55 protein-coding genes (1 of these 55 running past the window's edge) are annotated in these 57,671 nt (G+C 35.6%); 20 read left to right on the top strand and 35 right to left on the bottom strand.

Annotated elements, in window-relative coordinates:
- From Q0992_RS08025 to Q0992_RS07990, 8 genes are all read right to left on the bottom strand, one after another.
- Positions 1–1,046 carry the 5' portion of an OstA-like protein gene (locus Q0992_RS08025; protein ID WP_299522158.1) on the bottom strand. Its footprint begins 754 nt before the window's first position, so 1,046 of the gene's 1,800 nt are visible here — the first part of the coding sequence; its start codon is at positions 1,044–1,046; its stop codon lies off the left edge, out of view.
- 82 nt (positions 1,047–1,128) lie between these two features.
- Positions 1,129–2,409 (bottom strand): adenylosuccinate synthase, encoded by a 1,281-nt coding sequence (locus Q0992_RS08020; protein WP_299522155.1) that lies wholly within the window; start codon positions 2,407–2,409, stop codon positions 1,129–1,131.
- A gap of 13 nt (positions 2,410–2,422) precedes the next feature.
- Complete coding sequence (locus tag Q0992_RS08015; RefSeq protein ID WP_299522152.1) at positions 2,423–2,875, bottom strand: Fur family transcriptional regulator; 453 nt, start codon at positions 2,873–2,875, stop codon at positions 2,423–2,425.
- 98 nt (positions 2,876–2,973) lie between these two features.
- Complete coding sequence (locus Q0992_RS08010) at positions 2,974–5,181, bottom strand: RelA/SpoT family protein (RefSeq protein WP_299522149.1); 2,208 nt, start codon at positions 5,179–5,181, stop codon at positions 2,974–2,976.
- A gap of 101 nt (positions 5,182–5,282) precedes the next feature.
- Positions 5,283–6,992 (bottom strand): serine hydrolase, encoded by a 1,710-nt coding sequence (locus Q0992_RS08005; protein WP_299522145.1) that lies wholly within the window; start codon positions 6,990–6,992, stop codon positions 5,283–5,285.
- 246 nt (positions 6,993–7,238) lie between these two features.
- On the bottom strand, positions 7,239–8,471 hold the full coding sequence (locus Q0992_RS08000; protein WP_299522142.1) for a M48 family metallopeptidase: 1,233 nt from the start codon (positions 8,469–8,471) through the stop codon (positions 7,239–7,241).
- A 37-nt stretch (positions 8,472–8,508) separates the two neighbouring features.
- Positions 8,509–8,853: a four helix bundle protein gene (locus tag Q0992_RS07995; protein ID WP_299522140.1), complete on the bottom strand. Its 345-nt coding sequence runs from the start codon at positions 8,851–8,853 to the stop codon at positions 8,509–8,511.
- A gap of 41 nt (positions 8,854–8,894) precedes the next feature.
- Positions 8,895–9,692 carry an RNA methyltransferase gene (locus Q0992_RS07990; protein ID WP_299522137.1) on the bottom strand — a complete coding sequence of 266 codons (798 nt, stop codon included), beginning with the start codon at positions 9,690–9,692 and terminating at the stop codon, positions 8,895–8,897.
- A 168-nt stretch (positions 9,693–9,860) separates the two neighbouring features.
- On the opposite strand from Q0992_RS07990, the gene Q0992_RS07985 reads away from it, so the two are divergent.
- Both Q0992_RS07985 and Q0992_RS07980 read left to right on the top strand, forming a co-directional pair.
- Positions 9,861–13,751, top strand: a complete 3,891-nt coding sequence (locus Q0992_RS07985) for a choice-of-anchor L domain-containing protein (protein WP_299522134.1) — start codon at positions 9,861–9,863, stop codon at positions 13,749–13,751.
- Positions 13,752–13,840: 89 nt separating this feature from the next.
- On the top strand, positions 13,841–14,629 hold the full coding sequence (locus Q0992_RS07980; RefSeq protein WP_299522131.1) for a DUF6503 family protein: 789 nt from the start codon (positions 13,841–13,843) through the stop codon (positions 14,627–14,629).
- Between the two features lie 37 nt (positions 14,630–14,666).
- Here the strand turns inward: Q0992_RS07980 and Q0992_RS07975 are convergent, their stop codons facing one another.
- Positions 14,667–15,734: a DUF3810 domain-containing protein gene (locus Q0992_RS07975; protein ID WP_299522128.1), complete on the bottom strand. Its 1,068-nt coding sequence runs from the start codon at positions 15,732–15,734 to the stop codon at positions 14,667–14,669.
- A gap of 62 nt (positions 15,735–15,796) precedes the next feature.
- On the opposite strand from Q0992_RS07975, the gene Q0992_RS07970 reads away from it, so the two are divergent.
- Positions 15,797–17,260: an aminoacyl-histidine dipeptidase gene (locus Q0992_RS07970; RefSeq protein WP_299522125.1), complete on the top strand. Its 1,464-nt coding sequence runs from the start codon at positions 15,797–15,799 to the stop codon at positions 17,258–17,260.
- Positions 17,261–17,424: 164 nt separating this feature from the next.
- Here the strand turns inward: Q0992_RS07970 and Q0992_RS07965 are convergent, their stop codons facing one another.
- From Q0992_RS07965 to Q0992_RS07955, 3 genes are read right to left on the bottom strand one after another with little or no spacing between them, the layout of a single operon-like run.
- On the bottom strand, positions 17,425–18,624 hold the full coding sequence (locus tag Q0992_RS07965) for a peptidylprolyl isomerase (RefSeq protein WP_299522122.1): 1,200 nt from the start codon (positions 18,622–18,624) through the stop codon (positions 17,425–17,427).
- A complete protein-coding gene (gene gldI, locus Q0992_RS07960; RefSeq protein WP_299522119.1) occupies positions 18,617–19,150 on the bottom strand; it encodes a gliding motility-associated peptidyl-prolyl isomerase GldI in 534 nt (177 codons plus the stop codon). Before gldI ends, Q0992_RS07965 begins: the two co-directional genes overlap by 8 nt.
- Entirely contained in the window at positions 19,147–20,166 is a 1,020-nt protein-coding gene (locus tag Q0992_RS07955; protein WP_299522116.1) for a bifunctional oligoribonuclease/PAP phosphatase NrnA, read from the bottom strand. Before Q0992_RS07955 ends, gldI begins: the two co-directional genes overlap by 4 nt.
- A gap of 666 nt (positions 20,167–20,832) precedes the next feature.
- On the opposite strand from Q0992_RS07955, the gene Q0992_RS07950 reads away from it, so the two are divergent.
- On the top strand, positions 20,833–21,252 hold the full coding sequence (locus Q0992_RS07950; protein ID WP_299522113.1) for a nucleoside-diphosphate kinase: 420 nt from the start codon (positions 20,833–20,835) through the stop codon (positions 21,250–21,252).
- Between the two features lie 58 nt (positions 21,253–21,310).
- Here the strand turns inward: Q0992_RS07950 and Q0992_RS07945 are convergent, their stop codons facing one another.
- Positions 21,311–23,116, bottom strand: coding sequence for a serine hydrolase (locus tag Q0992_RS07945; RefSeq protein WP_299522110.1), 1,806 nt, complete (start codon positions 23,114–23,116; stop codon positions 21,311–21,313).
- Between the two features lie 184 nt (positions 23,117–23,300).
- Between Q0992_RS07945 and Q0992_RS07940 the strand changes: the two genes are divergently transcribed.
- From Q0992_RS07940 to Q0992_RS07905, 8 genes are read left to right on the top strand one after another with little or no spacing between them, the layout of a single operon-like run.
- A complete protein-coding gene (locus Q0992_RS07940) occupies positions 23,301–23,723 on the top strand; it encodes a DUF2141 domain-containing protein (RefSeq protein ID WP_299522107.1) in 423 nt (140 codons plus the stop codon).
- Between the two features lie 11 nt (positions 23,724–23,734).
- The gene (locus Q0992_RS07935; protein WP_299522104.1) at positions 23,735–24,406 is read left to right on the top strand and encodes a hypothetical protein; all 672 of its coding nucleotides are present in this window, start codon (positions 23,735–23,737) and stop codon (positions 24,404–24,406) included.
- An 18-nt stretch (positions 24,407–24,424) separates the two neighbouring features.
- Positions 24,425–25,780 (top strand): histidine kinase, encoded by a 1,356-nt coding sequence (locus tag Q0992_RS07930; protein WP_299522101.1) that lies wholly within the window; start codon positions 24,425–24,427, stop codon positions 25,778–25,780.
- A gap of 12 nt (positions 25,781–25,792) precedes the next feature.
- Positions 25,793–26,110, top strand: a complete 318-nt coding sequence (locus Q0992_RS07925) for a 2TM domain-containing protein (protein ID WP_299522098.1) — start codon at positions 25,793–25,795, stop codon at positions 26,108–26,110.
- Between the two features lie 2 nt (positions 26,111–26,112).
- Complete coding sequence (locus Q0992_RS07920) at positions 26,113–26,457, top strand: 2TM domain-containing protein (RefSeq protein ID WP_299522095.1); 345 nt, start codon at positions 26,113–26,115, stop codon at positions 26,455–26,457.
- A 46-nt stretch (positions 26,458–26,503) separates the two neighbouring features.
- The gene (locus tag Q0992_RS07915; RefSeq protein ID WP_299522092.1) at positions 26,504–27,640 is read left to right on the top strand and encodes an amidohydrolase family protein; all 1,137 of its coding nucleotides are present in this window, start codon (positions 26,504–26,506) and stop codon (positions 27,638–27,640) included.
- Between the two features lie 4 nt (positions 27,641–27,644).
- Entirely contained in the window at positions 27,645–27,968 is a 324-nt protein-coding gene (locus Q0992_RS07910; protein ID WP_299522089.1) for a 2TM domain-containing protein, read from the top strand.
- Positions 27,969–27,993: 25 nt separating this feature from the next.
- Positions 27,994–28,749, top strand: coding sequence for a LytTR family DNA-binding domain-containing protein (locus tag Q0992_RS07905; protein ID WP_299522086.1), 756 nt, complete (start codon positions 27,994–27,996; stop codon positions 28,747–28,749).
- On the opposite strand, the gene Q0992_RS07900 is transcribed toward Q0992_RS07905, so the two are convergent.
- The 12 genes from Q0992_RS07900 to Q0992_RS07845 all read right to left on the bottom strand — a co-directional run bounded on the left by Q0992_RS07900 (position 28,741) and on the right by Q0992_RS07845 (position 41,750).
- On the bottom strand, positions 28,741–29,166 hold the full coding sequence (locus Q0992_RS07900) for a DnaJ domain-containing protein (protein ID WP_299522083.1): 426 nt from the start codon (positions 29,164–29,166) through the stop codon (positions 28,741–28,743). The genes Q0992_RS07905 and Q0992_RS07900 overlap by 9 nt on opposite strands.
- A gap of 291 nt (positions 29,167–29,457) precedes the next feature.
- Positions 29,458–30,636, bottom strand: a complete 1,179-nt coding sequence (locus Q0992_RS07895) for an LETM1-related biofilm-associated protein (protein WP_299522080.1) — start codon at positions 30,634–30,636, stop codon at positions 29,458–29,460.
- A gap of 47 nt (positions 30,637–30,683) precedes the next feature.
- Positions 30,684–31,598 (bottom strand): AraC family transcriptional regulator, encoded by a 915-nt coding sequence (locus Q0992_RS07890; RefSeq protein ID WP_299522077.1) that lies wholly within the window; start codon positions 31,596–31,598, stop codon positions 30,684–30,686.
- A 55-nt stretch (positions 31,599–31,653) separates the two neighbouring features.
- Positions 31,654–32,409, bottom strand: a complete 756-nt coding sequence (locus Q0992_RS07885) for an SDR family oxidoreductase (RefSeq protein ID WP_299522074.1) — start codon at positions 32,407–32,409, stop codon at positions 31,654–31,656.
- Between the two features lie 184 nt (positions 32,410–32,593).
- The gene (locus Q0992_RS07880) at positions 32,594–33,166 is read right to left on the bottom strand and encodes a hypothetical protein (RefSeq protein WP_299522071.1); all 573 of its coding nucleotides are present in this window, start codon (positions 33,164–33,166) and stop codon (positions 32,594–32,596) included.
- A 200-nt stretch (positions 33,167–33,366) separates the two neighbouring features.
- Positions 33,367–35,526 (bottom strand): COR domain-containing protein, encoded by a 2,160-nt coding sequence (locus Q0992_RS07875; RefSeq protein ID WP_299522068.1) that lies wholly within the window; start codon positions 35,524–35,526, stop codon positions 33,367–33,369.
- A gap of 517 nt (positions 35,527–36,043) precedes the next feature.
- A complete protein-coding gene (locus tag Q0992_RS07870) occupies positions 36,044–36,397 on the bottom strand; it encodes a hypothetical protein (protein ID WP_299522065.1) in 354 nt (117 codons plus the stop codon).
- Complete coding sequence (locus Q0992_RS07865; protein WP_299522062.1) at positions 36,390–38,816, bottom strand: penicillin acylase family protein; 2,427 nt, start codon at positions 38,814–38,816, stop codon at positions 36,390–36,392. Before Q0992_RS07865 ends, Q0992_RS07870 begins: the two co-directional genes overlap by 8 nt.
- A 38-nt stretch (positions 38,817–38,854) precedes the next feature.
- Positions 38,855–39,385 (bottom strand): CIA30 family protein, encoded by a 531-nt coding sequence (locus tag Q0992_RS07860; RefSeq protein WP_367277952.1) that lies wholly within the window; start codon positions 39,383–39,385, stop codon positions 38,855–38,857.
- Between the two features lie 71 nt (positions 39,386–39,456).
- Positions 39,457–39,753, bottom strand: coding sequence for a DUF721 domain-containing protein (locus tag Q0992_RS07855; protein ID WP_299522184.1), 297 nt, complete (start codon positions 39,751–39,753; stop codon positions 39,457–39,459).
- Between the two features lie 426 nt (positions 39,754–40,179).
- On the bottom strand, positions 40,180–40,671 hold the full coding sequence (locus Q0992_RS07850; RefSeq protein WP_299522059.1) for a lipocalin family protein: 492 nt from the start codon (positions 40,669–40,671) through the stop codon (positions 40,180–40,182).
- Positions 40,671–41,750, bottom strand: coding sequence for a DNA replication/repair protein RecF (locus tag Q0992_RS07845; protein ID WP_299522181.1), 1,080 nt, complete (start codon positions 41,748–41,750; stop codon positions 40,671–40,673). Before Q0992_RS07845 ends, Q0992_RS07850 begins: the two co-directional genes overlap by 1 nt.
- Positions 41,751–42,010: 260 nt before the next feature.
- Here Q0992_RS07845 and Q0992_RS07840 point away from each other — a divergent pair, with 260 nt between their 5' ends.
- From Q0992_RS07840 to Q0992_RS07805, 8 genes are all read left to right on the top strand, one after another.
- Positions 42,011–42,775 carry a tetratricopeptide repeat protein gene (locus Q0992_RS07840; protein WP_299522057.1) on the top strand — a complete coding sequence of 255 codons (765 nt, stop codon included), beginning with the start codon at positions 42,011–42,013 and terminating at the stop codon, positions 42,773–42,775.
- A 3-nt stretch (positions 42,776–42,778) separates the two neighbouring features.
- The gene (gene ribH, locus Q0992_RS07835; protein WP_299522054.1) at positions 42,779–43,285 is read left to right on the top strand and encodes a 6,7-dimethyl-8-ribityllumazine synthase; all 507 of its coding nucleotides are present in this window, start codon (positions 42,779–42,781) and stop codon (positions 43,283–43,285) included.
- 245 nt (positions 43,286–43,530) lie between these two features.
- Positions 43,531–43,746 carry a hypothetical protein gene (locus Q0992_RS07830; RefSeq protein WP_299522051.1) on the top strand — a complete coding sequence of 72 codons (216 nt, stop codon included), beginning with the start codon at positions 43,531–43,533 and terminating at the stop codon, positions 43,744–43,746.
- A gap of 7 nt (positions 43,747–43,753) precedes the next feature.
- Complete coding sequence (locus tag Q0992_RS07825) at positions 43,754–44,059, top strand: hypothetical protein (protein WP_299522049.1); 306 nt, start codon at positions 43,754–43,756, stop codon at positions 44,057–44,059.
- Entirely contained in the window at positions 44,059–45,909 is a 1,851-nt protein-coding gene (gene mutL / locus Q0992_RS07820; RefSeq protein WP_299522046.1) for a DNA mismatch repair endonuclease MutL, read from the top strand. Before Q0992_RS07825 ends, mutL begins: the two co-directional genes overlap by 1 nt.
- A 3-nt stretch (positions 45,910–45,912) precedes the next feature.
- A complete protein-coding gene (locus Q0992_RS07815; RefSeq protein WP_299522043.1) occupies positions 45,913–46,677 on the top strand; it encodes a rhomboid family intramembrane serine protease in 765 nt (254 codons plus the stop codon).
- Between the two features lie 2 nt (positions 46,678–46,679).
- Positions 46,680–47,555, top strand: a complete 876-nt coding sequence (locus Q0992_RS07810) for a rhomboid family intramembrane serine protease (protein WP_299522040.1) — start codon at positions 46,680–46,682, stop codon at positions 47,553–47,555.
- A 7-nt stretch (positions 47,556–47,562) separates the two neighbouring features.
- Positions 47,563–48,594, top strand: coding sequence for an endonuclease/exonuclease/phosphatase family protein (locus Q0992_RS07805; protein WP_299522037.1), 1,032 nt, complete (start codon positions 47,563–47,565; stop codon positions 48,592–48,594).
- Here Q0992_RS07805 and Q0992_RS07800 read toward each other — a convergent pair.
- The 10 genes from Q0992_RS07800 to Q0992_RS07755 all read right to left on the bottom strand — a co-directional run.
- Positions 48,583–48,891, bottom strand: a complete 309-nt coding sequence (locus Q0992_RS07800; RefSeq protein WP_299522034.1) for a DUF6122 family protein — start codon at positions 48,889–48,891, stop codon at positions 48,583–48,585. The genes Q0992_RS07805 and Q0992_RS07800 overlap by 12 nt on opposite strands.
- A gap of 2 nt (positions 48,892–48,893) precedes the next feature.
- Entirely contained in the window at positions 48,894–49,511 is a 618-nt protein-coding gene (locus Q0992_RS07795; RefSeq protein WP_299522030.1) for a WbqC family protein, read from the bottom strand.
- Positions 49,511–50,743, bottom strand: coding sequence for a tetratricopeptide repeat protein (locus tag Q0992_RS07790; RefSeq protein ID WP_299522027.1), 1,233 nt, complete (start codon positions 50,741–50,743; stop codon positions 49,511–49,513). The genes Q0992_RS07795 and Q0992_RS07790 overlap by 1 nt, the downstream gene beginning before the upstream one ends.
- Positions 50,743–52,047 carry an AAA family ATPase gene (locus tag Q0992_RS07785; RefSeq protein ID WP_299522024.1) on the bottom strand — a complete coding sequence of 435 codons (1,305 nt, stop codon included), beginning with the start codon at positions 52,045–52,047 and terminating at the stop codon, positions 50,743–50,745. Before Q0992_RS07785 ends, Q0992_RS07790 begins: the two co-directional genes overlap by 1 nt.
- 3 nt (positions 52,048–52,050) lie before the next feature.
- Positions 52,051–53,673, bottom strand: coding sequence for a signal peptidase I (lepB, locus tag Q0992_RS07780; protein WP_299522021.1), 1,623 nt, complete (start codon positions 53,671–53,673; stop codon positions 52,051–52,053).
- 157 nt (positions 53,674–53,830) lie between these two features.
- Positions 53,831–54,535, bottom strand: coding sequence for a 4-hydroxy-tetrahydrodipicolinate reductase (gene dapB / locus Q0992_RS07775; protein WP_299522018.1), 705 nt, complete (start codon positions 54,533–54,535; stop codon positions 53,831–53,833).
- A gap of 1 nt (position 54,536) precedes the next feature.
- A complete protein-coding gene (locus Q0992_RS07770) occupies positions 54,537–55,142 on the bottom strand; it encodes a DUF5683 domain-containing protein (protein ID WP_299522015.1) in 606 nt (201 codons plus the stop codon).
- A complete protein-coding gene (locus tag Q0992_RS07765; RefSeq protein WP_299522012.1) occupies positions 55,132–56,031 on the bottom strand; it encodes a ParB/RepB/Spo0J family partition protein in 900 nt (299 codons plus the stop codon). The genes Q0992_RS07770 and Q0992_RS07765 overlap by 11 nt, the downstream gene beginning before the upstream one ends.
- Entirely contained in the window at positions 56,031–56,798 is a 768-nt protein-coding gene (locus Q0992_RS07760) for a ParA family protein (protein WP_299522009.1), read from the bottom strand. Before Q0992_RS07760 ends, Q0992_RS07765 begins: the two co-directional genes overlap by 1 nt.
- Before the next feature lie 139 nt (positions 56,799–56,937).
- Positions 56,938–57,671: pitrilysin family protein (locus tag Q0992_RS07755; RefSeq protein WP_299522006.1), on the bottom strand; the 734-nt coding region annotated here is incomplete at its 5' end.

The following is a 57,671-nucleotide window of genomic DNA, read 5'->3' as shown; positions in this document are numbered from 1 at the left end:
AAACCTGTTTTATGGTTAACGTGAATAGAATCGGCTTTGCCAGCCAAATCGCTTTTGTATAACTTGGCGTTGTAATAGGCTCTTGTAATACGATTATTCTCTTTGCCAGTCATCATTAAGGTATCGGCATGTAAATACACTGAATCTTTTTCCTGAACGGTTATGGCAAGTGCACGCTTGGTGATAAAAACAGAATCTTTATCGCGCCAGACCTCAGCGTAATGTCCTTTTACAATACTATTATTAATAGTATCTGTTACAGTAATATTATTACTGGCCGATGCAAAACTTCTATTTCTGTCAAAATAAATACTATCTCCTGTTATCGTTCTACTATCATAGTCAACTTTGGCATTACGTTGAAAGTGACCGACATTGGCATTGGTGTCATAAAAACCACGTTCGGTATAAATTTTACTTGTTTCGCCAATGATGGTCGAAGGCCCAAATAAATAGGCATGACCATTATCTGGGAAAAAATCGAGCCGTTCTGTATTTAGTGTATAATCTGGATTGACTAATACTACATCTTTGGTAAACTGGTATTTTTTGGCGTTCATATAATAACGTCCAATCTGGCTAGTGATGGTCCCAGAGGTATCTCTAACCACTTTACCTTTAGTATTGTAATAGGCGAGTTGACGCGTTCTATCAAAATAGAGTTTATCGGTGGTTAATACTGATTGTGGTTCGGTTAAGACCACCTCACCTTGCGCAAAAGCTAATTCTGTTTTACCACTGTACTCTACATATTTGGCCACCATATTAATAGAATCTCCTTGTTTCATAACGACATTACTGAAGGCTTCAATATATTCCTGATCTTGATAGTAGATAGCTTTATCGCACCATAGGTTCACACCTTTATGAACAAAATGGACTTGCTGTGAGGCATCACGTAAAAATACCAATGCACCTTCTTCTATGTCTGGACTTGAGGATGTATTACCAGAATATTCTACAGTAATCCTTTGTTTTTCTTGAGAAAAGCTAAATACAGAGAAGAGAATGACTGCAAAAAAAAGTGAACTTTTAAAACTACTCAAAACTATATGTTTTTTACAAGGTAACACTTATAGATTTGCTTTAGTATGAGTTAACAGTTTTTTTAACAGAAAGCGAATACAACTATTTTTCCTTTCTTACAATTGTCTGTTTACGGTCTGGACCTACGGAAACGATGGTAATCGGAATGCCGAGTTCATTTTCTAAGAACTCCACATAATCATTAAACTCCTTTGGCAATTGGGATGCTTCGGTCATTCCTGTTAAATCTTCTGACCAACCTTTTATTTCAGTGTAGATAGGAGATACATTTTCGGCTTCAATATTATAAGGAAGATGTGTTATAGTTTCGCCTTTGTAGTTATAGGCTGTGCAGACTTTTAAGGTGTCAAAACCAGATAATACATCACCTTTCATCATAATCAGTTGTGTCACTCCATTGACTTGACAAGCATACTTTAACGCCACCAAATCTAACCAGCCACAACGTCTTGGGCGACCTGTGGTTGCACCAAACTCATGACCAACAAGACCCATAGTTTCACCAGCTTCATCAAATAATTCCGTAGGGAATGGCCCCGAACCTACTCGAGTTGTATAGGCTTTAAAAATACCAAACACATCACCAATTTTATTTGGTGCGACACCAAGACCTGTACAAGCACCAGCAGCTGTGGTATTTGATGAGGTGACAAAAGGATAGGTGCCAAAATCAATATCCAATAGCGAACCTTGAGCACCTTCAGCTAAGACGGATTTTCCAGATGTTTGTGCTTGGTGGATAAATTCTTCAGAATCTATGAACTTTAAGGTTTTTAAGGTCTCTATGCCTTCAAAGAAATCGGCTTCAAGATCTTTTAAATCGTATTGTATATCAACATTATAGAAATCGATCATCGCCTCATGCTTATCGGCTAAAGCTCTGTATTTTTTCTTCCAGCTAGACAATTCAATATCACCAACTCTAATGCCATTTCTGCCAGTCTTGTCCATATAGGTAGGCCCAATACCTTTGAGTGTAGAGCCTATTTTTGCTTTTCCTTTCGAAGCTTCACTCGCAGCATCCAATAAGCGATGCGTAGGTAAAATGATATGTGCCTTACGCGAGATGCAGAGGGATGTTTTATAATCGACATTTTGTTCATCTAATTTGTCGAGTTCCTTTTTAAAAATCACAGGATCTATAACCACACCATTACCAACAAGATTTATGGTATTGTCGTGAAAAATTCCAGATGGAATGGTATGCAATACGTGCTTTCGTCCATTAAATACTAAGGTGTGTCCTGCGTTTGGCCCACCTTGAAAGCGCGCAATAATATCGTATTTAGAGGTGAATACATCAACAATTTTTCCTTTGCCTTCGTCTCCCCATTGAAGTCCTAGTAGTAAATCTACTGCCATTTTAAAACGTTAGTTAGTCTTCTGCTTTACGGTTGCCGTAAAAGTATAGTGAATGATTAGTTATTTCGATATCAAAGACCTCTTCTATGGTCTTTTTTATGGATTGAATGCGAGGATCGCAGAATTCTATAACTTCACCAGTATCCGTTAGAATGACATGATCGTGCTGTTTATCGAAATAGGACTTTTCGTAATGTGCCTGATTTTGTCCAAATTGGTGCTTACGGACCAAATTACATTCTAACAACAATTCTATAGTATTGTACAAGGTAGCTCTACTGACACGATAATTTTTATTCTTCATTTTGATGTATAAAGACTCTATATCAAAATGCTCTTCACTATCGTATATTTCTTGAAGAATGGCATAGCGCTCTGGAGTTTTTCTATGTCCTTTATCTTCTAGGAATTGTGTAAAAACACGCTTTACGATTTCCTGATTACTTTCTTCTGTTGTTGCATTCATAATAAGGTGCAAATTTACATAAAATTAAAGGAACTAATAAATAGAAGCTGTGTTTTAAAGCTAAAAAATGAACAAGTTTTCAAAAACCTTCACATATATTATACTCTAGTCACTTTGTCTATTCCATTAATTTTTTTGAGTTTTTCAATAAGGTTTTTTAACATGTTTTGGTTTTTGACCTCAACCGTTATGTCACCGCTAAAAATACCATCTTCGCTAGAAAAACTGATACTCTTCATATTTACATGAAGGTTTCCTGAAATCAGCTTTGTGATATTATTAACCAGTCCAAGATTATCAATGCCTGATAATTTAATACTAGAGGTATAGGTACGCTGTGACGAATCTATCCATTTGGCTGTCATAATACGGTAGGCATAATTAGATTGAAGGCTTACCGCATTGGGACAGTTCTTTTTATGCACTTTTATACCATCATTAACGGTTAAGAAACCGAAAACTTTATCGCCAGGAATTGGATTGCAACAATTAGCTAAGGTATAACTCAGACGTTCTTCCTCCTTGCCGAAAACAAGCATATCGTACTTAGACGTAATCTCTTCTTTGTCTATGTCTTTTGGGACATCTGGTTTTCGAATTCGGTTTTTAATATAGCTCATAAAAGCACCGCTACGTGAGGAAGCAAAGGCCTTTAATTTTGCATTATCAATGGTTCCGATACCAACACGATAAAATAAATCTAATGAGGTTTTGAGTTTAAAGTAGGTTACCAACTCATTTACCGCTTTTTCGTTGAGGGTAATCTTGAGTTGTTTTAATTTTCGTCTAAGGATTTCTTTACCTTCTTCAGCAATTTCCTTGGTATGCGCATTCAAGGCCGATTTAATCTTACTTCTTGCTCTCGCCGTTGTTGCGTAATCTAGCCAATTGGCATTGGGTTTGGCGTTTTCGGAGGTTAAAATTTCTACACGATCACCGCTTTGCAACTCGTAACTCAGGGGAACCAATTTACCATTAACCTTAGCGCCTCGTGTGGTCATACCAACCTCAGTATGGATACTAAAGGCAAAATCAAGTGGAGTGGCTCCCTTGGGTAAGGACTTCAAATCTCCTTTTGGTGAGAAGACAAATATTTCTTTGGAATACAGGTTAAGCTTAAATTGCTCCACAAAATCCACGGCATCAGCTTCGTTGTTTTCTAAAGCCTCTTGTAGTTTATTGATCCATAAATCGAGACTATCATCCTTATCATCAACATTTTTGTATTTGTAATGCGCCGCATAACCTTTTTCAGCAATTTCGTTCATACGTTCACTACGAATCTGAACCTCTACCCAACGACTTTTTGGTCCAACAACCGTGATGTGCAATGCTTCATAACCCGTAGATTTTGGTGACGAAATCCAATCGCGCAATCGGATAGGATTAGGTGTGAAGTGATCGGTAACGATTGAGTAAATTTTCCAAGCGAGGAATTTTTCGTTTACAAAATCTGATTTGTAAATAATTCTTACGGCAAATTTATCGTAGACTTCGTCGAAAGATACACCTTGCTTCACCATTTTTCGTCTTATACTAAAAATGGATTTTGGTCGACCTTTAATTTCGTAGTTAAGACCTTCTTGATTTAAGGATTTTTCAATGACTTTAGAGAAAGCTTTAATATAAGCATCTTGCTCTTCTTTGCTTTCTTGCATTTTCTCGGCTATGTCATTGTAGACTTCAGGTTCTGTATACTTAAGGCCTAAGTCCTCGAGTTCGGTTTTAATGTTATAAAGTCCTATTCTGTGTGCTAATGGTGCATAGATGTATAAAGTTTCTGAAGCAATTTTTACTTGTTTATCATTACGCATGGCATCCATAGTTTGCATATTGTGCAAACGATCTGCGATTTTAATAATGATAACCCGTACATCGTCATTGAGCGTGAGCAACATTTTACGAAAATTCTCTGCTTGTAGCGAGACATCCATGTCTTTTTTTAAATACGAAATTTTAGTGAGACCATCTACAATTCTTGCTACGGTTTCCCCAAAAAGTTGTTCAATATCAGCAATGGTATAATTAGGGTTGTCTTCAACCACATCATGAAGTAAGGCAGAAGCAATAGAGGTCGCATCCAAGCCAATCTCTTGGGCGACAATTTTTGCCACAGCTATCGGATGAAAGATATAAGCCTCCCCGGATTTGCGTCGTTGGTCTTTGTGCGCATCGAGCGCTACCTCAAACGCTTGCCGAATCAGTTTTTTATCGGCTGCCGTTAGGGTCTGGTAGCTTACTCGGAGTAGCTCTTTGTAGGCTTTTGCAATGGCTGCATTCTCTTTTTCAATGTCCACTTCAGTCATAACAACTAAAGTAAACAAACTCTATGAATTGGGCAATGGGTTTTTAAAAGGAAATTTTAGATGGTTTCGTCAATGGTCTCGGATAAGGATAGTAGCGATTTTTATTCACTTACTTTATCGAACTTAACATTTTTAGCTCTACTACTTGATATGTTCACTCCGACAATTTTTCCTAATCCATTTCTTAAAAATACAATTTTCTGAATCGAACCTTTATTTCCGATGAAATAGTCATTTTTTATTGCTTTTAGGTTAAAATTTCCAAGTCTTGTGTGATTCGCAACTAATTGATTATCCTGAATTGAAAAGGTGTAATAACTGTTTAATTCTGGACTACGATATTTTCCCGCAAACTGTCTTAATAAATTTGAATCATACTTTGCTGGAATGTATTTGTCCAAAATAATTTGGTTGCCATCATTTAGTGTTAAAACTATCTGATTAGATTTAAATAATACCGATAAGTACTCGTCAATCTTCATTTCAAATTCATTTTCATCAACAGGAATTAGTGCTGTTTTGTCATTGGTATTTCGTATGTATTGCAAGGTGTCATTTTGAACTTTTAATTGACGTGAATATCTGTCTTGCTCGCTCCAATAATAGCCTTCAAAAGTTTTAAGTGTTTTTGTCGACTTTGAAATCGGCGATTTTTTGTTTAGTATTATTTTTGATGTTGAATTATACTGTCTGTTTTTTAAATACTCTGATAAACAGATTTCTGTTAATTGACTTACAACTTCGCCTCCATTAATTTCAGAATTATTATTGAAGAAAATTATACTAACGTCTAAATCTGGAAATCTGCCAATATAGGCTTGATAACTTGCATCTTGTCCACTGTGCTGAATTCTATTGATACCTTTATATTGATTGATGAATTGACCATTCGCATAGCCATAAGTGTTACCATTGCTCAACTTTCCTTGGGAATTCATTTTATCAAACAGGATACTATTACCAACTTTTTTTTTATTGAAATTTACGACCCATTTAGTTAAGTCTTCGATAGTAGTTGACAAATTTGTCGCCCCATAGCTGGAATTATTGAATACATCTTCTATATAGTATTGCCCATTTTTATAATAAGAATTAGCATTTTTTTCGATTATTTGACCTTCTTTATCTACAAATTGAGTTTGATTCATTTTCAATGGCTTAAAGATGTGTTTTTCCATATACTCGGCAAATCTCATACCAGAAACTCGTGTAACAATTTCTGCCAAAAGAGTGTAGCCAGAATTGCTGTACATAAAGTCTTCGTTAGGCTCGAAATTTAATGAAGTTTGATTGTAGAGAATATTAAGTACGTGGTCATTGTTTATAAAATCATTTAATTGCCATCCAGAAAGTCTTAATAAATTCCATTGGTCTTTAATTCCACTGGTATGGTTCAAGAGATTTTTAATCTTTATTTTATGTTCAAATTCATGAATTTCAGGAATGTACTTTCTGATATCATCATTCAGTGAAATTTTTCCTTCATCTTCGAGTAGTAAGATTGCGAACGCCGTGAATTGTTTAGAAACTGATGCAACATGAAATGAGGTTTCTCCCGTAATTGGAACTTGGTACTCTAAATTAGCAAGGCCTATTTGCCTTTGAATTACCAATTTACTATCGATAACAATTCCAATGGACATTCCTGGTTCTTTGTCATTATAGTTCATTAAAAGGCTGTCAATTCTCTTTGCTATTTTATTTACGTCAAAATTGTAATATAAGTTATTTTGGGCTTTTAATGTGAGGATAAAGAATAGTGCACAAATACAAATAGCTACCTGCTTTGATAAGTTTATTTTAATTTCCATGTTCTAGAAGGTTTTCTTTTAAGTATGGTACAAATATAAAGTCGTCGTTAATCGGTAACTTATTCTAAAAGAAGTATGATTTGTTCTAAAAGTTGAACCTTTTGTATCAATAAGGGTTCTCAGAATTTAATCGATTGTTTATCGTAAAAATTTGATAATTGTTGACAATGCCTAGATATTAACTTTTTTAATTGTCTATATCAGACGTTAACCAATTTCACTTTTTTATTTCAGAATATCAAGCTGTTAATTTCTCAAATTTCTAACCCTATCCAAAAGTGTAGGATGCGAATAATGCATAAAGACATAAGCTTTATGAGGCGTAAGATTACTTAAGCTATTCTTCGATAATTTTTTTAAGGAACTAATCAGGGGTTCTGCCTTGTAGGTGTTTTTTGCATAATTGTCAGCTTGGTATTCGAAGACACGAGAGACATAATTCATAATTAATCCAGTGACTTCAGATATTGGTGAGTAGAGTAGGCCAAAGGCGATCAACCCAACATGAAAACTCGGTGTTTCAACTCCAATAGCATTAGACAGCAAAGGATTAGAAATAAAAATAGAGAGAATATAAAGGGTTAATCCAGTCAATAAGATAGACGTTACCAAGTTAAAAATAATATGCTTGCGCTTATAATGCCCAACTTCGTGAGCTAAAACCGCTACGATTTCTTCATCTTCTAAATCATTAATCAATGTATCATATAGTGTGACACGTTTTTCACTGCCAAAACCAGAAAAATAGGCATTGGCTTTAGTGCTTCGTTTAGAACCATCGATAATGAAAATCTTTTTCAAACTAAAACCAACCGATTTGGCATAGTCTGAAATTTTTTGACGTAAGTCTCCTTCTTCCAATGGGCTTTGCTTATTGAATAAAGGTACGATTAACCTCGAATAAAACATATTCATAAACACAGTAAAAACTGTGACAATACCCCAAGCATAAAGCCAGAATTTATTGCCTGTAAGTTCATAAAACCAAACAATAAGAGCAATAATTCCTCCTCCTAGAATGGCCATCATTAATAAGCCTTTAAACTTGTCTAGGATAAAAGTCTTTTTCGTGGTCTTATTAAAACCGAACCGTTCTTCAATCACAAAGGTTTTGTAATACCCAAAAGGTATAGTGATAATATCACTTGCCAACATGATAATGCCAAAAAATATAAGAGCTACAGCCACAGGCTTATCGGAATAGTTTCTTGCTAAATCATCCACAAACTCAAACCCATCTAAAAACAAAAATGCTAGCGTTAATACTAAAGAGAATAGGGAAGACCATATGCCAAATCTATAATTCGTGGCTTTATAGTCTTGAGATTTTTTATATTCTTCGGTATCATACACATCATTCAATTCGTCTGGAATGGAATCATTAAAATGTTTGGCATTTATAGCATTTAGGATTTTGTCTTTCATGAAGTTGACGATGATTATCCCGATTATGATGTAGAAAAGATTCGCTGCGCTCATATTAATTAGTAATTAATGATGAATAATTAATAGTTCTTTATTCTTTAGAGGATTGAATAATTTTGAAAAGTATCTTTAGAATACTTGAAAGCTCGCTTTCCAATTTTTCATATTCTTCCAGATTAATGTAATTGGTATCTTTTAGTAATCTGAGCCAATAATGGGTTTCTCTAGCTTCTTTATAGGATATTGACATTTTTGCTCTAAAATCTTTCTTAGAGATGCCGCCTATGGCTTCCTCTACATTTGCGCCAATTGACGTTCCTGATTTAAGGATTTGTTTCGATAAAACATATTCATTTTTAGCAATTAAATCTTTGTTTAATAAAACTATTCTTACTGCAAAATCATAGCTTTTGGAGGCAATTATATTCTCTTTCATTACTTATTACAAGTTACTAATTACACATTACCAATTATTAATTACTCATTAATTCGCCTTTGGCGAATAGCTTCAAAAATAAGAATTCCTGCGGCAACAGAGACATTCATGGAATCAATAACTCCTTGCATGGGAATACTAATGTTTTTTGTTGCTGCATCTCTCCAGATTTCCGTTAATCCTGTAGCTTCGGTGCCAACCACAATGGCAGTTGGTAAGGTGTAATCTTGTGTATGGTATGGCTCCGATTCTTGTAATATTGCAGAAAAAATATTGAAATTGTATTTCTGCAAAAATGCAATCGCTTCTTCAGAGCTAGCCACAGCAATTTCTGTAGTAAATACACTGCCTACACTAGAGCGAATAATGTTTGGGTTATATAAATCAGACTTTGGATTGGCAATAATCACAGCATCAATATTAGCAGCATCCGCAGTTCTGAGCAAGGCACCAACATTCCCGGGTTTTTCTGGTGCTTCGGCTACTAAAATAAGTGGATTTTTAGATTTAAAGTTGAGACTTTCCAATTCGTGAGATTTTGATTTCACTACAGCAATGACTCCTTCAGTCGTATCGCGATGTGCTAATTTTTGAAAAACGTCTTTAGAAATTTCAATGATATCAATACCGTAACGGCTCATAGCGTTAGCTTCACTTTCAGAAAAAAGATTAGGATAAAATAATAAGGTTTCGATGGTGTAACCACCTTTTATGGCTAAGGATAACTCACGTTTGCCTTCTATTAAAAACGTATTAGTCTTTTTGCGCTCTCGCGATTTTTCTTTTAAAAGCATAAGGCGTTTAACCAAAGGATTTTGTGGGCTTGAAATAAATTTCATATAGACATAGAATGGCAATTAAACCGTTTTCAAAATTACACTTTTCAACTCCAATTTAGTTAAAATGGGGCACTAATCAGTTTTTCAACTAAAATATCTTTCCCTTAACCTTGTAGATTATTAGAACGAAATGATTTTCTTACATTTATCGAGCTAAAAAATCAATCCATGAAAAAACAACTACTCATCTTTACACTAATCCTGTTTTCATTATGTGCATTTTCTCAAATAGCAAACCCACCATCTACCCTTGAATTATGTGATTCCAATAATAGTGGTGATGAATCTGAGGCTTTTGATTTGACTATTGTTGAAGCTGAAGTATTAGGTGGCCAAGACCCAACGGTTTTTGTGCTGACTTATCATGAGACTTTGATTGATGCAGATAATGGCACGAATGCCATTTCCTCGCCAACTTCTTATGTTAATGTTGTAAATCCTCAAACCATATTTATTAGAGTTGAGGATATTAATACGGGAAATTATGATACCACTTCATTGACCATAAGAGTCAATCCATTGCCTTCACCAAGTATTCCAGTTCCAGATTTAGAAATTTGCGATGATGATAGTGACGGATTCTCCGTATTTGATTTAACACTAAATGATGCATTGATTCTTAATGGAGAAGTTGATGTGCTGGTCAACTATTATGAAACTGTATCTGATGCTTCAAATGGTATTAATGCAATAAGCAATCCTACCGGTTACGCAAATATAGTGGCATGGCAACAGACCATTTATACGAGAGTGGAAAGTAGTGTTACAGGTTGCTTTGTCCTTGTTGATTTTGATTTAGTTGTAAATCCAGTGCCAACATTTTTTATAGATGATATTAATATCTGCGAAGGTGAATCGACAGTGGTCAATACAGGTGTTGATCCTGTGGGTTTTGTATTTGAATGGTCGTTAGATGGTGCAATTATACCAGACGCCGTAAATACATCTTATACTGTTACACAAGAAGGCAACTATACTGTTCAAGCTACTAACATAATTAGTGGTTGCTCGTTCTTGGAAACATTTAACGTATCCTTTGACGGTGTTTTGACTTTTAATGAGCCTGATGCACTAGTTGCTTGTAGTGCCCTTGATACCTATGGTTTTGGTGAGTTCGATTTAGCACAAGCGACAGCCCAGATTACAGGCGGATTTAACAATTTAACAGTCAGTTATTATGAAACCCAGGCTGATGCTGATGCTCAAATTAACCCAATAAATACAGCCATTCCTTATACAAATATCTTTCCATTTTCTCAACCATTATACGCAGTAATAGAAGATAATAATTCTACTTGTTTTGCTGTTGTTGAATTAGATCTTATTGTATTAGGAACAGCACCATTACCTTCCATATCAGACTATGTTATTTGTGATGAAAGCATGGACGGATTTGAAGAATTTAGCCTAGAATCTAAAAACGATGAAGTACTAGTTGGTCAGATGTATCCTTTTGACCTTTTAGTTACGTATCATATTTCTGAAGACGATGCGCTCAATCTAGCCAATCCGTTGTCAGACCCTTTTATAAATACTAGTAATCCTCAAACTATTTTTGTCGCTGTATCTGATACTTATGGTTGTAATAGACGTATCGAAAGTTTTAACTTGGTAGCTGATCAGACTTGTATGCCATGTCAGGATATCATGGCATCAATAGATAGTACAGCACCAGAAGTCAATGACTCTGGAGTCATAGTTGTAGAAGTAGGAAATGAGGTTTCTTTTATTGGGAGTGCCACATTCTCTGTCGATGGAGCAAATGCCTCATATACTTGGGATTTTGGGGACGGTAATATGGCTTCGGGTACTCAAACTGCCCATCAATACAGTCTAGAGGGTAACTATACCGTTACGCTTACTGTAGCTGATGATAATCCTGAAGGCTGCTCCGATTCTATTTCTATTGAAGTCATTGTGCTTGAAGGTAATCTTGTTGTCGATCAATCGCAATTTACAGTTGAGGAGCTAGTACAAAATGTGTTAATTGGTAATGATTGTAGCTCTATTTCTAATATTACCTATTCAACAGGTAGCAGTTTTAATATAACTGAACCCAATGGTATTGGTTATTTTGTTTATGAAGGTGGCAATTTTCCGTTTAATGAAGGGCTTTTGATTTCTACTGGTAATGCGGCTGATGCAGGTGGACCAAATGACAATCAACCTAATTCTGGTTCAAATAACTGGCCTGGTGATGTGGATTTAGATAATGAATTGAGTATAAACTCTAGAAATGCGACCTTCATTGAATTTGATTTTGTGCCTGTGGTGGATCAGATAAGCTTTGAATTTTTAATGGCCTCTGAAGAATATGGTACGGATAATTTTGAATGCAATTTTTCTGATGCGTTTGCCTTTTTATTAACTGATGCTTCTGGGAATACAACTAATTTGGCGATTATTCCAGGTACTGATCTCCCAATACTAATCACTAATATTCACCCACAAAATGATGTTTGTGACGCAGCAAATCCTGAGTTTTTTAGTGGATATATACAGACTGATGCGCCACCTATTGCCTACAATGGACTAACAGTACCTTTTACGGCAGAGGCTAACGTAACTATTGGAGAAACCTATCATATTAAGTTGGTAATTGCCGATGATGCAGATTTCGTGTATGACACAGCTGTATTTTTTAAAGCTGGAAGTTTTGATGTTGGCGGCATTTGCGACGACATAGGCTTAATCAGGGTTAATGCGTTTAACGATACCAATACCAATAACACATTTGATGAAAATGAAAACAGCTTTACTAATGGCTCATTTACCTACGAGAAAAATAACGATGGCATAATTAATGTCGTTAACTCATCAAATGGTAGCTTTACGATTATTAGTGACAATGAATCCGATTTTTATGATATAACGTTTAATGTAGATGATGATTTTGACAGTTGCTATTCGCAAAACTTACCGTCATTTGAAAATATAAGTGCGATTCTTGGTGACATTACACAGGTGGATTTTCCAGTAATCGACAATGAAACCTGTCAGGATTTAGCAGTTTATTTAATCAATCCCTTTGAATCACCACGTCCAGGTTTTGAACATGCTAACACACTCATCATTGAAAATCTTAGTGGAAGTACAATTTCTTCAGGTTCAGTTGAGTTTATTCTCGATGATAACCTGCTTCTTAATGCCACAACTGTTAGCAATTCTAATTTAACTGTGACTACTACAGCAAATGGGTTTACATTAGATTTTGTCGACCTTTTGCCTAGTACAAGTGAGACAGTTTCAATTACTTTATTTACTCCTGTGACTGTACCATTAGATGAGATAGTTACAAATTCGGCTACATATACTACAGTTACTAACGATACGGTTTTAGACAATAATAGCTCTACACTCTCTGAAGTGGTTATTGGTTCTTACGACCCAAATGATAAAATGGAAGTTCATGGATCAGAAATCGTATATGATGACTTTGTATCGTCCGATGAATATTTGTACTATACCATACGTTTTCAGAATATCGGTACAGCAGAAGCTATCTTTGTAAGGATTGAAGATGCTTTAGATAGTCAATTGGATGAAGATACGTTCGAAATGATACGATCTAGTCATGATTATGTAGTGACTAGAACAGGCAGCGATTTAGAATGGTTTTTTGATGATATTGACTTACCTGCGGAGCAAGATGATGCTGAGGGCAGCATAGGTTATGTCTACTTTAAAATTAAGCCAAAAGTTGGTTATGCTGTTAGTGATATTATTCCGAATTCCGCAGCCATTTATTTCGACTTTAACCCACCAATAATCACCAATACTTTTACAACAACTTTTGTAGAGCCATTATCTGTTGACGATGAGACAATTATTAATTTCAGTTTGCATCCAAATCCGGCAAATGCTTTTGTGACGATTCAGTTTAATACTGTTAATGGTGATTATAGAATGGAAATAATTGATATTCAAGGAAAGCTTTTACAATCCGAGCGATTAAATACCAGTACAACTATCGATATTTCAAATCTAAGTGCTGGCGTTTACTTTGTAAGATTGCGCAATAGCAGTATTTCCATGATAGAAAAATTGATAATCGACTAAATAATCTTTAAGTTTCAGAATTTTTCTGAAGCTTTTTTGTAATGGGTTAAATTTAAATACGTCCAACCCATCAACTAAACCACCGAAACATGAAAAATTTAATAGGATTACTGATAATCCTTATTGTGACGATATCTTGTCAGCAAGCAAAAAATAAAACGGATTACTCTAACGACGATTTAGAAGTAACAACCAGTATTTATCCAGACAATATTACCAAAGTGTTTGATGCCCATGGCGGTATTGACCAATGGAACAAAATGAAAACCTTATCTTTTACCATGGATAAGCCAAATGGAAAAGAAGTAACAACTACAAATTTAAAAACCAGAGCAGAGCAGATTAATACTCCAACATACACTTTGGGCTTTGATGGCAATAGTCTATGGGTTAATGAAAAAGAAGGCAATGCATATAAAGGCAATGCAAAATTTTATAAAGGCTTAATGATGTATTTCTACGCTATGCCCTTTATTGTTGGAGATGATGGTATTTTATATGAAGAAGCCGAACCCTTAACTTTTGAAGGCAAAACTTATCCAGGAATTTTAATTTCTTATGAAGCCGGTATTGGTGTTTCGCCAGATGACCAATACATTATTTATTATGATGCTGATTCTGGACAAATGGAATGGTTGGGTTATACCGTGACTTTTGGAAAAAATGAGAAGAGCAAAGACTTTCACTTTATTAGATATAACAATTGGCAAACCGTGAATGGGTTGGCCGTTCCTAAGAGTATTGATTGGTATACCTATGAGAATAACAAGCCCATAGAAAAACGAAACACGGTAGAGTTTTTAGATATCGTACTTTCTGAAGAAGTACCTGATAATACTTTGTTTGCTATGCCTGAAGGCGCAAGAGTTGTTGAGTAGTAAAGCTGCTAAGCCATCGATTTGTGCATACGTTGAATTATAGCGTTTTGCCTTCATAATAATTGACCAAAAGCGCCACCACATAACTATAGCTTTTCATACCAGCAGCTTGGTTATTGGATTTAAGAAATGTATCATATGTTTTTTCAAAAACGGGTTCTAAAGGGTTTTCATAAGATTTCCAAAACTCATCGACTTCTACGTAATTCTTTATAATACCCTTATTAACCGTTTCGAGTATATCATAGTATACGTTTTTATCTCTACGAAAAATCTCAACCAGGCAATATTTTAAACCGAATGTATAACCCGAATATTTAAAATAAACATCTTCATTATAAATTGAGGCTAAACAGCCTATAAAATTAGCTTCGTTTTCAGCAGCGTAACCTATTTGATGCGCAGCTTCATGACATGATGTCGTCGGAAACTTGTAGGTTGGGATCAATCCATCAACTTGGGCTTCATTAGTAAAAGGATTTAGATAACCCGAAAACCCCATATAGGTCAAAGGGAGACTATAAATGGATTTTTTTATGCTTTTGGGTTGATATTTAAAAATCGGATAATCTTCAGATAATTTATTGTAACCATCCTGCATTTTATCAAACACATCAGTTTTGGTAAAAGGCATTACTACCTTTGCTGAATCATTCTTTGCAATTTTGGTATGAATTTCATTTGATTTTTTAATAAGACGCTTTGTAAAATCTACTAATTGCTCTGTGGTGTATTCTGCTTCAATATTCAAGGATTTATTAAGTGGTGGTCTATAATAATTGTAGGCCCAAAGGATATGAAACGCAAAATAAGCCATAGATAGGGTAGCACCAATATCTAACAACCAATTTATAGTGTCTTTGAGGATACGTTTCCTATTAAAGATTAGCCAGCGAATTATGTAGATGCTGGCCAATGTATAGAAGATATCACCAATAGAAAAAGGAATCCATCCAAAGGCATAACGCATCAACTTTGAAATAAAAATATAAAGGCCGTTACTGTAAAACTGTTCAATAAATTCAGGAAATTTTTTTAAGACTTGGATAACAAGAATTTGGATAACAAGAAAAATAACTAGACCAAGTTTTTTATTGATGCGCATGGTTCAAAAATAGAAAAAATCATGTGTCTTTTTGTATTTTTGTATACCTAAAAATAATCAATATGAGCTCAGAAATAAGAACATTAGAACCCAAAGCACTTTGGAATAAATTTGCAGATTTAAACGCCATACCTCGTCCTTCAAAAAAAGAGGAACGCGTTATCAAATTCATGAAAGATTTTGGAGAGCGCCTAGGTTTGGAAACTATAGAAGATGAGGTAGGTAACGTCATTATTAGAAAACCAGCGACCAAAGGTATGGAAGACAGAAAACCCATTGTGATGCAGTCGCATTTAGATATGGTACATCAAAAAAATAATGATACGGTTTTTGATTTTGATACCCAAGGTATAGAGATGTATATTGATGGTGATTGGGTAAAAGCTAGAGGGACTACACTTGGTGCAGATAACGGTTTGGGAGTCGCAACGATTATGGCAATTTTAGAAAGTGATGCCATAGCACATCCAGACTTGGAAGCCTTATTTACGATTGATGAAGAAACTGGTATGACAGGTGCTATGGGTTTAAAAGGTGGTTTGTTAAAAGGTGAAATTCTATTGAATTTAGATACTGAAGAAGATAACGAAATCGGAGTGGGTTGTGCTGGTGGTATCGACATCACAGCAAGAGGAGCTTATAACCCTGAACCTATTTCAATCGAGGGGATGAAAGCTTATAAAATCGAAGTTAAAGGTTTGCAAGGAGGGCATTCAGGTATGCAAATTCACGAAGGTTTGGGAAATGCCAATAAGATTATGAATCGTTTGCTATATGCCGTTATCGAAGATATTAAAATTGCTGAAATTGATGGTGGAAGTTTACGCAATGCGATTCCTAGAGAGAGTGTTTCAGTAGTTGTTTTTAGAGCTGATAAAGAAGAATTGCTACTAAATGTTTTGAATTCGTTATCTAAAACGATTAAGAAAGAACTGAAAACCATGGAGCCAGACTTAGAGATGGTGTTCACTGCAACCGATTTGCCTAAAACCGTAATGCCATTTGAAGCTCAAGAGCACATCCTTAAAGCTTTGTATGCGGCACATAATGGTGTGTATCGTATGAGTCCGGATATTCCTGATTTGGTAGAAACGTCCAATAATATTGCACGAGTTGTTATTAAAGATGGCGGAATAAAAGTTGGCTGTTTAACACGTAGCTCTGTAGAATCCTCAAAAATGGATTTAGCTAATGCGCTTAAGTCTACTTTTGAATTGGCTGGATGTGATGTTGAATTTTCAGGAAGCTATCCTGGTTGGGCGCCAAATATGGATTCGGCGATTTTGAAAGTTATGGTACCGATTTATGAACGTTTAAATAATGGTGAGAAGCCTCATGTGGCCGCTTGTCATGCTGGTTTAGAGTGTGGCATTCTAGGGCAGAATTATCCAGATATGGATATGATTAGTTTCGGGCCAAATATTAAAGGTGCACATTCACCAGACGAACGTGCCCAAATATCTTCTGCTCAGAAATATTGGGAGTTTGTTCTCGAGATTTTAGAGCACATTCCCCAAAAAAATTAAAATCACTTTGTCATTCTGAATTTATTTCAGAATCTCGAAGCTTTAAATATGAAATGCTGAACTTCATTCAGCATGACACATTTGGATTTCAGTAACCAAAAAGGCAGCTAGTCACTAAGCGTAGTCGATGTGTAGCTGCCTTTTTGTTGTTTATATTTAAGAGATTACTCTTTAATACTCACCAATTCAATATCAAATACAAGGTTTGTTCTCCCTGGAATTAAAGGTGGTCTACCTGCATCTCCATAGCCTAAATAATAAGGGATAAACACTCTTGCTTTATCTCCAACTTTCATATTTAACATGGCTTCTCTAAACCCAGCAACTAGTCTAGCAGTTTCATTATAAGGCATTGCAAAAGGTGCATACTGACCAGCTTCGTCTTGGCGTTGGTCGTATTTACCGTTCTTTTCTGCCACGTCTTTCCTGGTCGTCCAGAACAAAGTGCCGTCTTCAAAATAACCTGCACAGTCAATATTTACTTGTTGAGAGGCATTAGGTTGTACACCATTACCTTCCTGCGTAAAAATCATAGCCATTCCTGTTGGTGAATCAATACGACGGCCATTAAGCTCTTCATTCTTCTTTAACCAGTCCATTTTGGCTTGTTTTGCTAATGCTTCTGCTTTCTTTTTAGCTTCATCCCTTATGGATTTGAAATTAGCCTCTACTTTAGGCATTTCTTCTTCAAATACTTTTGGCGCATCAAAGAATTTGGCATCTTTTCCTTTTCTAATAATATTTACTTTTTCAATGATTACATCTTCTACAGGTTTATTTCTTACGGCTACTTTCACATTAGAAATAGAATCTTGAACTTCTAGTCCTTGAACCAATTCACCAAAAACGGAATGACAGCTTACACCGCGTTGATCACAAGGTTTTAAATTACCATTGGCGTCATAGAAATCACCTCTTTCATAAGGTACTTCAGTAATGAAAAACTGACTGCCATTGGTATTGATACCTCCAGCATTGGCCATGGATAGAATACCAGGTTTATCGTGTTTTAAGTCTGGACTAAAATCAGCTGCAAATCGGTATCCAGGTGTGCCAGCACCAGTGCCTAAAGGATCACCTCCCTGAATCATGAATTTATCCATGACTCTATGAAAAGTAAGACTATCATAAAATGGTTCGCCTTTGTATTTTTCTTCTACCATTGGGTGGTTGCCTTCTGCAAGGGCTACAAAATTAGCTACAGTTACTGGTACTTTATCATAATGCAGTTTGGCTACCATCGTACCTTTGGTTGTTATAATTTCGGCATAAAGTCCGTCTTCTAAATCTGGATAACGTTCTTGGCAAGAGCTACTTACCAATACGACTAATACAACAAATGCTGTAAGGGCTTTTTTAATCATTTTCTTGTGTTATAGTATTTAATGTTACTTCGCAAATTAGTGGAACGTTTGTTCCTATTTTATTGTCATCACCATAATAGCCATATGCCTTTTGTGATGGGAAAATAAAGGTGACGCTTTCTTTGGGTTTCATCAATTTTAGACCTTCACGTAAACCTGTGAATAATTCTTGCTTATCCATGACATAGGTCTTTTGGGCTTCGGCATAAATTTCATTACCATGGATGTCAGCGATGTTGTACCGAAAATCAATAATATCACCAAATTCTGGCTGAATAGTATCGTTTTCCACTTTGACAGTATAGTAATACCAAAAACCGCTTTCGGAAGCAATATAATTCGTTTCAGGATTATTTTTTATGATGTCTTGGATGAGTAGTTGTTCTTTTTCATTGAGCTTTTTGTTACGTTCTGCAGATTCTTTAAGGAATGAACCCGACTGAACTGTTTCTGGCATTCGCGCTTCGGGCGATTTGCAGCTCAAAACTACTAAAGCTAATAAAATTATGTAGTGTAGGTGCTTCATTTTGGGGACAATTCATCTTTATATTGTGGTAATATACTAATAAATTTATCAACAGTAGTCTTTAAACCATCTTCAGAACGTCCTCCAGCGGCATTATCGTGACCACCACCACTAAAATGTGCTCTCGAAAATTGGTTCACCGAAAATGAGCCTTTGCTTCGTAACGATACCTTTACAATGTTCTCTTGTTGATTTTCAATGAAGATGGCGGCAAAGATAATACCCTTTAAGGATAAGCCATAATTGACAAAACCCTCGGTATCACCTTTTTTAAAGTTGAATTCGTCCAATTCAGCTTGGGATAAGGTAATATAAGCGGTACGTAATTCTGGAATTACCTTAAGGTTTTGCATCGCTCTTCCCAGAAGTTGTAATCGACTGTAACTATTCGTATCAAAAACATTATTATGAATCTCAGCATTATTGGCACCTTTGGCAATTAGGTCACCGACAATTTCATGAGTTCTACCTGTGGTTGACGGAAAACGAAATGAACCAGTATCCGTCATAATGCCAGCGTACAAACAGGTGGCAATGGTGCTATCTATTTTGTCTAGGTCGCCTAAGAATTCAATGAAATTGTAAATCATTTCACATGTCGAAGACATGCCGGCATCCGAATAGGTGTATTTGGCATAATCATCTGGTTGTTGATGATGATCAATCATAATCTTAGTAGCCTTAGAATTTTCCAAAACTTCGGTCATACCACCAGTACGATGCAAAGCGTTAAAGTCTAAGGTGAATATGAGGTTGGCGTTATGGATTAAAGCTTCACTGTCTTCTTCATGGCTTTCAAAAATTAAAACCGAATCATTACCTGGCAACCATTTTAAAAAATCAGGATAATCGTTTGGAGCAATAACAACCACACTGTGATTGTAAGCCTTTAAATACTGATATAGCCCTAAGGTAGAACCCATGGCATCACCATCAGGATTTTTGTGTGGAACAACGACAATATGTTTTGGTGTTGCTAAAAGTTCTTTTATCTCCGCAATTTGTGCCTTAATCATAGTGGACGAAGATACAATTTTTAGGGTTTTTGAAAATGGTTTTAATAGGAAATTAAGACAATGAGTTTTGGTCTGACTGTCATTCCGCACGAAGGCTGAGGTTCTCGTGGCCTGGCGGAGTCCACATTTGATTTATCTTATAGATTCCTGCCTTGTGCCTCCGCTAAAGCTCTAGTGAACGCGGACGCAGGAATGAAAGATAAGCTTTACTTTGAGTGATTTTTGTTAGGCATAGCGCCACGCCTTTCAAAGTCTCGTACGGTAGACAGGCAGTCAAAGTGTTCAAGAAGACAAGTTTGGTCATTTCGACAGAGCGAAATACAAATTATGAGCGATGAGAAATCGCATGTTAAGTGTAGCTGAATAGCATTGTTTTTGTCCTGTTAGATACTATATGATGTGATGTCTCACACAAGGTTCGACATGACAATATTTGTCACACTGAGATTGCCTGCCCTAAGCGCCACGGCTTCCAAAGTCTTATACGATGGACAGGCAGTCGAAGGGTTGTAGTACATCTTGACGTTTCAGGACACCCGAACTGCCCTAGCGTTTCTAACAATAATTTAATAAATGCTTGGCTTGATAAATTAAAGAAATGCATTATTTTTGCGAATTCATTCGCAGAAGCGTTTTTTGCGAAGGCGAACAATTAAAAAATGACCCATGGTAACTAACAAAACATTTACAATGTTAAAGCCAGATGCTGTTGAAAAAGGACACATTGGCGCAATTATAGAAAAAATTACAGCTTCAGGATTTAGAATCGTGGCCATGAAGTTAACGCAAATGACCAAGGCAGATGCCCAGGAATTTTATGCCATTCATAAAGAACGTCCGTTCTTTCCTGAACTTGTAGAATATATGACTCGTGGTCCCATCGTCGCTGCGATTTTAGAAAAAGACAATGCGGTTGAGGATTTTAGGACCTTAATTGGTGCTACCAATCCTGCAGAAGCGGCTGAAGGTACGATTCGTAAATTATATGCAGCGTCTATTGGTGAAAATGCGGTACATGGTAGTGATAGCGACGAAAATGCAGCTATTGAGGGCGCGTTTCACTTCTCTGGTAGAGAGATGTTTTAAGGCATTGAAATAAATATGATATTAGGAAAACCATCCGAGAGGATGGTTTTTTTATCAATTATTCTCTCTTCCGCTTCGCCACAAACGTTCCATTGGGTTGTATAAACTTCACCTGATCAATTTTACCATCAGTATCTATAAACTCTATTTTAAAGCCTTCTAAGACCTTGATATTAAATTTATGTTCGGCTGTTGGTACCAACTCATATTCGGGTTGCCCTGGCACAAAAGCGTATAAGACATTTTCATCTTTAATGTATACTTTAATTTCAGTACCCATTAAATCGTATTGCCCTACATATTGCTCTAAAGTTTTGGCATCGACATCGATACTGTTGGGCGTGCGTTTAAAGGCAATAGCGTCGGTTAAGGGTTCAATATTCGCTTTGAGATAATCAATATCACCCGCAACGTTGGTGCTAAAGGTTACTTTTAAGGCACTGCCAATTTGGGATTCATCAACTTTACCATCATTAACATCAATGAGTTCAAAAGTGTCGTAATGATAATGGTGTAGGTATTGGCGATTATTATCGAGTTCGACATACAACGAATCGTTTTCCATCACAATATCAAACTGCCCATAACCTTTGTTTTCATAAGACCCTGTGTAGTCCGACAACATATGCGAAGGTTTTGTGCCTTTTACATTGGAGGTTTCATTGGTCTCCTCGCCTTCTTTTTGAGCTTCAAGTGCTTTTTCTAAGTCTTCTTTATGTTTCTTTGCCCATTCGGTGATTTCAACCTTTAGCATACGATCGGCAGCGATATTTCTAATCAGCCGTGGTACCGCAGAGCCATTTTGATTGGCCAAGACGACGATGCCCAAGCTATCGGTTGGATATAGAGCCACACTTGCGGAGAAGCCATCAATATTACCACCATGTTCTACCATATAATGCCCTTTGTACGAATGTAAAAACCAACCATAACCATAATTGGCATACTGTACTCCTGGTAATTCATCGGTAGGAAAACCGGCAGCGACCACCATTTGAGAACTCATTGCTTCCTTTACATAAGCTTCAGGAATGATTTGTTCCTCACCATGTTTTCCCTTGTTGACCCAGAGTATTAACCATTTGCTCATATCATTAACACTGCTATTGATGCTTCCTGCAGGTGACATCCCAGCAATATCATAGTAGTCCATTTTTATAAGGTTTCGATCTTCATCTAACCGATACCCTTTAGCAACATTAGTGCCGTTTTTCATACCATCAATCATGGTGTTAGAGCGATTCATCCCTAGAGGTTTAAAGAAGTGTTCTTCAATATTATCCTCCCAGGATTTGCCTGTAATTTTTTCGGTAATAACACCTTGTAATAAAAAGCCAAAGTTATTGTAGTACCATTTTTGGCGCACTCCAGTAAACGGTTCTTGATATTGCATTCGTGCCACCAAGGTATCTTTATCGTGGGTCGGGAAAAAATACCAAGCACCATCATGTCTTGGTAAGCCTGTACTGTGGCGCATCAAATCCTTTATGATAATAGTGTTATTCATATCATCATTGTAAAATTTCAATCCTGGGACATAATCTAAGGGACTGTCATCAAAAGACAGTTTGTCATTTTCTCGTAGAATGCCAAGTAAGGCAGAGGTAAAAGCCTTTGTGGATGAACCTATAGCAAACAAAGTATTGGCATCAGCAGGCACTTTATTTTCATAATCGGCATAACCAAAACCTTTGGTATAGATGACTTTGTCGCCTTCCACTATAGCCACTGCAAACCCTGAGGCTTTAGTCGTTTCTAATACCAAATTGAACTGTTTTTCGATGCCTTTAAGACGCTTATCGGTTTGTGCAAAGGCTATAAATACAAATAGGATAAGGGTAATGCTGAAAATATACTTCTTCATTTTTGATTGGTTTTTTTAATAGGTTGAGATAATCTATAAGTAGCGAAAAGGCATACTAAGTTACTCTTTTTTAGAGGGACTTTTCAAAAAAATACAATTCGTCATTAAAAAATTACAATTCGGTCGTTCGTGTTTTAAAAATCTTCCATTGTGTCGGATATTTGTACTAACAAAACAAAACATTATGGGTACACTAGTAAAGATTGCAGTTATAGTTATTATAAGCTTATTCACGCTTACTTCAAAAGCTCAGGAGTCTTACAGCTTAACGGTTAAAGTTGAAGATGCCGAGAGCAACGATGGTAAGATGTTTATTGCTGTATATAATAAGGCTTCAGATTTTTTGGATAGTTCTTACAAAGGGGTCAAGACCGAAATAACCAATAATAGTTGTGTGGTTACCTTTGAAAATTTATCTGAAGGCACTTATGCGGTTTCCACTTTTCATGATGAAAATGACAACGGAAAAATGGATAGTAATTTTTTGGGTATCCCAAAAGAGGACTATGCTTGTTCTAATAACGCTAAAGGCTTTATGGGGCCACCAAAATGGAAAGATGCCAAATTCGAATTAAAATCAGATACGACAATAACAATAACACTTTAATATAACAACAAATGAAATCGAAGATTCGCGAATACAAAAAGATAAATAGATGTCACATCAGTAAAAATTTATTAATTTTTGCTTTATTAGTAATTACTGGTGTAACAGCGGCACAAACCAATTTTGAAAAAGGAATGCAAAAAGCCTTTGATCTTTGGGAAGCCGATAAATTGGATGAGGCTGAAAATATGTTTGAGCGTATTGCAAAAGCTGAAGCCGATGAGTGGTTGCCTAACTATTACATTGCACAGATAAACAGCTTAAAAAGTTGGAATGTAAAAGACGAAGCCGTTTTAAAAGCCCAACTGGAAAAAGCACAGGAACATCTAGATATAGCCATGATTAAAAGTGAAGATAATGCGGAGCTTTTAGTCATACAAGCACAGGTTTATACCAATTGGGTGGCCTTTGATGGCATGAAATATGGAATGAAGTATTCTGCAAAAGTCACTGAAACTTATGCCAAGGCCTATAAAATAGATCCTAACAACCCAAGAGTTGCTTTTGGTAAAGCGGAATGGGGTATGGGAAGTGCTAAATTTTTTGGACAGGATATGGCGCCTTACTGCAAACAAATGGAAGCCGCCATTGAACTTTTTGATAACTTTAAACCAGAGAGTGACTTTCATCCTAATTGGGGAAAAGAACGTGCAGAGCAAGTGGTTAAAGATTGTAAATCTTAAACATTTAGAATACATAAAATGATAAAGTCAGTTAAGAATCTAGTTGTAGTTTTTATTATAGGTTGCGTAATCTATGCAATCAGGTATTTTTTGGTAGGAGATGAAATTAGATATGAAAACACCAACTTATACTTAATTGATTTTGGTATAACGCAGTTATATACCTTTGTACTAAGTTCTGTAAACATGCTTTATTTTCGTTTTATAAAACGATTAAAATTTAGAAGTTATGATGTAGTAAAACGTATAGTCTATGGTGTCGCTGGTGCAACAATGATTACTTTGACTACAATATTCTTTTTAAGGTTTATAGTTTTAGTCTTTATGTATGGCCAGTCTGTTCAAACATTTCTTCAAAATGATAGCTGGCAGGGATATTCTTTCGGGTTATGGATCACCCTTAGCATATTAAGTATATTTTATATAGCCTATTTCTATAACCGTTATCAGAAAAATAAGGTCAAAGAACAAAAAGTCATAGCAGGTGCGGCAAGTGCTAAGTTCGATGCTTTAAAGAATCAGTTAGATCCACATTTTCTGTTTAATAGTTTAAATGTATTGACCAGTTTAATAGAAGAGAATCCAGAAAGTGCACAAAAATTTACTACGGCTTTATCTAAGGTCTATCGCTATGTATTAGAACAGAAAAATAAGGAACTGGTCACCATAGATGAAGAACTCAACTTTGCAAGGACCTATATGTCACTTTTAAAAATGCGTTTTGAAGACAGTATCATTTTTGAAATTCCTGATAAAGCATCAAATCCTGAAAGTAAAGTAGTGCCCTTGTCCTTACAATTGCTTTTAGAAAATGCAGTAAAGCACAATATGGTAACGTCGAGTAGGCCGCTGCACATTAAGATATACGAAGATGGAAATCATCTGGTAGTGATGAACAATCTTCAACCAAAACAAATCGTAAAAAAGGGTAGTGGTGTAGGATTAGAGAATATTAAGCAACGCTACAAATTACTAACGGAACGAAAAGTTTACATCAATCAACGAGATACGGATTTTGCAGTTGCAATTCCTATGCTCACAAAACAAATAGCAATCATGAGAACAACACAAAAATCACAAGACCGTCTTAATGACGATTATGTTAGGGCACGTAACCGTGTGGAAGAACTTAAAGCATTTTATTATAGTTTAATTGCTTATGTCTTTGTTATCCCATTTTTAATCTTTATCTGGTACAGATTTACAAGCCATACCATTCAATGGTTCTGGTTCCCAATATTTGGTTGGGGAATTGGCTTAGTTTTTCAGGCCTATAGAGTTTATGTCGATAACGGTGCATTAGGGGCTAAGTGGGAAGAACGCAAAATTGAAGAGTACATGCGTAAGGAAGAGGAAAAAAATCGTTGGAACTAAGACCTAGAAATTATGAAAAATCAAAATTCTAATTTAAGTTATATCAGGGCCAAAAATAAGGTCGAAAAAGAGCGAGGTTTTTACACGCATCTTATAATATATGTGCTGGTGAATGTGTTCATAACTTTGCTTAAAGTATGGAATGATTTAGACAGTTGGGAAAGTTTTACCAATGAGTTGATAAGCATTAATGTTTTGAGCGTCTGGGTCATTTGGGGCATCTTTCTCATATTACATTTCCTGTCCTTTAAATTTGGAGGAGCTTGGGAAGAGCGCAAAATAGAAGCGTTAATGAATAAAGAATTGTCGAACGATAAAAAATTAAAATAATCATGGAAAAGTATAGTATAGAACCTTATAAGAATAAGGATGAGGTTTCAGATTTTAGAAAAGAAGAAGCATACATGCGTGCTAAAAAGAAGGTAGATTCAATTGTTGGCTTTTACTGGCACTTTGCGGTGTATTTGGTAGTAAACGTCTTTTTAATTTTATTGATTGGCTTTAACTCTGGCAATGGATTTTCTGGTTTCGGACCTTATGCCACAGCGGCATTTTGGGGCATTGGATTACTCTTTCATTTTATTGGTGTTTTTGGGCCGGATTTCTTTTTCGGCGAAAACTGGGAGAAACGAAAGATTAAGGAGTTTATGGACAAGGAAGAACGTAACTGGGAATAGTTCGAATACCTAGTTGCAGTGTTTTTAAATATCCAAAATTCTAATTATGTATAGAACCAACATAGTTTTGGCCTTTATCGTATGCATGTTCATTGGAAATGCCCAAAACAGTTTTATCATTAAAAATGTAAAAGTATTTGATGGGGAGTCCGTCATAGCTTCTACTTCTGTTAAGGTTGAAGATGGTATTATTACAGAAGTTTCGAAAACGATAAAAGCCTTGAATAATGATGAAGTAATTAATGGCAAAGGCAAAACTTTATTACCAGCATTATCTAATGCTCATGTACATGCTTGGACACCACAATCCTTAACCGAAGCTGCGCAAGCAGGAGTTTTGAACGTCATGGACATGCATGGTCTAGAACCCTATCAAACCATGATGAGGCAACTTAAGGACTCTACTAACTTTGCGAGATATTATGTATCAGGATATGCTGCAACGGCTCCTGATGGTCACGGCACACAATATGGTTTCCCGGTGCCTACACTCACCAAGCCCGAAGATGCTAAGAAATTCATTGAGGGTCGAGTAAAGGCCAATGTAGACCATATAAAAATCATCGTGGAGCCTTGGAGAAATACATTGTCAATAGAAACGGTTTCAGAACTCATTAAAGAAGCGCATAAGGCTAAAAAAATAGCGGTTGTTCATGTTAGTCGATTAGAAGATGCAGTCAGTGTTTTAAATAAGAATGCTGATGGATTGGTACATCTATGGAGAGATAAAGAATTGGATAAAGCAGCACTCAATACGCTTTCTAAGGAAAAAGATTTTTTTGTGATTCCGACTTTGCTTACAACACTCAAAGCTTTTGAAAGTATAGGCGAAAGAGCCAGTAGTTTCTTAACCAAAGCACAATTATTATCTGAGCTTAAAAAGCTCTATGAAGCTGGTGTGCCTATTTTAGCAGGAACAGATCCACCAAATGTAGGCATCAATTATGGCACGGATTTATATAAGGAATTAGAACTTTTAAAGGCATCGGGACTTTCAAATATTGAGGTCTTAAAAGCTGGAACGAGCAATATTGCGCAGGCCTTTGCTTTAGAAAAAACAGGTTTTATAAAGCCGGGTTATATTGCTGATTTAATCTTGGTTGATGGTGATGTTACACAAAACATTAATGCTATCTCTAACACCAAAATCGTTTGGAAAGAAGGGAAACGTGTAAAACTCTAAACTAATGAAAACCATTTCAAAACAAGAAAAGTATCTTAAGACTCAACGCATACTCAGAAGAACTAGGCTATTTTATATCCATTTAGCGGGTTATATACTAGTTGTTGGTCTTATTTCACTTAACTTTTATATCCTAGAAGAAGGACCTTATAAAAGTACCATTACAGCATTAAATCTAAGTATTTTAGGAACTTGGACGGTTTTTATAATTATTCATGGCATTGATGTGTATCGCAGACGATCTCTTTTCAAAAAAACTTGGGAGGACAAAAAAATAGACGAGTTTATTGATAAGGAATCTAAAATTGAAATCAAACTCTGGAAATAATCAATTAAAAGCTTAAAATTAAACTATGAAGGTAATCATAATAGAAGACGAAAAACCATCAGCACGACGTTTACAGCGTATGTTAAAATCCTTTGATGTTGAGGCGGAAACGCTACTACATTCCGTCGAAGAATCCATAGCATGGTTTCAAACCAATGAACATCCCGATTTAATTTTTTTGGATATTCAATTGAGTGATGGTCTGTCTTTTGAGATTTTTGAAGCTATAGAAATCAATTCAGCTGTAATCTTTACGACCGCTTATGATGAATATGCCTTGCAGGCTTTTAAACTTAATAGTATAGATTATTTATTGAAGCCTATTGATGAGGACGAGCTCAAAACAGCAATTAATCAATATAAAGGCACTACACAACAACAGAAATCAGTTACTTTAGACTTTAATGACATAAAAAAGCTACTGGTCAACCCAATTGAGCGCGAATACAAAAAGCGTTTTTCGGTAAAGGTAGGTCAACACATTAAGTTAATAAATGTCGAAGAGATTGAATGTATATATAGCGAGAATAAAGGAACTTACGCTCATACAAATGGAGGTCGTAATTATCTTTTGGATATGACCTTAGATCAGCTTGAGGATGAGCTCGAGCCACATATGTTTTACAGAATTAGCCGAAAGTTTTATGTGAATATCAATGCTATAAAGGATATTATCAGCTATACCAATTCAAGGCTTCAAATTAAACTAAACCATTATAACGAACAAGACGTTATTGTAGCCAGAGAACGTGTAAAAGATTTTAAGAACTGGTTAGAATAAATCAAAGATATCACCTATACCATCAAAAAGTTGATCAGTTCCTGCGAATAAACCATCTAGGAAGTCACCATTCAAAACAAAAATATCGAGAAGTAAGAGTTCTTCTAAGCCAATACCTTCGTATTTTTTAGATTTCTTTTTGGCCTCTTTTTGCCAGTCTTCATACTCCTGTTTTTGTTCTATGATTACGGGCTTATTAGTAGCTTCATGATTTAGAATTGTATCATACTCACGACGTTTATCTTCATTAGATAAAATGTCGAAGGCTTCCACGAGTTGTTCAAATTTTTCTCTTGCCTCAGGCGAAGCGTTATTATCGGGATGATACATTGCAATTTCTTTTCTAAAGGCTTTTTTAATAGTTTCTAAATTGGCGGATTGGTCGATATTAAGCAACATGTAGTAATTAGTAATCATGACTAAATATTATATCTATGTGTAATCAATTTGGCCTAAATGTTACAGTTTGCCATTTTTTTATTCAGAATAGGACTATATTCTAATTGTCATTTCGAAATGAGTCCCGATAGCTATCAGGACGATTGAGAAATCTTTAGGCGCAGTGGCGTTAAATCAAACCAATTCTATTTTTTGCTGTTGATGTGATGTCTCACGGCCTGCACTGAGCGTCGCGCCTTTCAGGATCTTTTACGGCGGACGACAGTCGAAGTGTTCGACATGACTTCGTTTGTCAAAAGGTATAATTAATTACACCTTATCGTTTTCTATCCTATTATCATCAAAAGCCGAAGGCAATAATTTTGGAATGAATTTTACGAAAAGCGGCAGTAAAATCATTCCTCCAGGCAACATAAAAATGGCTAAACTTGGAATGGATTTGAATATATCTATGAGTTGCGATTGAATTTTTTTCTGTTCCTCGTCAGTTAAATTCCGTTGAGTCGATTGTGCTAAGAGCCACATGGCTTCCTTACTTTCTGAGAGCTCTTTAATCAATCGTTTGCTGTTGCGCTTAATTAATTTGGAGACCACCTTACTGCTATTGTCATAAAAACTTTGAGCTAAGTTCTTAGAACGCAAAAATGCCACATCATCCTTATACTTTGCATAAAAGCGATTGATATCATCGACGGATTTTGTAATGTCGTTATTCTGTAAATCCAGATCGGTCTTTAAGCGATTTAAAAACTCACGCTCTTCTTTGTCAATCACTTTGTCGCTCCAAGAAGCCATACACACCAAATCAATAAGGTATAGCTTTTCTAACGGTTCGGTAATAAAAGTAATCGCATCGTTGTAAGATGGTAATTCAGAATTTTTATGGCGTACCGATTCTTTAAATAAGCGTATAAGATTGTTGTCATATTCGGTTTTTTTGGATTTCGCATCTATAGCAGAAAAGATGATGGTTTCTAAGGCCGATTCCAAATTATTCACATAAGCCCTAACGTTGGTTTCATCTTTTAAAAAGCGCTGATAGCCCAAAACATCTACAAACAATAAGGCATTAATCAAAAAGTAGTTAAAGGTTTTGGTGATAAAATTATCGTCGATATTAATGCGCTTGTGAATCATTTTTTCCAACAGACTATCCGATGACTTATCGCCAAATAACTCATCAAAAAAGGAACGTCTTTTAGTGCTTGTCGCTTTATAAAATCTAATAAGGCTGTCGGTAAAGCTTTCTTGGCACTTCCTCTTTTCGTGAATAAAATAGTAGGTGACCAACAAGTTGATTTTACAGCGTTCTTCATCTGTAAACTCAAAAGGTTTTGCAATATCGAGCACCACGCTCACATTGCTACCATAGATGAATCCGGTTTGCTTAAGTCTATTATAAAACTGCGAAGTTTCCATCTGAGCACAAGATGTTTCAGAAACCTCTAGGAGTAGTTTTTTTATCCAGCCGCTAGCCGATGGATTCATGAGCATTAATCAATTATACCATAAAGATAATTTTTATCTGCAAACTTTCAGTTAAATGTTTTTCTAAATTCCAAGGGAGACATCTCCGTTTTACTCTTAAATAATTTGGTGAAGGATGCAGGTTGCTCAAAGCCAAGATTATAGGCAATTTCACTAATGGATAAATTGGTAGCCGATAGTTGTGTTTTGGCTTTTTCAATGAGTTTTTGATGAATGTGCTGCTGCGTGCTCATACCAGTTAAGGACTTTAGCATACTGCTCAAATAGTTAGGAGATAGATTCAAGTGGTCCGCTACCCATTGTACTGTTGGTAAGCCTTTTTCAATAAGGGAATCGGCTTTAAAATAGTCTTTAAGCAAAGTTTCTAAACCATCCAGTATTTTATGGTTAACAATTTGTCTGGTGATGAACTGGCGTTCGTAAAACCGTTCGGCATAATTGAGTAAAAGTTCAATTTGTGAAATGATGATATTTTGGCTGAACTTATCGATGTTCGATTGGTATTCGCGCTGAATATTTTGAAGCAAATCTCCCATCATGGTTTCCTCTTTTTCAGAGAGGAACAAGGCTTCATTAATGGCATAGCCAAAAAACTCATAGCGTTGCATTTTTTCAGCTAAACTGGTATTCCACATAAAATCTGGGTGAATCAATAACAACCAGCCTGATGGTGTATGCCCAACATTAGGGTTACTACCAACACTCAATACTTGATTGGGCGCAATAAAGGTCATTACGCCTTCATCGAAATCGTATTCCTGCTGTCCATAGAAAAATTTATAGGGAATATTGCGCTTCAGACCAATGGTATAGTAATCTTGCGTCCATATCATCTCACTAACGTTATCTGGATAGCGCACTTTAGAATAATCCACCAAGCTGATTAAGGGATGCTCAGGTGCAGGCAATTGTGCTATTTTATGGTAGTCTCCTACTTTTTTAAAACGTGTGATGTGTTTCATTGTCATAAATTTAATAAAAAGAACTGGGAGATTCATCTCCCAATTCTCTATAAGGTTATACCAACATACCACCAGATACCTCAATGCGTTGGGCATTGATCCAACCTGCATCGTCTGAACATAAAAAGGCCACGACACCACCGATATCCTCGGCTTCGCCAATACGACCCAATGCGGTGACACTGGCAATCATTTTGACTTTGTCTTCTGCTTTGTTGCTACCACCTGCAAAATCGGTTGCAATAGCTCCTGGCGCTACGGTATTGGCCGTAATTTTTCGGTCTCCGAGTTCCTTGGCCAAATAACGTGTAAAGACTTCAATGGCGCCTTTCATGATGGCGTAAGATGACATGCCAGGCAAACTAAAGCGTGTCAATCCACTCGAAATATTAATGATACGGCCGCCAGTATTTAAAAATGGTAAAGCGGCTTGCGTCATAAAGTACACACTTTTAAGGTGTACGTTCATCATTTCATTAAACTGGTCTTCTGTAGTATTGGCCACTATATTAAAGGTGCCAGTCCCTGCATTGTTAATCAGAAAATCGAAGTTTGGGCTATCGTTTTTCTCTTTAAGATAGTTTGTGGCACTGGCAATAAACGCTTGTCCGCTTTTATAGTCGTTGGCATCAAATAGAAAGGCTTTGGCATCTTGCCCTAAAGCCTTAATCTCATTGATGACGTCTTCTGCTTTTGCGGTGTTACTGTGATACGAAAAGATAATGTCCACACCCTTTTTGGCGAGGCTTAGCGCCATGTCTCTTCCTAGTCCACGGCTGCCTCCTGTGATTAGTGCTGTTTTTGTATTCATAATTTTGTGATTCTTTGTCCGACGAAGCTTTCCTCTATCTTCGTAGCTAAAAGCGGAGGAGATAAAGCGAAGTCGGGTTTGGTTATGATACAAAGTTGCGACTAATGGCTTATTCTAATTTTGCCAAATCTAAGCTTGTGTTGTTTAAATCTACGATTGCCCGAATCTTAGTTAGATTTTTTGTCTAATAGCGTATTTCTATAGCAAAACCTGCAGAGGATTGCATATTATCAGAAAGTTTACTATCCGTAACACCAAGGAACAGGAATTGTGCTCCTACAGGCACCGTAATTTGTATTTGATTTTCGTCAATCCTAAAATCCTCAGGAATATCAGTGACTTGATTTTGCTCAAAGGTGTTGTCGGTCACTCGATCTTCACCAGCGTCAATAGCATCCACAACTCTGTTGAGTTCACTGCTGTCGAGTAGTAAATTAGATGATGAAAACACACCAGCTGCACTATCCCTTGTGCTGCCTGTTGGACTGTTGATATAATTACCTATGGTCTTAAGACGTAAGACATCACCAGGGGAAATGTTAAGGGCATTGAGATTAACGACGGCAGGATTTGTTGAGGTATCTACATTATCGACTCTTAAAAATGTAGCTTGAGCACCAATAGTCACGTTTTCTGTTTCTAGTTGAGGGTCATCGGATCTGTTGTCATCATCACTACAGCCTAATGTAGTTAGAAGAATAAACGATAATACAAATACATAATTAAATCGAGTTTGTTTTAAGAATTTTAATAACATAACAAAAAATTATAAATGTTGGTTTAGTTATGTATCGTAAACACCCTAAAATGTCATCATAGGTTTTAAAGTGAAATTATTGAGCAATGACGAGTTGCTAAATCTATGGTTGTGGAGTTTGAATCTATGGTTGCAATAATACTTTATTCCCACTTTAAAGATCCTAGTTTAAGTGGATTTAATTCTTTATAATTCAAACATTACTTTTTTGAAAGAGGTTTTTTAGAAACAAATCTTTCAATTAGCTTTTTTACGTCCACACCAATCCCAAAAAAATTAGGTTGGATTACTACTAAGTCATTTACTTTTTTGATAAATGATTCTTCGTTATCGGTTTCATTTTTAAGTTGTTTAAGTAATCTTAATATTTCCTCATTAATAGGTTGTTGAGTTAACCTAAAATCACCTAATAATGCCGATACGGATACTTGTTCTCCTGATTTAGGGCATGGGAACGACTCCACATTTTTATTATTAAATTGTTTTATTGTATCAAATTTGATTTTTTCTGGAAATTTGTCATTACTGCATTCACTACAACAACAGGCAATCAATTCTGTTACAGGTGGGTTTCTTAAAGTTTTGTGTATTTGATTGATTTGTCTTCTAATAAGGGATAATAGCTCCCTTTTTTCATCACCCACTAAATAGATTGAAATCTTCCAATCAAATCTATTCTCCAATATTAAAGCTTTAGTTGTTAATTTTTTGGGTTTTACTGTCTCATCTTCTTTATGTATATAAGTTATTTCTTCTAGTATTACACCTGATTTCCAAAATAGTCTTTGTTTGATGATTTCATGAACTCTTACAATTAGCCTAGTCATTATCCCAGCTGGCATGAAATCATACTTGAATTCAAACACCAAATTTTCATCATAATTCCAATCGAACTTTGGCTTGGTAGATTGTAACTTTGACGGTATAATGAACCAATTATTTTTTGGTAATTGAAAGCAAAGCTCAAATTTCTTCATTAATTCCAAAAGATGAACATAATTTTCTTCAGGATAACCATCTTTACGGCGCCATATTTTTGGGAGTTGCTCCAAACTAAATTTTCCAATATTTTCTTCAATAATTTCGTGATCCAATACTTTATAAACTGCATTTGTTGCCCAAGCAGGATTTAAGAATATCATTCCTTTTAGTATTGGGTTATCTCGAAAATGTAAGAATACACCTAAAATATGGTAGTAATAACTTAATTCTCGTGCCAAGTTTTCAGCTATACCTTTTTCTTGACATATATTTATATAATAATCATATGAGATGAAATTTTGCTTTAAACTTTCCAGCCTACTTCTTACTGCTACCCAGTTTTTGGGGAGCTCTTGACCAACGTGTTCAAGTTTTGTAATATTTTTTTCGATTATATCTAGAAGTTCACTACGTCCTTTACCATTTAAGGAACTAATTTTTGCAAAATCTATTATGTTTGGAAATTGTTCTTTGTAAAGCTCAATATCTATTTCTTTTAATCTTTCATCTATTTTATTTAGAACAATAACAGTAGGTGATTCATTGCTTAATAGTTTAATGGTTTTAAGCCAATAACCAAAACTTGAAACGTCAGAATCCTTTCTTGCATCAAAAACTAAAAGATAAAGAGATCTTTCAGTCAAAAAAAATTGGTGGGTTGAATGATAAATTTCTTGGCCACCAAAATCCCATAGATTAATTCTAAATCTTTTTGACAGAGAAGTTGATAAATTCCATTTAGAGATATCAATACCCTCTGTAGAGCTATTTTTCCTTTTACTTATTATCTTGTTATAAATTAACCTTTCCTTAAGCCATGTTTTTCCAACTTCTCCTTCTCCAACTATAAGTAATTTTGCTTCGTATAGTTTTACAGTATCCCCATCTAATTTGGATTTTAAATAGTCCAATATGACGTTAGTGTTTTGGACAAGTAATTCGGGTGATAAATCTTTAAATCTATTTTTACCTAATAATAAGCTATGCAAATTTGTTAACTTACCTAAGGTGTAGGGTAAAGAATCCAGTCTATTAAATCGAATATCTAAAAACTCCAAATTTTTTAAGTTTGAGATACTGTCAGATATTACTTGGATTTTGCAACTGTTTACTACTAGAATCCTTAAATTGACAAGCTTACATATGTCTTCAGAAATTTCTGTTATCTCATTTCCACTTAAGTAAAGTACTTCAAGGTTTTTAAGTTTTGAAATAGATCTTGGAATTTCAGTTAACCCATTTCGTATAAGACTTAATGATTTAAGCTTAGTAAGTTCAAAAACTTCTTTTGGAATTTTTTTTAATTGTGCTTGACCTAAGTTAAGCTCTTTGAGGTTATAGAGCTTAGCATCATAAATTCTTTTTTCCCAATAATCCATTATTTTATTTAATTAATGATTAACAATTATTATCGGTGGAATAAATATCAAAATGTGATAAATCAATAGCGTTTTAAATAATAATCCACTTTAATTTTAAACACGTCAAAACCATTTAATTCATGATATTTGACTTTGTTAGCTTTGAACATTTTATAATCGATTGGCTCATGATTTTCATGTCTTTCCAAATTCCTTATTTCTTTTCAATTCGTTTTAGTCTTTTTACAATATTCATTTCATATTGTTCAAGTAGTATTTTGTTGTTTGAGGCAAAACTTACATCATTTTTATGATTTTTAACTCGTTAATAATTTCATCGAGTTTTTGTCCAACACTTTCTGATTAATTAAGATTGTTTGAAGCTCTTATACTGTTATAATATTAGATTTAAACAAGTGTCCAAAAGAATAAACACATCTTGTTTATTCTTTCTAAATTTTGTCAGTTAAAGATAGCTTTAAAAACATAGATTACTATACGTAAAACTACATATTTTTAAGAAAATACAGGCTTATTAAGATTTAGTCAACATGATCAACTGCTTCCCAAAAATCGCTGCAATACCAGCCGCTAAACCACCAACAACTCCAGTGACTAAAATCAAGAGATACGGATTCCCACCGAGTTCCAGCAATTGGGAAATTTTCTTGGCGAGTATAAAATCGTTAGCACTACTTAAGAAAAAACTAAAGCCTGCCCAAAATACCAATATCGCTAAAAAAGGCACAAAAAATACGGCCGCTCTTTTTAAAGGAATAAATAAAGCCGTGGCCAAGGCAGCAGTCATGATAGACCACCAAGGTAAAAACAAAGACAGGACAATAGCTAAAACAAGGGTAGCGATAAAGTTGGTGATATTTTTAGTCATTACTTGCTGGTGTTAAGGTTTGTGTACCAATAATCGCATCTGTAACGGTATTGGATTGTAAAAAGTTAAGGTTGTAATAATTCCCTGCAGCCCAATCGTCGATAAAATTATCGTAGTACTGGCTACCCGGATTACCCGATTGGCCACCAGGATAAATACCAATGGCCGTTGGTGGTGTCGTCATTTCTACAATCATACGCCATGATGGACCGTGATTTTCAGAAGTGGCATTCACAATGTTGCGGTCACCTCCGATAGGGATGTCAAATCGCGAAAAGGCGGGTAAGGCTTGTAACAAATGCCCAGCATACGTGGCTTTATACTTTAACCATGTGTAATCGCCTTTTTCTTCCTTAATTTCCATTAAACGTTCAGCGGCTTCTTTAAAAGCTAGTAAAAACAAATCCTTAGCCGTTTCGGTGGTATCCTCTGTTTCAACCATATCCATATACTCATGATCACCATGGTTCTTTAATAGGTAAATGGTTTGGTAGGTGGTGGGCGCATCCAAAGCAGTGTCTTCAACATCAAATTCGTCCCAAGTCATGTTATACAATCTGCCATACCATTGTCTCCAAATACTAGGCCCTACTTCATCGATATCATTATTAAAATTCCAGGCTTTGATGTCTTCGTAAACCGCTTTCTCAGCTTCAGATAGGGAAGAAGCATCCATATGTGTTAGCATATAAGGCACGAGTTCGGCAGCTTTCAAATTATAATTATTGTTATGCAAATCCTTAAAGTCCTGTACGCTAAAGGTGTCTTTAGAATTAAAGACGTCATTAATCACTCGGTTGCGGTAGGTCTCGTAACCATCGTTAAAGACATAAAAGGGATAATTTTCATCCACAGGATGTTGGTTGGCAGAACTAACAAATCCTCTTTCGGGATTTTTAGTATGTGCATTAAACGCTTGCGGAATATAGGATTGCCAGTCGTTTTCCGGATTGCTGCCATCCATTAAGAACTTGCCCTGACCTTCCCATTTATTGGCAAATTTTCCTTGTATCCAAAGCGCAATATCACCTTCGGTGGAGGCAAATACAAAGTTTTGTGCTGGTGCATTCCAGTATTGTAAAGCACTCACATAATCGTCGTAATTCTTGGCTTTATTAAGTTCGATAAAGGTACGTTGGTTATTGCCACCATCATGACCTATCCATCGCATGGCATAGCCTGCCAATTCATTATCGCCTTTAAAATTCTTGTCAAATACCACAGGACCATGATGGGTGTACAATACCGAATCTTTATAGTTTTCCTTGCCTCTTATTCTAATGTCTTCAACTCTTAGGGTGACATCTTTCCAACCACCATCATATTTGTATTGGGTACGATTGGCATTGAATTCCACTTTGTACCAATCAATCACGTCTCGTGTCGCATTGGTTTCTCCCCAAGCGATGTATTGGTTAAAGCCTGAAATGACACTCAAAGCACCTGGAATAGTCGCTCCAAAGGCATTGTGCTTTGGCGTACTGAGTTGCATCACAAACCAAATAGCAGGTAAATTTAAGCTCAAATGTGGATCGTTAGCCAGAATAGGGTTTCCGGTGGCTGACTTCACTCCTGAAACCGCCCAATTGTTACTCCCATTATCTGGGTTTGGTTTTTCAATGCTTTCTGCTATGGTGTCCAAAACGGCTGCCTTACTAGCTGGTAATTCGGTTTGTGGGACGTCGATAAAACTCCAGTCGGTTTCCTTTGGAATAACGGGATCGGTACTGTCAAAAAAATCTGGAAACAACAAATCAAAATTCTTTTGCCCAATGAGTCGCAGTACATTGGTATATTCTAAATCGTCATCACCTCCTGCCAACATTTTGGTCATGTACATGAGCAGCAAAGCCGTTTTTTTCGGTGACCAAGCTTCTGGCGTATAATCCAATAATTTATATTCTACTGGATAATCCTTGGAGTCGAGTTGGTCGATATAGGCATTTACACCATCGGCATAATCCTGAACATAGCTTAAGGTTTCCGTATCGTATTGTTCCATGTATTTAATGGCATTGTCTGCACCATAACCCATACCACGTCTGCGTTCGGTACGGTCGTAGTTTAAGGCACCTTCGCCAAAGATTTCGGACAATCGTCCTGCTGCTGCATGGGTTTGAAATTCCAACTGCCATAAACGATGTTTTGCCGTTAGGTAACCTTGGGCTTTGTATAGATCGTGTTCGTTTTGCGCAAAGACATGTGGAATCATGTATTCGTCATAGTGCACTGTGACCTTATCTTTTAAGCCTGGAATAGCAATGTCTCCAGTGATGGTTTCATCGGTTTCATTTTGCCAGATACCCGAAGTCGGATTTAAGAATTTACCCAACGGTGGAATAGTACCAAATTTTGTATTTAAAGCATAAAAAATGCCTATGGTAAGCACCAAGGACAAGAGAAGTTTTGCGTATTTCATTAAGTGGAATGATTATTTGCACTTAAAAATACCAAATATTATTCTAACGTAATAGTGTCAATCAATAGTTTGAAACTTTCTTTTTTCTTGTTGCCTATCAAAAATGCGATTTCTTCCATTTGATTGCCTTTAAAGTTCGGCATGTCTAGACGGTAGCCTCTAAACGAAGCGTACATGTCAGCAAAAGGAACTTCAACGGTTTGCCATTCGCCAGTAGTTTCAAATTTACAGATATACGAATAGCGATTATAACGACTGTCCTTAACCCTTAATTGATAGGTTTTGCCATCACCTTTTAGTCGCAGTTTGAATTTTGAATAGTCCGATGCATCTACAGTTTCAAAATAATAACGCAGTGACGAAAAACCACCATTGTTTGCTAAAGAAATGTCGCCATAGTATTCACCATAACCATCGTCATTAATCTTAAAATGACCATCAGATCGTCCACCCATAACCACATCATCCAAAATTCTCCAGTTGTCGATATTGCTTTCCGAAGTGAATTGAAATAAGGTCATGGATTGTTGAAATAGAATAACTGAAACAAATAAAAGTAGTCGCATCATAGCTTTTTGTAAAGATACGAAGCTACAAAGGGATCATTTTCAGATTTTTGAAAACTTTAGCAGTTTGACGCTTATCGGAGCACTAACTTTTTTACGAGGTCTTTACCGATAGATTCGTTAAGCATTTTTATAATTTTCTCAGTGCCATAACTTAACTCTTCGCGCAAGACACTAGAACTTAACTGTACATAAAGGGTCTCGTGTTTTAGCTCAATGGCAGTCGTGTAGTTGTTAACGCCATTTCCCATAAGATTTGTCCAAGCTTCGCGCACGTTGACTTTGTCTAAACCAGTTTGTAAATTATTCGTTTCAACAAACTCTTTGAGAATCTCTTCAATAGGGCGGTTATCGTTGTTGCGCTTTGTCATGTTTACTTCCTGTGAATCCCGATAACCATCGGGAAGGAATTTCGTCATTTAATGTACAGTATTACAAAGGTCGAAAATTTGAACGAACTTTTGCTCTAATAAAAGTGAAAGTTTGTTTTAAGAAGATTCTCGTTACAATCCCAATTGCTATTGGAATTACTCGAACTGACATCATCATTAGCTGTTACTTTGGTTTCTGTAAATTCTTCAGGGCATTTGTCATTTCGAAATGGGCGCAGCGATTGAGAAATTTTTAGATTTTGCTAGGCAAAACCCTTAGGCTCTGCAAGCTGAATCACTTAGATCTATTTTATGCTGATTATGTGATGTCTAGCGGCTTGCACTGAGCGACGCGCCTTCCAGAGTCTTGTACGATGTATGGTGGTCGAAGTGTTCAACATGACAAGTTGTTCTTAGATAAGAATTTTATTCTAAGTTTAATTCAATAGGAGTGTAGCGTTTGTACAAATAGATATTTTTATTTTGATTACTGACTTTGAGATGTGTGGGCGAGGCCTCCAAAACGGTTTCTTTCCATTGGGCATAGGGAGTGGTGTAGTAAACGTTTAAACTGTTATTCTCAACCTTTAAAATAAGGGATTCTGCATCATCTGATGTAAAGTAAGTATCGTTAATACCTGGTTTTAGCTTTTTTCTAAAGCCTTGTAAGCTATCATTGATGCTGATGTAATCTATGGTTTCGTTAAACTGATATTGTTTTTTGGTGCCATTAGCCAGTGTGACTTCTTCAATTTCCCAATAGCCTTCTATATGTTGAATGTACGTTGTGGGATCTTCAGAACAACTAGTTGCTAATAACAGAAGGAATGAGATAATGCAACCATATGTGAAGAGATTGCTGCGTTCCGAATTTTCGGAACTCGCAATGACAGTGCTAATTCTATGTGTAATCTTCATTATAACTTGAATAGTTTATACGATTGGTGAATTTGCTTGACAACATTTTCAGTTCTATCGGCATGGGTATCGCTAATAAAGATTTGTCCAAAATGTGAATCATCAACAAGGCTTATAATTTGTGCGACGCGGTTCTCATCGAGCTTGTCAAAAATATCATCTAACAATAATATGGGAGACACTCCACTTTGTTGCTTTATAAAATCGAACTGCGCCAATTTTAAAGCGATTAAAAAGGATTTTTGTTGGCCTTGGCTACCAAACTTCTTAATAGGAAAATCATCAATTAAAAACGTCAAATCATCTTTGTGTGTGCCTACACTTGTGTACTGTAAAGCTTTGTCTTTATTGAGATTGACTTGCAACAGATCGATTAAATCTCCACTGAACAAATCACTTTTATATTTTAAATCAATATCTTCCTTACTTTGGCTAATCGCTTGGTAACGTTCCTTAAAAATGGGAATAAAAACTTTTAAGAATTCATCACGCTTTTTAAAAATGTCCTTGCTGTAAGTATCGAGCTGTTCGTTATAAATACTTAGGGTATCTGCATTAAAAGTGTTATTAAGCGCAAAGTATTTCAGTAGCGCATTGCGCTGCGATAAGACTTTGTTATAAGCAATGACATTGGTTAAATAGTTCTTATCGCTTTGGGAAATAACGCTATCGATGAACTTTCGTCGTGTATCACTACCTTCAATGATCAAATCGCGATCGGCCGGTGAGATAATGACCAATGGAATAAAACCAATATGATCACTGAATTTGTCATAGGCTTTGCCATTACGCTTAATGATTTTTTTCTGGCTTCGTTTAAGCGATACTATAATTTTTTCTGGGCGTTCGTTTTTGGTAAAACTACCATCGATTACAAAAAAATCGGTACCGTGTTTTATATTCTGTAGTGCAATGGGATTGAAGTAACTTTTACCAAACGCTAAATGGTAAATCGCATCTAGTGCATTGGTTTTTCCGATACCATTAGCACCAACAAAGCAATTGATTTTAGTGTCAAAGTCAAAAACCTGACTTTCAAAATTTTTGTAATTAACTAAAGATAACGTGTTTAGAATCATAAAAGGTGATACCTGTTCCTTGGGTTTAGCATTGTATTTAATGCTCTTAATAATCACGCAAATTATTGAAAAATAACAAATAAATAGGCTTTTAAATCCCAATAAAAATTATATTTTTGCGCACGCAATAATCCGCCTTCGCCTATGCTTCGGCAGGCCAGAAGATGAGATTTAATATTTGACGCTGAGCGTCTGTATATAAGTTAATTCAAATTATCGCCTTAAATATTTGATATTGAGGTTAGTATATTAGACAAGATATGGCAACGTATAAGAAAAGAGGCTATAAACCAAAAACTAAAAAGGAAAAGGAAGAAATTGCTGAGGAAAACTCAACAACAGCTGAGGTATTTAATACATTAGATGAAGGAGCTTCTAAGACAGAAGAGTGGTTTGTTAAAAACCAGAACTATATTGTTGGTGCTATTGCAGTTATAGCTGTAGTAGTTTTGGGTTATTTAGGTTACAATAAATATATTGCTGAACCACAACAAGAAGAAGCGATGAACGAAATGTACCAGGCCAAGAAGTATTTTGAAGATGCGGCAAATGGTATTTCTTCGGATTCTTTGTACACCATGGCATTAAATGGAGGTGAAGGTAAATATGGCATGTTGGATATTATTGATCAATATGGTGGTACACCAGCGGCCAATTTAGCCAATTACTATGCTGGTATGGCTTATTTAAATCTCAAGGATTATCAGAATGCGGTGACTTATCTTAGTGATTTTTCTAGCGACGATAAGATGTTGGGTCCAATCGCTAAGGGTGGTATTGGTGATGCTTTTGTGCAGTTAGAACAACCTACTGAAGCTTTAGAGTATTACGAAAAGGCGTTTAAAGCCAACGTGAATGACTTTACAACTCCAATGTATCTGATGAAGGCCGCTAGAGTTGCTATAGATTTAGGCGACAACCAAAAAGCTTTGGATTATTTAAATCGTATAAAGTCTGAATTTGGTGACTCTACACAAGCTAGTCAAGTTGATGTACTCATAGGAAAAGTAGAAGCAAGCTTATAAAACATGGCTACTGCAAATCATAATTTATCGAATTACGATAAAGCCACAATCCCAAATGCGAAAGATTTTCGGTTTGGGATTGTTGTTTCAGAATGGAATACTACTATTACTGAAGGCCTTTGGCAAGGCGCATTCGATGCTTTAATCGATTGTGGTGCTTTGAAGGAGAACATTGTACGTTGGAATGTTCCTGGGACCTTTGAATTGACTTATGGTGCTGCTAGGATGTCAAAAAGTATCTACGCCGAGTCTGGCATGTTAGACGCCATCATTGTTATTGGTTGTGTAATACAAGGAGAAACCAAACACTTCGATTTTGTTTGTGAGGGAGTTACTCAAGGGATAAAGGATTTAAATGTCAAAGGAGACATTCCGGTCATCTTCTGTGTGCTAACAGATAACAATATGCAACAATCTATAGAACGTTCCGGAGGAAAGCATGGCAACAAAGGTATGGAAGCGGCTATTACTGCAATAAAAATGGCTCAATTACGGAAAGATACTAAGTAGCAGTAAGCAGTGCTCAGTAATCAGTAGGCAGTTACAGTTGACAGTATACAGTGGTCAGTATTCAGTTTGAAATAATAATTGACTTTCAAATACCCAATACCAAATTCCAACTTCGTACTTCTAACTTCATACTTCTAACTTTAATGTGGCATCCTTTTTGTTGATAATTTTAAGGAATCCTTAGGCAATTTTTCTTAGTATTTTAAGTACTTTTGAGATAATCAAGTATTTAATAACGAGAGCACTTGTTTAATCAACGAAAAAATAAGCGGTTTAGTTATAAGCCTCGTTTTCAGGATTCTGAAGAAGTAAAGTCGAGAGAAAGCCTAGAAGCAAAATGGGATGAGTTAAGAGGTAATACCAAGCGTAGAGGAAACATGTTTACGTCATTACCTTTTTTGATTATCGTTTTGGCAGCGCTTTTTATTTTAATTTATATCCTTAACGGCTATATTAAATAATTGAATTATGGGTCCAATTAAATTTACACTTATTAAGAAATTACCTAGAAACAAAAGGTTTAACTATACTCCGCGTTATTATAAAGGTAAAGAAGGTACAGATTCATCTAAATACGCAACTAAGTTTGACGCTTATGCTGATACGTATAATAAGAATGACTTTTCTGGTCAATGGCATGAGCGTAGGCTAAGCAGTAGAAATAGAAATAACTCAGGCTTTAATAGAACTATTCTCATTTTAATAGGTGTTTTTATTTTGATCTTTCTTTACATTATAGATTTTGATCTCTCTATTTTCTCCCTCAAACGCTAATGACAGATATCATTCAACTTTTACCCGACCACGTTGCCAACCAAATTGCAGCTGGTGAAGTGGTACAACGACCTGCTTCTGTAGTTAAGGAACTTTTGGAAAATGCTATTGATGCTGAAGCGACTGAAATAAAGCTGATTATAAAGGATGCTGGTAAAACCTTGGTTCAAGTTATTGATAACGGCAAAGGCATGAGCATCACTGATGCACGTTTGAGTTTTGAACGACATACCACTTCCAAAATAAAAACAGCTGAAGATTTATTTCAAATCAATACCAAGGGGTTTAGAGGTGAGGCTCTAGCGAGTATTGCAGCCATAGCACATGTAGAATTAAAGACCAAACGACCTGAAGATGAATTGGGTACAGCTATAGAAATTGAGGGCAGTAAGGTAAAATCCCAAGACGTCTTCGTAACTCCCACAGGAACTTCAGTGGCTGTTAAGAATTTGTTTTTCAATATTCCCGCAAGACGTAACTTTTTAAAATCCGATACGGTAGAATTACGTCATATCACCGACGAATTTCATCGTGTAGCCTTAGCCCATCCTAACATTGCATTTGTGTTTTATCATAATGGAAGTGAATTATTTCATTTACCTCAAGAAAACTACAGACAACGTGTGGTGCATATTTTTGGAAGCAAAACCAACGAAAAGTTAGTGCCTGTGGAAGAAGATACCGAAGTATTGAAGATTTCGGGATTTGTTGGTAAACCAGAGTATTCCAAGAAAACAAGGTCAGAGCAGTTTTTCTTTGTTAATCAGCGCTTTATAAAAAGCCCTTATCTTAACCATGCGATTAGTGCCGCCTTTGAAGGTTTATTAAAAACAGGTTATAATCCGAGTTATTTCTTAAATCTCACTGTTAATCCCGAAACAATTGATATCAACATACACCCAACTAAAACAGAAATCAAGTTTGATGACGAGCATACCTTGTATGCTATATTGCGTTCAGCAGTAAAGCATAGTTTAGGACAATTTAATATTGCGCCTGTATTGGATTTTGAACATCAAAGCAGTCTCAACACACCATACAGTTATAAGGATAAAGTGGGTAAAGCACCTACTATTGAAGTGGATCGAAGCTTTAATCCGTTTTTAGATGATGCTCATAAAAAAGCCTCTGGAAATACACATTTTAAGAAAAGCCCAGCCACACACTGGGAAAGCCTTTACGTTGGGTTAGAATCTAAGGATAACAGCTTAGAAAATGACTTCAGCAATGTTACTTTTGAAAATGATTCAAAAACTGAAGCTATTTTTAGTGACGATTCTGTTGAAACCAATAAAACAACGTTCCAACTACAACAGAAGTATATTGTCAGTACCCTAAAATCAGGGATGTTAATTGTTGACCAAAACAGAGCACATCAGCGTGTATTGTACGAAAATTTTCTAAAACACGTTACCATTAAGGAAGCTACGAGTCAACAATTGTTGTTTCCGTTGCAATTACATTTTGCACCGAACGAAAGTAAAATCATTAAGGATTTAAAAACAGATTTAGAACATACAGGGTTTGTGCTTTCTGAATTCTCAGACCAAGCCATTACGATAACAGGAGTACCAGTTGGAGTACCTGAAAATGAAGTATCTTCTATTTTTGAGCAATTAATTAGTGATGTTGAGAACGACGTACCGGATGCTAATTTTAGCGCTACGGATTTATTGGCAAAGTCTATGGCAAAAAGCTTGGCCATCAAAAACGGAAAAATACTTAATCATACAGAGCAAGAGCATTTGGTGAATAGCTTGTTTGCTTGTAAGGAACCCAATATGTCACCAACCAACCAACCAACGTTTATCACTATGTCAGTTAATGACATTGAAAAGAAATTTATATAGTCTATGAGATTAGGAATAACTGATGCTGTAAAGCACCTATTGATAATAAACGTAGTAATGTTTATTGGGACTATGGCTATTGGCAACGGTCAATTATTTTATGACTGGTTTGCATTTTATTTCCCAAAGAATCCCATGTTTCAACCTTGGCAGATTTTGACACATATGTTTATGCATGGTGATACATCTCACCTTTTTTTTAATATGCTAATGTTGTATTTAACTGGCGTCTTTGTTGAGTCTGTACTTGGAATGCGCAAATTTTTGCTGTTGTATTTTACTTCGGGATTTGGTGCCCTTCTACTTACGTTTGTAGTAAATTACTTTCAATTTACATTTGCTTTTAATGATTTGCTGGCTGCAGGGTTCAGCGAAAATCAAATTTTCGAAGTTCTAAATTCAGGAGTTTTAAGATATAATTTACAATGGGAGTCGGTACTTAGTGAAAAGGGACTAAAGCACTTAGTAGTAAATTATAGTACGCCGATGGTAGGCGCATCTGGAGCGATTATGGGTGTTTTAGCGGTATTAGGGTTGTTAATCCCTAATAGAGAGGTGTTTTTAATATTTCCGCCCATAAGATTAAAGATAAAGTATTTGGTTGTAGGTATGATTGGTTCAGATTTTATTAGTGCTCTCCTTACGGGAACACCTTTATTAGGACATAGTAATACTGCTTATTGGGCTCATGTTGGCGGGGCTATTACAGGAGCACTGATATTTTTCTATTGGAAAAGAAAAGATATAAATAAAACGCGCTGGAATTAATTATGAATACCGTTCAAAGTTTAAAATATAGATATAATAATCTAGACGTTTTTGGTAAAATTATTACCATTAATATTGTAGTTTTTATTCTTGCTGTTTTACTTACTAGGCTTTTTAAATTAACTTTACTAACGTATTTTGAAATGCCTCCTAGGTTTGGTGATTTTATTCTTCAGCCTTGGTCATTAATCACCTATGGGTTTTTACATTCTGGCATTTGGCATTTACTGTTCAATATGCTCTTTTTATTTTACCTTTCAAGGACGGCCTCCAATCTCTTTAGAACCAAAATGGTATTAAACATTTATTTTCTTGGCATTATTTGCGGCGGCCTTGCTTTTTTGGCTGTTTCTAATATTGTCCCTTCCAATTTCTTAGGTGCCAGTTATGGCAATATGGTTGGAGCTTCCGCGGGTGTTAGTGCCTTATTGATGTTTATAGCGATTTACATGCCAGATTCACAGATTAGATTGTTTAATACGTTTAATGTAAAATGGATGCATATCGCCATCTTTTTTGTTGCGCTAGATGTACTGAGAATAATTATGGGAATTAATCAAGGTGGATATGTAGCACATGTTGGTGGTTACCTATTGGGTTACTATTATGCTGCTAACTTAAAAAAAGGAAAAGATATAGGTACAGGTTTTGAACGTCTTATGGACTCGTTTATGAGTTGGTTCAAACCAAAATCGAACCTTAAAACCGTCCATAAAAGGCGTTCGACTAAATCTACTAGAAGACAAAAGCAAACAACAACAACAAATGATAAACAAAAACAAATAGACGCCATTTTAGATAAAATAAGTAAAAGTGGTTATGATAGTCTAACAGCTAAAGAGAAGAAATTTTTGTTTGAGGCTAGTAAAGACGATTAATAACACCATGAAAAAATTGAAGTTTTTTGGTAAGCTTGTGTTTATTGTCAATTCGTTGGCTGCGGTTTTACTTTTGCTTTCTTATTTATTACCTTATGTGCCTCCTAAGAACTTTGCCACCTTATCGATTTTGAGCCTCGGAGTGCCTCTTTTGATATTAATTAATATGCTTTTTTTTGTGTATTGGTTAATTCAGTTAAAAAAACAAATGTTCTTGTCTCTAATAGTACTTTCCTTGGGCTGGAGCTATATAGGTTCGATGTATAAAATCTCTTCTTCAAAAAAGACTGACGACCCTAATAATCTATCGGTGATGTCTTTTAATGTTAGATTGTTTAATAAATATAACTGGAAGCCTAATAAAACAACAAGAGAAGATATTGTAGACTTCTTTTATGAAGAATTGCCAGATGTTATTTGTATGCAAGAATATACAAGAGGAACGCCCTTAAAGATAGAAAACTATTCAAATTATAACGGAAGTTATACAAAAGATGCTAGACCAGGGCATGCAATTTTTTCTAAAATTCCTATTGTAAACTCAGGGTCCTTAGAGTTTAAGGACACCTATAATAATGCGATTTTTGTAGACGTTGTAAAAGGTAAGGATACCATTAGAGTCTATAATGTTCACTTACAATCTTCAAAAATCAATACCAAAATAGATTATATAAATAGTCAATATTCAAGAGATGTATTTTTAAAACGGGTAAAAGCGGCATTTATAATGCAACAATCCCAAGTGGAACTTTTTTTAGAACATAAATCAAAATGTAAGTATAGGACTATTGTTGCGGGAGATTTTAATAATACGGCTTATTCATATGTTTATAATATAATTAAAGGGGAAGATTTGGTTGATGCCTTTGAAGAGGCAGGCCATGGTTTTGGTAAAACCTATGATTTTAAGTATTTCCCGCTTAGAATCGATTTTATATTAGCCGATAAAGATTTCACTGTAAATGGGTTTAAAACATATTCGGATATTAAGCTATCGGACCATTACCCGATAAAAGCTACTTTGAAATTAGATAAGTAAACAATCGGCACTATCTGCAATAATATGAGCCAATAGACCAATGGCAAAAACTCGCGTTGGTTTTGGTTGTAAAAGAACGATGTAGACTACGATGGCATAGTAAGAGTGGAGTGGGTGAAAATTAATACTGCAACGATTTGGGTCAAATATGGGATTGGCTAACAGGTGGTCTAAATCGATGACAAAAGCTGATAGCATTATCAAATAAGCTTTTGGCCATTTTTTTCTAAAAACCAAAAGAGCGATTACTAAAGGTAACCCAAAATGTAAGCCATAGTGAACACAAAATCTGAGCATGACTATAAATGTTGTCGTTTTAGGTACAACTCTGTATTTGGACCTTCATTGAATAGCAAATCCAAAATACTAAGATTTGGGATAAAACCATGTTTTTCCTTGAATACTTGCGTATAATCATCTAAATGTGATTTTAATTTGTGATTTCGATTGACGAGTAATCGATAATCAATCTTGTCATTTGGTTCTTTTTCAAACACAGAAGTGTTTGAAGTCGCTAAATTAATTTGAAGACTATCTATAAGTATTTCAAAGCACTTTAAATTAAAATCTAAGATGTATGTAAATGATTTTTCAAATAAAGGCATTAAGTCATCAACATAGTATTCGAAAAAAGGGGACGTGCTATAAGCAGACTGTAAAGATTTAAGGTGTTGTAACTGCCAGTTGTCTTCATTAGCAATCTTAACATCCTTATACAGTTGCCTGTTTTTTTGGGTATAGCTCACAGGAACTGTAAGAGCTATTTTTCCATTAGAGCCATATATTTCCGCTCGATTTCTGTAAGATTGTTTTTGGTAATTATCGCAGACTTCAAAATAAACCATCTCTGCATTAACCATAGCTACAAAATGGGCTATGTTTGGGAAATACGCTGGGTACAATAAAATATGTTGCATTAATTAAAGAAGATATTTCCTAACCACGTGTAAGCAATGAACATAATCGCGATAACAACAAGTAAAGTACCATACTCGTAGTCTATAATACCACCAATTATCGGAATTAATAAAATAACTATACCATAGATATACCCTAATAGCTGAGCGTTCTTATTTGAACTTAGTGGACTCCTTGTTAAAGGCAAAATTGCAGCTAATGAAGCAATACTAAATAAAATCAAATAATCGCTTTCAAAAATAAAATTAATGCAGAATGATAAGAGGGAAAGTAGTAATAAGACAAATAGGATTTGCCCACTTAATCTCGAATTTTTATCTAAAAGATATTTTCCATAGTTATCAGACAATAATATCATATTTGATAAAGGTTCCATAATCCAGCTGCCCAAAGCAAACAATAAGTAGGCTATTATGAGCGGTATAGCTAGTATTGAGAGACCCGAAAATGTCAATATTTTCAACGAAAACCTATATATCAAATAAATACCTATAATAAAAATCCATTGGTTTTTCTGAGATTGATTACCAATCCAAAATGCATATCTTAAATACAAATTATAGATTTTGTTTTTGGACTTAACCGCAGTTATCATTCCATTTCTAGCATAGTCATCATTTGGGTCTAGTTTTAAAGCCTCCTTAAAGTGTGTCAATGCTTTTGAAGTATCATTATGCTCTAAATGATTCCAACCAATATTGGCATGAGAATAGGCATTCTCAGGATCATCATTTAGTAAGTTTTCAATAGTCTCTCTAGCCTCTTCTTTACGTTTTAACTTTGTTAATGCCGTTGCCCTTGCATTGAGACAAATTATGCTTTTTGCATTAAGTTTAAGACCTTCTTCAGCTAACAAAAGCGCCTCCTCATACTTTTTTTCGTGAAGTCGTATGTATGATTTATGCCCAAAATAATCTTCGTCATAAGGGTCTAGACTGATAGCTTCATCTATTAGCTCTAGTGCCAAACTCATATTTTCTTCTAAGAAATATATTTTTGAAAGTAGGTAATAAATCCCACTATAATTTGGGGCCTTACTTCTTAATTCGAGAGTCAGAGTCTTGGCTTGTTCTGTTTTGTCTGTTTGAAGGTAAGACTGTGCCAACAAAAATTTTGTTTCAAAATTATCTATATCAACAGCCAATGCATTTTGAAGATAAGGAATAGCATCTTTAAACCTTCCCATCTCAAAGAGTTGAAGACCTCGTTCAAAATTAGCCTCAGAGCCCATTATCTGTTTATGTTTAAATAGGTGAGAATTTCATCATATAGCCCAGAATCGTTAGCATAAAGCGCATAGTTTTTAGCAGAGGCAAACCATTCCTTGGTAGATGGTTTCATTTTTGAAATTGCCTTGGTGAGGTCCTTTGTCGATAACGGCTGAGGTATGCCATCCTTAAACGATGCTTGTAATTTTTCTTCTATAGCCAAATCGATGCTGGAAGATATGTCGGCACCAGAGAAATTCTTGGTCTTCTTAGCTAAAGTTTTGAAATCAATACGTTCTGTGGGTTTTCCCTTTAACTGAATCTGATAGATTGATTTTCTGGCCTCTTGGTCAGGTGGTGCCACAAAAATTATTCTATCGAACCTACCTGGCCTTCTAAATGCAGGATCTATATACCATGGGGCATTGGTCGCACCAAGAACTAAAATACCATCATTATCTGAGTCAATGCCATCTAATTCGGCTAAAAATTGATTGATAACAGTTCTACCAGCAGTTTTATTAATATCATTTCTATTAGCGCCAAGCGCATCAATCTCATCAATGAAGATAACACAGGGCTTATTTTGACGGGCAGTTTCAAAGATTTCGTGCAGATTTTTCTCTGAATTTCCTAGCCACATGTCTAAAATATCATTTATACCAACATTGATAAAATTGGCATCGATTTCTCCAGCTGTAGCCTTTGCTATATGGGTTTTACCACAACCCGGCGGACCGTATAATAGAATTCCACCGCCTATCTTCTTCCCGTAAGCCTTATAGAGCTCTTTATGCAACAAGGGCTTAATTATTTTTAAATCGATTTCTTCTTTTACTTTATTCATGCCACCAACATCATCAAACTTTAAATTTGTTTTTTTAATGAATTTTAGGGCATCATCATCGGTAAAGTCATTATCTATGCCTGTACTTTTAACTTTAAAAATACTTTCAAGAGACTCGTTGCGGTATTTGTTGTCAATTTCCAGAATTTGTTTGTAAATATTTAAGGCCTGATCATATTGATTTAATTGGAGTAAATTCTCGCAATAAAGTTCTAGATAATCAATGTTGTTCTCGTTTTCGATAATTTCTTCAAGAATGACTTCAGTTAAATTATATTTTTCTTGTTCAAAATAACAACTAGCTAAAAGAAATTTATTTGCATTAGTACTTTCGAATTCAATGATTTTAAGTAAATGCATTTCAGCATTTGAATAGTCAAATGCTTGCATGTAGATTTGAGCCACCTGTTTGCGAAGAGGAATATTTTCTGGAGATAAGTCTAATGCTTCCAAAAGGCTATTTAAAAGAGCATTTTCCATAGGTTAAGATTTAGCTTTCTTTTTCTTTCTCCATTTTGTAAAGGCGTAAATACCAATTACTACTACCCAAAATGGAATAAAGTACGATCGTCGTTCTCCAGTACCACTAACCGTAGTGAAAATTCTGTCCCATCTAAAGCTCCAGTTTTTTAGACCATCATTAATCCCATCAATGCTCATCCAAATAAATACAGGTTTGCCAAAAATATGATTGTAGGGTACAAAGCCCCAAGCTCTTGCATCTATGGAGTTATGACGATTGTCTCCCATCATCCAATAATAGTCTTGCTTAAAGGTATAGGAAGTCGCTGCTTTATCATTGATAAAGATTTGATTACCTCTAGTAACCACTTTATTACCTTCATATTCACCAATGGCGCGTTTATAAAGGGGTAAATTTTCCATAGTTAAGTTTAGAGTAGCACCTGCTTTTGGAATCCATATAGGGCCAAAATAATTGTAGTTCCAATTATAATTTGCATCATGCGGAAACACACGCTCATCTTTAATTCCTTTTTCATCAGAAGCATAGGTTACAGATACGACATTTGGATGAACGACGGCTTTATTAGCAGATTCTGGTGTTGTCTGTACTGTATAATTTTTTGTCGTTTCATTAAAGCCAATACCATCTGTAATATCATACTTCTTAAGAAATGGCTTTGTTATTTGATTAAGTTCTGGAAAACTTCTGGCATTAATGTTTTTAAAAACGATATCATGAGAAAACTGAAGTTTTGCTCTATCGGGTAACTCATTCTGTACACCATTGATAAAGACATAACCATTTCTAACTTCTAAGGTATCTCCAGGCAAGCCAACACAACGCTTTACCAAATTGGTTTTTTTGTCAATAGGTTTGTAATAATTACGGTCTGGGTTGAAATCGTTCATATTCAACAAGGTATCCGCTGGCTGATTGAACACCACAATATCGTTACGTTCTACCTTTTCAAATCCTGGTAGCCTAAAGTAGGGGAGTTGTAGTTTGTTTAATAAGGAGGTGTTCTTCTCTTCAAAATTATCATTATACAAATACGATTTGATACCCAATTTCGGTATGGTATCATGTACCATTGGTGCAGCAACAGTAGTCATAGGTCCTCTAGCACCATAATGAATTTTGCTTACAATTAAGAAGTCACCAACTAATAAAGATTTTTCTAAGGATGACGATGGAATCACAAAAGGCTGAAAGAAATAGGTATGTACAATTGTAGCAGCAACTATAGCAAACAAAATAGATGTAATCCATTCGCCTGCCGAGGTTTTTGGTTTTAATTTTCTATTTTCAATATAGTTGACATCTGCGACATAGTTTAAATAGTACAAATAAAATCCAAAGGTAACGATACAAATCAACGCATCTAGTTTGGTGTCTTTACCAAATGCTCTTGCGGTTTCCACCCAAGCCGCTGGAATCATAATAAGATTGACTATTGGTAAGAACATTAAAATAACCCACCACCAAGGGCGAGAAATTATTTTCATAAGTATTATGGCGTTATAAATAGGTACAAAAGCTTCCCAAGCTTGTCTCCCTGCTTTAACATATAGTTTCCATGTCCCTAAGCCATGAATAATCTGTAATATGAGTAAAAAAATAAACCACTCGGTCCAAGTCATAATCTATATAATGATAATTGTCTAATGACAATTGATTAGTTTTTAAGGTTCAAATTTGCAGTTTTTCTTGATGAAATAAAAATCCTAGTTAATTCATTAGCTTCATTTAACAAAGATTTACAACTCTAAAAATGTATAAGATTTTCATCATTCAACATCAGCCATTAATATTTAACACATCTCGCATAGCGAATACACCTTTTTTATCTTTTATCCATTCAGCCGCAACAACAGCACCAAATGCAAACCCTTGTCTGCTATGGGCTGTATGTTTAATATTTATGGTGTCAATATCTGATTTGTAAGTAATCTCATGAGTGCCTGGTACGTCTGGAATACGCTTAGATTCTATAGGGATTTCATTAGATTTTGGTGTATCTAATGTCCAATTATTATAATCGGTATTTTCAATAATTTGTTCGGCCAACGTAATGGCTGTGCCACTTGGTGCATCTAGCTTTTTAGTATGATGGATTTCTTCAATTTCGGTTGAATATCCATCAACAGTTGACATTAATGCACTCAATTTTTTATTGGTTTCAAAAAAGATATTAACTCCCAAACTGAAGTTAGAAGCATACAAAAAAGTCCCGTCTTTAGCGTTGCAATGGTCTATAATGTCGTTGTAATGTTCTAACCAACCTGTAGTACCCGATATTACAGGTATACCAGCATCCAGTGCTTTTTTGATATTGGATACTGCTGCTGTAGGAACACTGAAATCTATGGCGACATCTGTATTAGAAAAATCGAAATTGTCCGTATCATTTTCAATCTTCAGTACTATCTTGTGATGACGCTCAAGAGCAATGGTTTCAATACTCTTTCCCATTCTCCCATATCCTAATAATGCGATATTCATATTAAAATTTAAAATTTAGTGTTACGCCCAAATCCGAGGAATTTTCCATTTGATTGTATTGATAATGTGGACTTAAGGTTAGATTTTCGTCGACATTAAATTGAAGAAGGTGTGCATCAACATTGGCATCAATGATATTTAGGGCATATAAGCCTATTGTGACAAGTAACGAAATTTCTTTGTTGCGCCTAAACTGTTGCTGAGCACGTATTAATCCGTCATCGGATATCAATGGATTACCGTTTGCGTCCGAGAATTCATCATCGGTAAATCCTGCTAATCGCCTTTTGTAGGCATCTCTATAACGGTCAAATTGACTATCGTTTCTTAAATAAAAATAGACTCCAGTACCTATAGCTCCCCAGACAATTGGGATTTTCCAATACTTTTTGTTGTAAGCTTGTCCTGCACCAGGAAAAATAGCAGAGAGAAATGCAGCTTTTGAAGGTCTTAATGGGTCAATTTCTTTTTTCTTGACAAATTGTTCTTCAATGACTACCATTTCGTTTTCCAAGGCAATGCTTGTACTATCTTTTTCCTTTTGTGAAAAGGAAAGCGTAACTGAAAACAAGCACAGTAAAAAAAAGATTTTACTTTTATTTAGCACGTTGCACTAATTTTTTGATTCTATTGAAGTCTTCTTCAGAATGGAAAGGGATGGTAATTTTACCACTACCATTCTTAGCCACTTTAACCTCAATTTTGTGGCCAAAATATTCTGAAAACTCTTTAACCCCTTTTTTGATGTGTTTAGGGACTTCTGTAGATGTACTTTCTGATGGTGATTCGGTGGAATTTAGTTTCTGAACCAACTGTTCCGTGGCTCTAACAGATAATTTATTACTTATTACTTTTTCGTACACCTCAAGTTGATCAATCTGGTTTTCAATATTTACCATGGCCCTACCATGACCCATAGAAATAAATCCGTCTCGCATACCCGTTTGAATGATAGGATCGAGTTTTAATAATCGTAAATAATTTGCAATGGTTGAGCGTTTTTTGCCAACGCGCTCGCTCATTTGCTCTTGGGTTAGGTTAATTTCATCAATCAATCGTTGATAGGAGAGTGCAATTTCGATTGGGTCGAGATCTTGACGCTGAATATTTTCTACCAAAGCCATCTCCAAAGCCTCTTGGTCATTGGCGATTCTTATGTATGCAGGAATGGTCTCTAAACCAATTAATTTTGAAGCCCTGTAACGACGTTCACCAGAAACCAACTGGTAGTTGTTAAACGCCAATTTTCTCACTGTAATAGGTTGAATAACACCTAATTCACGGATAGAAGATGCCAACTCCTTTAACGTATCTTCATTAAAATTTGTTCTAGGCTGAAAAGGATTGACCTCAATACTATCGATGTCTAGCTCAACAATGTTGCCAACGACTTTATCTGCATTTTTATCTTCAGCAGATTTAATATCATTTTCTGGATCCTTTAATAATGCAGAAAGTCCTCGTCCTAGTGCCTGTTTTTTTGTAGCCTTCGCCATTACAATTCATTTTTCTTAATCAGCTCCTTGGCTAGATTTAAATAATTTGCAGCGCCCTTGCTGCTTACATCATAATTTATGATACTCTCACCATAACTTGGTGCTTCGCCCAATCTTACGTTGCGTTGAATAATGGTTTCAAATACCATATCGCTAAAATGCTTTTGTACTTCTTCAACTACTTGGTTCGACAATCGTAAGCGCGAATCGAACATGGTAAGTAGCATACCTTCTATGTCTAACGCTTCATTATGTATTTTCTGTACACTTTTAATAGTATTTAACAGTTTGCCTAAGCCTTCTAGGGCAAAGTATTCGCATTGTATAGGTATAATCACGGAATCTGAGGCTGTCAAAGCGTTGAGTGTCAATAACCCTAATGAGGGAGCACAATCTATTAAGATATAGTCGTACTCCGATTTCAGATTAGAAATTGCTTTCTTTAACATGTACTCACGTTGGTCTTTATCAACGAGCTCTATCTCAATCGCCACAAGGTCGATGTGTGCAGGAATAACATCAACATTTGGAGCATTTGAAGCCGTTATCGCTTCTTTAGCAGATTTAGTGTGTTCTAATACTTGGTAAGAACCAATTTGTACGGCATCAACATCAATACCTAACCCTGAACTCGCATTAGCTTGTGGATCGGCATCTATAAGTAGGACTTTCTTCTCTAATACGCCAAGAGAAGCTGCTAAATTAACAGACGTAGTAGTTTTACCAACACCACCTTTCTGATTAGCAATTGCAATGATTTTACCCATTAAATGATTTGGTTTTAATAGGTCTTAAAAATACAATTATTTATGAGTTTAAGAAATCGAAGTTGTTAACATTGTTAAACAAATAAGCCATCTAAAATATTAGATTTAGATGGCTTATTTTGAGTTGTTTATATTAATTTTATTGTTCTTCAGGCATGAGGACTGCCTTGATGTAACCATTTGTTAAATATTTCTTGGCAATATTATGGATGTCCTTCGCTGTAATGGCGTTGATATTGGTTTCATAATTAACAATGTTATTTAAGTCACTTTGATTGTAATCAGCGCCTCTAATAGCTCCTAACCAAAAACGATTTTGTTCGAGCTGTTCTTTTCTTGTTAATAACAATGCTTTTTTTACTTTATCCAAATCGGTCTCAGTAGGTCCATCCTTAATGATTTTCTCTAATTCTGCAATAGATGCAGTTATTAATTTTTCAGCATTATCTGGTCCGCAAGGGAAGGATATACTAAAATTATAACGGCCATATGGTATTTTACTCAATGAACCTCTTGCACCAGCACCATACACACCGCCTTCTTCTTCTCGCAACTTTTCTATGAGCTTAATACTCAATATTTCACCCAATATGGTCATGGCTCTGGCTTCTTTTACGTCGTATTCTGCCTCACCAGTCCAGGTGAGATTGACTTGACTTTTAGGTTCGGTGCCTTTATTGTAAATAAACTCATGCGAACCCGATTTTGACCTAAAGTCATGTACTTTGTACATTTCGTTTTCGTCAGAACTTGGTAAAGAGGCAATGTATGTTTCGGCATAATCCGCGATTTTTTCTTCATCTACATTTCCTACAAAATAAAAATGGAAATCACCTGCATTAGCAAAGCGTTCTTTGTACTTTTCGTATGCCA

The organism is Winogradskyella sp. (assembly GCF_028289625.1).
GTDB lineage: Bacteria > Bacteroidota > Bacteroidia > Flavobacteriales > Flavobacteriaceae > Winogradskyella.
Note: the sequence above shows the minus strand (reverse complement) of the source record. Positions and strands in the feature narration are given on the sequence as shown.

Excerpts from the sequence above, each read along its gene's own strand:
- dapB (WP_299522018.1), bottom strand. The coding sequence starts at position 54,535 with ATGAATATCGCATTATTAGGATATGGGAGAATGGGAAAGAGTATTGAA.
- Q0992_RS07890 (WP_299522077.1), bottom strand. The coding sequence starts at position 31,598 with ATGAAACACATCACACGTTTTAAAAAAGTAGGAGACTACCATAAAATA.
- gldI (WP_299522119.1), bottom strand. The coding sequence starts at position 19,150 with ATGAAGCACCTACACTACATAATTTTATTAGCTTTAGTAGTTTTGAGC.
- Q0992_RS07870 (WP_299522065.1), bottom strand. The coding sequence starts at position 36,397 with ATGACTAAAAATATCACCAACTTTATCGCTACCCTTGTTTTAGCTATT.
- Q0992_RS07955 (WP_299522116.1), bottom strand. The coding sequence starts at position 20,166 with ATGATTAAGGCACAAATTGCGGAGATAAAAGAACTTTTAGCAACACCA.
- Q0992_RS07785 (WP_299522024.1), bottom strand. The coding sequence starts at position 52,047 with ATGGAAAATGCTCTTTTAAATAGCCTTTTGGAAGCATTAGACTTATCT.
- Q0992_RS08005 (WP_299522145.1), bottom strand. The coding sequence starts at position 6,992 with ATGGAAATTAAAATAAACTTATCAAAGCAGGTAGCTATTTGTATTTGT.
- Q0992_RS07790 (WP_299522027.1), bottom strand. The coding sequence starts at position 50,743 with ATGGGCTCTGAGGCTAATTTTGAACGAGGTCTTCAACTCTTTGAGATG.
- Q0992_RS07795 (WP_299522030.1), bottom strand. The coding sequence starts at position 49,511 with ATGCAACATATTTTATTGTACCCAGCGTATTTCCCAAACATAGCCCAT.
- Q0992_RS07990 (WP_299522137.1), bottom strand. The coding sequence starts at position 9,692 with ATGAAATTTATTTCAAGCCCACAAAATCCTTTGGTTAAACGCCTTATG.
- Q0992_RS08000 (WP_299522142.1), bottom strand. The coding sequence starts at position 8,471 with ATGAGCGCAGCGAATCTTTTCTACATCATAATCGGGATAATCATCGTC.
- Q0992_RS07875 (WP_299522068.1), bottom strand. The coding sequence starts at position 35,526 with ATGGATTATTGGGAAAAAAGAATTTATGATGCTAAGCTCTATAACCTC.
- Q0992_RS07995 (WP_299522140.1), bottom strand. The coding sequence starts at position 8,853 with ATGAAAGAGAATATAATTGCCTCCAAAAGCTATGATTTTGCAGTAAGA.
- Q0992_RS07980 (WP_299522131.1), top strand. The coding sequence starts at position 13,841 with ATGAAAAATTTAATAGGATTACTGATAATCCTTATTGTGACGATATCT.
- Q0992_RS07765 (WP_299522012.1), bottom strand. The coding sequence starts at position 56,031 with ATGGCGAAGGCTACAAAAAAACAGGCACTAGGACGAGGACTTTCTGCA.
- Q0992_RS07975 (WP_299522128.1), bottom strand. The coding sequence starts at position 15,734 with ATGCGCATCAATAAAAAACTTGGTCTAGTTATTTTTCTTGTTATCCAA.
- Q0992_RS07950 (WP_299522113.1), top strand. The coding sequence starts at position 20,833 with ATGGTAACTAACAAAACATTTACAATGTTAAAGCCAGATGCTGTTGAA.
- Q0992_RS07920 (WP_299522095.1), top strand. The coding sequence starts at position 26,113 with ATGGAAAAGTATAGTATAGAACCTTATAAGAATAAGGATGAGGTTTCA.
- Q0992_RS07910 (WP_299522089.1), top strand. The coding sequence starts at position 27,645 with ATGAAAACCATTTCAAAACAAGAAAAGTATCTTAAGACTCAACGCATA.
- Q0992_RS07965 (WP_299522122.1), bottom strand. The coding sequence starts at position 18,624 with ATGATTAAAAAAGCCCTTACAGCATTTGTTGTATTAGTCGTATTGGTA.
- Q0992_RS07895 (WP_299522080.1), bottom strand. The coding sequence starts at position 30,636 with ATGAATCCATCGGCTAGCGGCTGGATAAAAAAACTACTCCTAGAGGTT.
- mutL (WP_299522046.1), top strand. The coding sequence starts at position 44,059 with ATGACAGATATCATTCAACTTTTACCCGACCACGTTGCCAACCAAATT.
- Q0992_RS07925 (WP_299522098.1), top strand. The coding sequence starts at position 25,793 with ATGAAAAATCAAAATTCTAATTTAAGTTATATCAGGGCCAAAAATAAG.
- Q0992_RS08020 (WP_299522155.1), bottom strand. The coding sequence starts at position 2,409 with ATGGCAGTAGATTTACTACTAGGACTTCAATGGGGAGACGAAGGCAAA.
- Q0992_RS07805 (WP_299522037.1), top strand. The coding sequence starts at position 47,563 with ATGAAAAAATTGAAGTTTTTTGGTAAGCTTGTGTTTATTGTCAATTCG.
- Q0992_RS07855 (WP_299522184.1), bottom strand. The coding sequence starts at position 39,753 with ATGACAAAGCGCAACAACGATAACCGCCCTATTGAAGAGATTCTCAAA.
- Q0992_RS07900 (WP_299522083.1), bottom strand. The coding sequence starts at position 29,166 with ATGATTACTAATTACTACATGTTGCTTAATATCGACCAATCCGCCAAT.
- Q0992_RS07940 (WP_299522107.1), top strand. The coding sequence starts at position 23,301 with ATGGGTACACTAGTAAAGATTGCAGTTATAGTTATTATAAGCTTATTC.
- Q0992_RS07885 (WP_299522074.1), bottom strand. The coding sequence starts at position 32,409 with ATGAATACAAAAACAGCACTAATCACAGGAGGCAGCCGTGGACTAGGA.
- Q0992_RS07985 (WP_299522134.1), top strand. The coding sequence starts at position 9,861 with ATGAAAAAACAACTACTCATCTTTACACTAATCCTGTTTTCATTATGT.
- Q0992_RS07970 (WP_299522125.1), top strand. The coding sequence starts at position 15,797 with ATGAGCTCAGAAATAAGAACATTAGAACCCAAAGCACTTTGGAATAAA.
- Q0992_RS07850 (WP_299522059.1), bottom strand. The coding sequence starts at position 40,671 with ATGAAGATTACACATAGAATTAGCACTGTCATTGCGAGTTCCGAAAAT.
- Q0992_RS07880 (WP_299522071.1), bottom strand. The coding sequence starts at position 33,166 with ATGTTATTAAAATTCTTAAAACAAACTCGATTTAATTATGTATTTGTA.
- ribH (WP_299522054.1), top strand. The coding sequence starts at position 42,779 with ATGGCTACTGCAAATCATAATTTATCGAATTACGATAAAGCCACAATC.
- Q0992_RS08010 (WP_299522149.1), bottom strand. The coding sequence starts at position 5,181 with ATGACTGAAGTGGACATTGAAAAAGAGAATGCAGCCATTGCAAAAGCC.
- Q0992_RS07860 (WP_367277952.1), bottom strand. The coding sequence starts at position 39,385 with ATGATGCGACTACTTTTATTTGTTTCAGTTATTCTATTTCAACAATCC.
- Q0992_RS07760 (WP_299522009.1), bottom strand. The coding sequence starts at position 56,798 with ATGGGTAAAATCATTGCAATTGCTAATCAGAAAGGTGGTGTTGGTAAA.
- lepB (WP_299522021.1), bottom strand. The coding sequence starts at position 53,673 with ATGACTTGGACCGAGTGGTTTATTTTTTTACTCATATTACAGATTATT.
- Q0992_RS07815 (WP_299522043.1), top strand. The coding sequence starts at position 45,913 with ATGAGATTAGGAATAACTGATGCTGTAAAGCACCTATTGATAATAAAC.
- Q0992_RS07915 (WP_299522092.1), top strand. The coding sequence starts at position 26,504 with ATGTATAGAACCAACATAGTTTTGGCCTTTATCGTATGCATGTTCATT.
- Q0992_RS07945 (WP_299522110.1), bottom strand. The coding sequence starts at position 23,116 with ATGAAGAAGTATATTTTCAGCATTACCCTTATCCTATTTGTATTTATA.
- Q0992_RS07810 (WP_299522040.1), top strand. The coding sequence starts at position 46,680 with ATGAATACCGTTCAAAGTTTAAAATATAGATATAATAATCTAGACGTT.
- Q0992_RS07845 (WP_299522181.1), bottom strand. The coding sequence starts at position 41,750 with ATGATTCTAAACACGTTATCTTTAGTTAATTACAAAAATTTTGAAAGT.
- Q0992_RS07840 (WP_299522057.1), top strand. The coding sequence starts at position 42,011 with ATGGCAACGTATAAGAAAAGAGGCTATAAACCAAAAACTAAAAAGGAA.
- Q0992_RS07800 (WP_299522034.1), bottom strand. The coding sequence starts at position 48,891 with ATGCTCAGATTTTGTGTTCACTATGGCTTACATTTTGGGTTACCTTTA.
- Q0992_RS07865 (WP_299522062.1), bottom strand. The coding sequence starts at position 38,816 with ATGAAATACGCAAAACTTCTCTTGTCCTTGGTGCTTACCATAGGCATT.
- Q0992_RS08015 (WP_299522152.1), bottom strand. The coding sequence starts at position 2,875 with ATGAATGCAACAACAGAAGAAAGTAATCAGGAAATCGTAAAGCGTGTT.
- Q0992_RS07935 (WP_299522104.1), top strand. The coding sequence starts at position 23,735 with ATGAAATCGAAGATTCGCGAATACAAAAAGATAAATAGATGTCACATC.
- Q0992_RS07825 (WP_299522049.1), top strand. The coding sequence starts at position 43,754 with ATGGGTCCAATTAAATTTACACTTATTAAGAAATTACCTAGAAACAAA.
- Q0992_RS07930 (WP_299522101.1), top strand. The coding sequence starts at position 24,425 with ATGATAAAGTCAGTTAAGAATCTAGTTGTAGTTTTTATTATAGGTTGC.
- Q0992_RS07905 (WP_299522086.1), top strand. The coding sequence starts at position 27,994 with ATGAAGGTAATCATAATAGAAGACGAAAAACCATCAGCACGACGTTTA.